This is a genomic window from Kitasatospora sp. NPDC001261, from assembly GCF_042896795.1.
Lineage (GTDB): Bacteria > Actinomycetota > Actinomycetes > Streptomycetales > Streptomycetaceae > Kitasatospora.
Genome location: NZ_JBIAXP010000007.1, coordinates 1 through 57671, shown reverse-complemented (window position 1 = coordinate 57671; position 57671 = coordinate 1). Strand labels below are relative to the sequence as shown.

The 57671-nt window shown below is 73.2% G+C and carries 36 protein-coding genes (1 of these 36 running past the window's edge); 27 read left to right on the top strand and 9 right to left on the bottom strand.

The features are described from left to right. The 17 genes from ACFY4B_RS11545 to ACFY4B_RS11465 form a co-directional block, all read left to right on the top strand. A protein-coding gene (locus ACFY4B_RS11545; protein WP_387967364.1) for a DUF4157 domain-containing protein crosses the window boundary here: on the top strand, positions 1-2186 show its 3' portion. The gene continues 4033 nt to the left of window position 1, outside the view; the window shows 2186 of its 6219 coding nt (coding positions 4034-6219); its start codon lies beyond the left edge, outside the window; the stop codon is at positions 2184-2186. 61 nt (positions 2187-2247) lie between these two features. Next, positions 2248-2808 (top strand): hypothetical protein, encoded by a 561-nt coding sequence (locus ACFY4B_RS11540; RefSeq protein WP_074006026.1) that lies wholly within the window; start codon positions 2248-2250, stop codon positions 2806-2808. Beyond that, positions 2805-3452: a hypothetical protein gene (locus ACFY4B_RS11535; RefSeq protein ID WP_380776613.1), complete on the top strand. Its 648-nt coding sequence runs from the start codon at positions 2805-2807 to the stop codon at positions 3450-3452. Before ACFY4B_RS11540 ends, ACFY4B_RS11535 begins: the two co-directional genes overlap by 4 nt. Further along, positions 3449-3811 (top strand): hypothetical protein, encoded by a 363-nt coding sequence (locus ACFY4B_RS11530; RefSeq protein WP_387967361.1) that lies wholly within the window; start codon positions 3449-3451, stop codon positions 3809-3811. The genes ACFY4B_RS11535 and ACFY4B_RS11530 overlap by 4 nt, the downstream gene beginning before the upstream one ends. Before the next feature lie 55 nt (positions 3812-3866). Beyond that, entirely contained in the window at positions 3867-4961 is a 1095-nt protein-coding gene (locus ACFY4B_RS11525) for a hypothetical protein (RefSeq protein WP_049657830.1), read from the top strand. Positions 4962-5040: 79 nt separating this feature from the next. Next, on the top strand, positions 5041-5550 hold the full coding sequence (locus ACFY4B_RS11520; protein WP_049657827.1) for a phage baseplate assembly protein V: 510 nt from the start codon (positions 5041-5043) through the stop codon (positions 5548-5550). 15 nt (positions 5551-5565) lie between these two features. Further along, on the top strand, positions 5566-5898 hold the full coding sequence (locus tag ACFY4B_RS11515) for a hypothetical protein (protein WP_074006030.1): 333 nt from the start codon (positions 5566-5568) through the stop codon (positions 5896-5898). Positions 5899-5942: 44 nt separating this feature from the next. Beyond that, positions 5943-6332, top strand: coding sequence for a GPW/gp25 family protein (locus ACFY4B_RS11510; protein WP_387967652.1), 390 nt, complete (start codon positions 5943-5945; stop codon positions 6330-6332). Further along, the gene (locus tag ACFY4B_RS11505) at positions 6329-9616 is read left to right on the top strand and encodes a putative baseplate assembly protein (protein WP_387967359.1); all 3288 of its coding nucleotides are present in this window, start codon (positions 6329-6331) and stop codon (positions 9614-9616) included. The genes ACFY4B_RS11510 and ACFY4B_RS11505 overlap by 4 nt, the downstream gene beginning before the upstream one ends. Next, entirely contained in the window at positions 9613-13383 is a 3771-nt protein-coding gene (locus tag ACFY4B_RS11500; protein ID WP_387967357.1) for a putative baseplate assembly protein, read from the top strand. Before ACFY4B_RS11505 ends, ACFY4B_RS11500 begins: the two co-directional genes overlap by 4 nt. Positions 13384-13408: 25 nt before the next feature. Then, positions 13409-15628 (top strand): hypothetical protein, encoded by a 2220-nt coding sequence (locus ACFY4B_RS11495; protein WP_387967355.1) that lies wholly within the window; start codon positions 13409-13411, stop codon positions 15626-15628. Positions 15629-15683: 55 nt separating this feature from the next. Continuing rightward, a complete protein-coding gene (locus ACFY4B_RS11490) occupies positions 15684-17099 on the top strand; it encodes a DUF6519 domain-containing protein (protein ID WP_387967353.1) in 1416 nt (471 codons plus the stop codon). A 272-nt stretch (positions 17100-17371) separates the two neighbouring features. Next, entirely contained in the window at positions 17372-17464 is a 93-nt protein-coding gene (locus ACFY4B_RS11485) for an Ms4533A family Cys-rich leader peptide (RefSeq protein ID WP_310593099.1), read from the top strand. A gap of 146 nt (positions 17465-17610) precedes the next feature. Beyond that, entirely contained in the window at positions 17611-19332 is a 1722-nt protein-coding gene (locus tag ACFY4B_RS11480) for an ABC transporter substrate-binding protein (protein ID WP_117486741.1), read from the top strand. Between the two features lie 32 nt (positions 19333-19364). Then, positions 19365-20429: an ABC transporter permease gene (locus ACFY4B_RS11475; protein WP_387967351.1), complete on the top strand. Its 1065-nt coding sequence runs from the start codon at positions 19365-19367 to the stop codon at positions 20427-20429. Next, on the top strand, positions 20426-21415 hold the full coding sequence (locus tag ACFY4B_RS11470) for an ABC transporter permease (RefSeq protein WP_049651523.1): 990 nt from the start codon (positions 20426-20428) through the stop codon (positions 21413-21415). The genes ACFY4B_RS11475 and ACFY4B_RS11470 overlap by 4 nt, the downstream gene beginning before the upstream one ends. Then, the gene (locus tag ACFY4B_RS11465; RefSeq protein ID WP_387967349.1) at positions 21412-23127 is read left to right on the top strand and encodes an ABC transporter ATP-binding protein; all 1716 of its coding nucleotides are present in this window, start codon (positions 21412-21414) and stop codon (positions 23125-23127) included. The genes ACFY4B_RS11470 and ACFY4B_RS11465 overlap by 4 nt, the downstream gene beginning before the upstream one ends. 80 nt (positions 23128-23207) lie before the next feature. Here ACFY4B_RS11465 and ACFY4B_RS11460 read toward each other — a convergent pair whose 3' ends face one another. The 5 genes from ACFY4B_RS11460 to ACFY4B_RS11440 form a co-directional block, all read right to left on the bottom strand. After that, positions 23208-23936 (bottom strand): nicotinamide riboside transporter PnuC, encoded by a 729-nt coding sequence (locus tag ACFY4B_RS11460; RefSeq protein WP_387823748.1) that lies wholly within the window; start codon positions 23934-23936, stop codon positions 23208-23210. Positions 23937-24165: 229 nt separating this feature from the next. Then, the gene (locus ACFY4B_RS11455; RefSeq protein WP_074006036.1) at positions 24166-24591 is read right to left on the bottom strand and encodes a riboflavin kinase; all 426 of its coding nucleotides are present in this window, start codon (positions 24589-24591) and stop codon (positions 24166-24168) included. Beyond that, positions 24584-25129, bottom strand: a complete 546-nt coding sequence (locus tag ACFY4B_RS11450; protein WP_387967347.1) for a flavin reductase family protein — start codon at positions 25127-25129, stop codon at positions 24584-24586. Before ACFY4B_RS11450 ends, ACFY4B_RS11455 begins: the two co-directional genes overlap by 8 nt. Before the next feature lie 35 nt (positions 25130-25164). Beyond that, positions 25165-26511, bottom strand: coding sequence for an NtaA/DmoA family FMN-dependent monooxygenase (locus ACFY4B_RS11445; RefSeq protein WP_380742858.1), 1347 nt, complete (start codon positions 26509-26511; stop codon positions 25165-25167). A gap of 75 nt (positions 26512-26586) precedes the next feature. Continuing rightward, positions 26587-27567 carry a ribokinase gene (locus ACFY4B_RS11440; protein WP_387967344.1) on the bottom strand — a complete coding sequence of 327 codons (981 nt, stop codon included), beginning with the start codon at positions 27565-27567 and terminating at the stop codon, positions 26587-26589. A 125-nt stretch (positions 27568-27692) separates the two neighbouring features. Here ACFY4B_RS11440 and ACFY4B_RS11435 point away from each other — a divergent pair, with 125 nt between their 5' ends. Continuing rightward, entirely contained in the window at positions 27693-28685 is a 993-nt protein-coding gene (locus ACFY4B_RS11435) for a LacI family DNA-binding transcriptional regulator (protein WP_074006038.1), read from the top strand. 87 nt (positions 28686-28772) lie between these two features. Here the strand turns inward: ACFY4B_RS11435 and ACFY4B_RS11430 are convergent, their stop codons facing one another. Then, positions 28773-30119 (bottom strand): MFS transporter, encoded by a 1347-nt coding sequence (locus ACFY4B_RS11430; RefSeq protein WP_049651517.1) that lies wholly within the window; start codon positions 30117-30119, stop codon positions 28773-28775. A 954-nt stretch (positions 30120-31073) separates the two neighbouring features. On the opposite strand from ACFY4B_RS11430, the gene ACFY4B_RS11425 reads away from it, so the two are divergent. From ACFY4B_RS11425 to ACFY4B_RS11390, 8 genes are all read left to right on the top strand, one after another. Beyond that, positions 31074-37094, top strand: a complete 6021-nt coding sequence (locus ACFY4B_RS11425) for an acyltransferase domain-containing protein (protein ID WP_387967341.1) — start codon at positions 31074-31076, stop codon at positions 37092-37094. Then, complete coding sequence (locus ACFY4B_RS11420; RefSeq protein WP_387967339.1) at positions 37091-38920, top strand: amino acid adenylation domain-containing protein; 1830 nt, start codon at positions 37091-37093, stop codon at positions 38918-38920. The genes ACFY4B_RS11425 and ACFY4B_RS11420 overlap by 4 nt, the downstream gene beginning before the upstream one ends. A 51-nt stretch (positions 38921-38971) precedes the next feature. Next, entirely contained in the window at positions 38972-40753 is a 1782-nt protein-coding gene (locus ACFY4B_RS11415) for a beta-ketoacyl synthase N-terminal-like domain-containing protein (RefSeq protein ID WP_387967337.1), read from the top strand. 2 nt (positions 40754-40755) lie between these two features. Beyond that, a complete protein-coding gene (locus ACFY4B_RS11410; protein WP_380742868.1) occupies positions 40756-41988 on the top strand; it encodes a cytochrome P450 in 1233 nt (410 codons plus the stop codon). After that, positions 41985-42677, top strand: a complete 693-nt coding sequence (locus ACFY4B_RS11405) for a formyltransferase family protein (protein WP_387967334.1) — start codon at positions 41985-41987, stop codon at positions 42675-42677. Before ACFY4B_RS11410 ends, ACFY4B_RS11405 begins: the two co-directional genes overlap by 4 nt. 644 nt (positions 42678-43321) lie before the next feature. Next, positions 43322-47716, top strand: coding sequence for a LamG-like jellyroll fold domain-containing protein (locus ACFY4B_RS11400; RefSeq protein WP_387967332.1), 4395 nt, complete (start codon positions 43322-43324; stop codon positions 47714-47716). A gap of 106 nt (positions 47717-47822) precedes the next feature. Continuing rightward, positions 47823-54341, top strand: coding sequence for an RHS repeat domain-containing protein (locus ACFY4B_RS11395; protein WP_387967328.1), 6519 nt, complete (start codon positions 47823-47825; stop codon positions 54339-54341). A gap of 2 nt (positions 54342-54343) precedes the next feature. Beyond that, positions 54344-55126: a hypothetical protein gene (locus ACFY4B_RS11390; RefSeq protein ID WP_387967326.1), complete on the top strand. Its 783-nt coding sequence runs from the start codon at positions 54344-54346 to the stop codon at positions 55124-55126. 85 nt (positions 55127-55211) lie between these two features. Here ACFY4B_RS11390 and ACFY4B_RS11385 read toward each other — a convergent pair whose 3' ends face one another. Together ACFY4B_RS11385 and ACFY4B_RS11380 are read right to left on the bottom strand one after the other, a co-directional pair. After that, complete coding sequence (locus ACFY4B_RS11385; protein WP_387967324.1) at positions 55212-55586, bottom strand: winged helix-turn-helix domain-containing protein; 375 nt, start codon at positions 55584-55586, stop codon at positions 55212-55214. After that, complete coding sequence (locus tag ACFY4B_RS11380) at positions 55583-56218, bottom strand: hypothetical protein (protein WP_387967322.1); 636 nt, start codon at positions 56216-56218, stop codon at positions 55583-55585. Before ACFY4B_RS11380 ends, ACFY4B_RS11385 begins: the two co-directional genes overlap by 4 nt. A gap of 210 nt (positions 56219-56428) precedes the next feature. Here ACFY4B_RS11380 and ACFY4B_RS11375 point away from each other — a divergent pair, with 210 nt between their 5' ends. After that, positions 56429-57022: a DUF4291 domain-containing protein gene (locus ACFY4B_RS11375; protein WP_387967319.1), complete on the top strand. Its 594-nt coding sequence runs from the start codon at positions 56429-56431 to the stop codon at positions 57020-57022. 52 nt (positions 57023-57074) lie between these two features. Here the strand turns inward: ACFY4B_RS11375 and ACFY4B_RS11370 are convergent, their stop codons facing one another. Further along, the gene (locus ACFY4B_RS11370; protein ID WP_387967316.1) at positions 57075-57590 is read right to left on the bottom strand and encodes a DinB family protein; all 516 of its coding nucleotides are present in this window, start codon (positions 57588-57590) and stop codon (positions 57075-57077) included. Between the last annotated feature and the right edge of the window lie 81 nt (positions 57591-57671).

The following is a 57671-nucleotide window of genomic DNA, read 5'->3' as shown; positions in this document are numbered from 1 at the left end:
TCGACGGCATCCAGCACTACCTGTGGGGCGCGATCAAGAGCGCGGTACGGACCTGGTTCAACGAGAAGGTCGAAACGGTCGTCGGGCTGACGTCCACGATCGTCAACGTCCTGGTCAAGGGCTGCATCTCGATGGCCCAGATCGGCCGGATGGCCTGGCAGGCGATCGTCGCGGCACTGCCCGGGATGATCGTGTCGATCGTCGTCGAGAAACTGGTCTCGATGATCGTGCCGGCGGCCGGTGCGATCATGACGATCATCCAGGGGCTGATGGCGGCCTGGAACACCATCAGCAAGATCATCGCGGCGATCGGGAAGTTCGTCGCCTTCCTCAAGGCCGTCAAATCCGGGTCGGCCGCCTGCCTCTTCGCCGACGCCGTCGCGGCGGGCGTGGTCGCGCTGCTCGACTTCATCTCCAACTTCCTGCTCAGCAAGCTCAAGGGAGCCGGCAAGGCGGTCGGCACCAAGCTCAAGGGGATCGCCCAGCGGATCCTCAAGGGCCTGGCCAGGGCGGGTCGCGGTGCCCGCAAGGCGGCGGGCCGGGCCGTCAACAAGGCCCGCGCGAGCCTGCGCCGGGCCACCCAGTCCCTGCGGCGCCGACCCGGCCCCGGCCGTCCCGCCCGGACCGGACCCGCGCGGCACACCGTGCAGCACGCGGAGCGCCCCGCCCAGCACCGCCCGACCGCCACCCGCCCTAAGCCCACCACCCCGCGCCGCCCCACCTCCCCCGTCGGCCGCGCCCTCAACTCCTCCCGCCAGACCGTCAAAGCCGCCCTCAACCGGGTACGGACGGCCGCCCGCACCCTCGGCCGCAAGGTCCTCAACAGCAAGCTGGGCCGCGCCCTCACCAACGGCGCCCACAGGATCCGCGACGCCTACCGCAAGCAACGCGACCGCCTCCGCACCTGGCACCAGAAGCGCCAGCAGCAACGCGCCCAACGCCGCGCCCACGAGAACTCGCCCGAGGCGAAGCAGCAGCGCCTGGACCTGATCGTGGCCCGCATCCGACCCAAGATCGGGCGACTGCTCGGCAAGGGAATCCGTGCGGGAGTGCTCCGCGTACTCCTGTCCGGGCTGCGCCGCTGGTACCGGCTGACGTCGCTGGACGTGGCCGGCGGGGAGTCAGCGGCAGTCGTCATGGCACGGCTGAACCCCGAGAAGGAGGCAAGCGAAAAAGCCGCCTTGGAGCTGAAGCTGCGGCTTCAGCAGGAGCTCCACCAACACGCCCTGGCAGCTTCCAAGCGGCTTGCCGTGCAGCCGACCCAGCCACCGCCGGTCGGCGGGTCCCCCAGTGCCTCGGTCAGCACCTTCCGGGTGGACCCGGCCGCATCGCTCACCTCCCAGACACTCGCCGTCGACAGCGCACTCGCGAGCGCCCGCAAGGTCAAGGGCGGTGCGGTCGACCTCAAGCACGGCGACACCGGTGTGGTCACACGGTGGAACAAGGGATACCGCCACGATCCCGGCGGCCGACTGGTACTGGGCTCGGGCCGGGGCCGGTACCAGGACGAGCGTCGCCGGGCGCAGGAGCTCGCGGATCCCCTCGAATTCCTCGCCGCCCTCGAAGAGCTCCAGTCGGGTCACACGCAGGCCGCGTCAGGGCGGAAAGCGCCCCTGGAAGCGGTCATCGGGCTCTCCTACCTGCGCACCCTGGTCGAGAGCCAGCGCGACCCCATCATGCGGATGATGGGCCCGGCCGAGACCCGCTGGGCCAACCAGGCCACCACGGAAGCGGAGGCACGGAGGCGGCTGGACGAGATCCTGTCCCGGGGAAACATGACGCTGAACCGTTCGGTCGGCGTGGCGAAGCGGGTCCAGCAGGCCGCGGACCTCGTCGCTCCCGTCAACGGAGATCCGGCCAGGGGTGTGGACGATCCGGACGTTCAGAAGCTGCTCAAGGCCCATACGCCGAGCGTCTACACGGCGGTCCACCGGCAGGAGACCAAGTGGGCGGAGAAGGTCGGGGTCAGGAAGCCCGAGAAAGCCGAGTCGGATCTGGGTGTGGAGACGCCTGCCGGGCGCCTCGACCGGGTGACTCTGTGGACGGACCGCCTGCTGACGGACAACGTGTATATCTCCCCGCCCGGTCTCGAAGCCTACCTTCAACGGTTGAAGGACCTCGTGGACGAGATCCTCGAGCTGGACAAGGGCCTGACACAACGCGTGCCAAGGTTGTGGACGCCGTGACAGCAGATCGAAAGGACGGTGTCGAAGAATGAGCTGGGGACCGCACAGGGGACGACGTCTGGTGCTGCCCGAGGGCATCGGAGAGGCCGAGGTGACGGACTTCGTCGAGGGTTCACAGGCGACGAAGGTCAAGGAGGTCAACGCGACTCTCCACTTCGGCTTGACCCGGGAAGTGGCCTGGGAGCTGGGTCCGTTCCACATCCACTACGCGGAGGAGCATCCGTACGGGGTGCGATTCGTCATGGTCACCGGTGAGGACCGGAGTGATGTCGACGGTGCGACGGACCTGCTGGCGCGGTTCCTCCAGCCGGTCTCCGCCGACGACCTCCTGCGCGCCGTGGACGAGGCCGACTCGATCGAGGATCGCCGTGCCTCCCTGGTACGGGCCGGGGTCGGAGCCCCGCTCACCTTGGACGAGCCGTTCTTCCGGCGTATCACGGACGCGATGTGCGATCGCACCGGCGAGATCCGCGAGGGCGGCCTGTGGGCAGCCGTTTACGCGTTCTGGCCCGAACTCCTGCCGCTCATCGCCGAGATGGGCACATCTGATCCCGAGGAGTCGCTGCGCGACCAGGCGGCTTCCGTAGCCGATCTCATGCGGCGGGAGGGAGGTGGTCAATGACCGGGTACACGGACGCGCCGAAGCCGATCAGGGCCGGGCTGGTCGTCGTCGATCCGCTGCGCGGCACTCCGCAGCGGGTCGTGGTGCTGCAGTTCAATCCGGACAGCCTCGAACGGTCGTTGGCGCCGCAGGTGGCAGGAGCGGACGGCAGTGGGGACCGGACGGAGGCGTTGCGGTTGAAGGGGCCGGCCGTGGAGAGCTGGAAGTTCACGGCGGAGTTGGACGCGACCGACCAGCTGGACGTGCCGGCGCCGAACGGGATTCATCCGCAGTTGGCGACGCTCGAGCTGCTGGTGCAGCCGACCAGTGACCAGGTGCGGGCGAACCAGGCGTTGGCCTCGCTCGGGACCTTGGAGGTCACGCCGATCGAGGCGCCGCTGACGCTCTTCACCTGGGGTGGGAAGCGGATCCTGCCAGTGCGGCTGACCGAACTGACCATCACCGAGGAGGCGTTCGACATCGATCTGAACCCGATCAGAGCGGCCGTCGCGATCGGGCTGCGCGTCCTGACCGTCAGTGATCTGCCGACCGGGCACCGCGGGGCGGAGCTGTATCTCGCGCACCTGGCGCAGAAGGAGCGGCTGGGCGGTGCCGCGGCCGACGGCCGGTTGGGCGCGCTCGGGGTGGGAGGGGGGTTCCAGTGACCGTCGACCCGCTGAGCGCGCTGCCGGCGCCTTCGCCGTACCCGTTGACCAGCCGGTACCACGGTGTCCCGGTCGCGTTGCACACGGAGCCGGACGGGCGCCAGGTCCCGTACCTGCGGCGGCGGTTGCTGCCGAGTGCGGAGGGGTTGACCCCGCTCGCCGAGCACACCGTCAGTGCAGGCGACCGTCCCGATCTGCTCGCCTACCGCTACCTCGGCAGCGCCGATCAGTGGTGGCGGATCGCCGACGCCAACCCGGTGCTCGATCCACGGGAGTTGACGGCGACGCCGGGGCGGCGGATCACGATCGCGCTGCCCGGCGCGGTGCCGGGGGCGGGCCCGGGGGTGGGGAGTGGTTGACGCCTCGGCGGTGACGGGGGGCGGGGCGATCGGGTCGATCCACCTGAGCCTGTTGATGGGGCCGCAGATTCCGGTGCCGGTGCCGCAGCCGGTGACCGACGCGCTGCTGTCGGCGCAGGTGACGGTGGCGTCGGGGCAGCGCAGCGGGTTCCAGTTGGCCTTCGACCTGTCGAAGAACGGGCTGATCAACACCGCGCTGCTGCCGGGCGGTTTCTTCGATCCGAAGATCAGGGTCGTGCTGATGGCGGTGGTCACGGGGACGCCGGCCGTGCTGATGGACGGGGTGATCATCCGCCAGGAGGTCGGGATCAGCAACCAGCCCGGCCAGTCCACGCTGACCGTCACCGGTGAGGACCTGACGGTGCTGATGGACCTGGAGGAGCAGGCCGGTGTGCCCTTCCCCGCGATGTCCCCGGCGGCCCGGGTCGCCGCGATCATCGGCAAGTACGGGCAGTACGGCATGGTGCCGCTGGTCGTCCCGGAGCTGGTGCCGCAGACGCCGATGCCGACCCGGCGGATCGACTTCCAGAAGGGCACCGACCTCGGCTACGTCAACGAGCTGGCGAAGGCGAACGGTTACGTGTTCTACCTGGACCCCGGGCCGGTCCCGGGGATGAGCCGCGCCTACTGGGGGCCGGAGGTCCGGCTGGGCGTCCCGCAGCACGCGCTGAACGTGAACATGGACGCGCTGTCCAACGTCGACCAGCTCACCTTCGCCTTCGACGGCACCGCCCGCGAGGAGCCGGAGGCGCGCATCCAGCTGCCGGCGACCAAGGTGTCGACGATCCTGCCGGTGCCGGAGGTCAGCATCCTGCGGCCGCCGCTCGCGCTCAGGCCGGCGCCGGCGCTGAAGAAGAAGGTCATCGCCGACACCGCCAAGAAGGACACCTCGCAGGCCGTCGCCGAGACGATCGCGAAGGCGATGCAGTCGGCGGACGCCGTCTCCGGCTCGGGCCAGCTCGACGTCGTCCGGTACGGGCACGTGCTGCGGCCGCGCGAACTGGTCGGCGTCCGAGGGGCCGGGATCACCTACGACGGCCTGTACTTCGTCAAGAGCGTCACCCACAACCTCAAGCGCGGCTCGTACACCCAGAACTTCACGCTGGCCCGCGAGGGCCTGATCGCCCTCCAGCCGACCGTCGTCCCGTAACACCACACCACCAAGGCACCGCAGCACCGCAGAGCGTCGAAGTCCCGCAAGGCCGCCCCGACCAGCAGGAGTTGCCAGCATGGCCGAACCGACCCGCTACCTCGGCAAGTACCGGGGAACGGTGGTGACCAACACCGACCCGCTCGGGATCGGCCGCATCCAGGCGCAGGTGCCCGACGTCCTGGGCGACGCCGTGTCGACCTGGGCGATGCCGTGCTTCCCGGTGGCCGGCCCGGGCATGGGGCACTACGCCGTGCCGCCGGTCGGGGCGGGCGTGTGGCTGGAGTTCGAGCAGGGCGACCAGAGCTACCCGATCTGGACGGGCTGCTGGTACGGCTCCGCCTCGGAGGTCCCGGTGGAGGCGACGACGGGGCCGCCGGGCGTGCCGAACATGGTGCTGGAGACCTCGGGGCGGCGGGTGATCGTGCTGTCCGACGACCCGACCACGGGGATCACGCTGCGCATCCCGAGCGGGGCCTCGATCGTGATCAACGACTCGGGCATCCGGATCAGCAACGGCCAGGGCGCCTCGATCGCGCTGGTCGGCGCCACCGTGACCATCAACCAGGACGCCCTGAGCGTGACCTGACGGGGGGAGATTGTCTTGTCCGGAAAACTGCTGCACGTCAATGCGACGGTGATCTGCCCGCACGGCGCCCAGGCGACGGCGGTGCCCGCCCAGGGCCGGGTGCTGGTCGCCGGGCAGGCCGTCACCAGCACGGCCGACCTGTACACCGTGACCGGCTGCCCGTTCACCGTGGCCGGGAAGCCGCAGCCCTGCGTCACGATCCGCTGGGTGCTGCCGTCCGCCCGGATCCGGGTGAACGGCTCGCCCGCGCTGCCGCAGTCCGCCACCGGGCTGTGCCAGAGCGCCGAGCAGATCCCGCAGGGGCCGCCGGTCGTCACCGTCGTCCAACAGCGGGCGGAGGGGGTATGAGCACCACGCGATCCACCCAACAGCCCGTCAGCGGCACCGAGTTGATGGCACCAACGCCAGGGCCCGCCCGGACGGACCTCGCCTTCCCGTTCCGGATCGACAGCCGCGGGCGCACCGCCGGGGCGGCGTACGACGACCATGTGCGCGACCTGATCGAGCAGTTGCTGTTCACCAGCCCGGGTGAGCGGGTCATGCACCCGGACTTCGGCTGCGGGCTGCTCGACCTGGTCTTCGCGCCGAACAGCCCGGAGCTGGCGGCCACCCTGCAGCTGTCCGTCCAGGCGGCGCTGCAGCGGTGGCTCGGCGATGTGATCGAGGTCGTCGCGCTCGACGTGGAGAGCGAGGACAACGTGGTGCGGGTCGAGCTGGCGTACATCGTCCGCCGGACGGGCACCCGGCGGCAGGACGTGTTCGAGGGCGGGGTGGCGGCATGACCGGCCAGGCGGAATTCCCGACCTCTCAGTGCGGCACGGAACTTCGCCGGGCCGACGTGCGCGCGGCGCGGTTGCTGGGCCTGGACGGCGCCGAGCCGAGCGACGACGGGCGCACGCTGACGGTGACCTTCCTCGGCCGGGCGCCGGACGAGCTGGGACCGGAGAACATCCGGGTCGACGGCGGCCGCCGGATCACCGGTCTGCGCGCCCTCGCGGTCGACATCGAGCGCGCGGACGACCCGGAGCTGGACGACCGGATGCTCGTCACCCTCGACCGGGCGGGCGACACCTCCCGCTACCGGCTGAGCGTGGTCCTGGCGGACGCGTACGGCCGGCCGGGCACCCGCCCGTTCCCGGGCTTCGACCCGCGGTACGCGCACACCGGGTTCTCCTTCGGCGCCGACTGCCCGTCCCCGTACGACTGCCGCACCGACGAGGGCTGCCCGCCCGCCGTCCGGCCGGCCCCGGTGATCGACTACACCGCGCGCGACTACGAGAGCCTGCGCCGGCTCGTGCTGGACCGGATGAGCCTGACCGTCCCCGGCTGGACCGAGCGGCACCTGCCCGACCTCGGCGTCACCCTGGTCGAGCTGCTCGCCTACACCGCCGACCAGCTCTCCTACCAGCAGGACGCGGTGGCCACCGAGGCGTACCTCGACACGGCCCGCCGCCGGGTGTCGGTGCGCCGGCACGTCCGGCTGGTCGACTACGCGGTGCACGACGGCTGCAACGCCCGGGCGTTCGTCGCGCTGGAGGTGGACCGCTCCGTCACCCTGCGGTCCGGCACCTTCCGGTTCGCCGCCGTCGACGTCGGCCGGCTGGGCCCGCAGGAGCGCCCGGAGCTGTCCACGGTGATCCCGGACGAGGACCTGGACGTGCTCGCCCGCACCGCCGCGGTGGAGGTGTTCGAGCCGCTCGGCGGGGCGGACCTGGTGCTGCACCCCGCGCACAACACCATCCGGTTCTGGACCTGGGGCGACCAGGACTGCGTCCTGCCCCGGGGCGCGACCTCCGCCACCCTCCGCGACGACCGGCCCGACACCGACCCGTGCCCGCGCGAGGACCGGCCCGGGGCGGCCCCGCGCGAGGACACCGCCCCGCCCGGCGACCGGCCCGGCACCGACAAGCCCGAGCCCCGCACCCGCCACCTGGCGCTGCGCCCCGGCGACCTGCTGGTCATCGAGGAGGTCCTCGGCCCGCGCACCGGCGCGCCCACCGACGCCGACCCCGCGCACCGCCAGGCCGTCCGGCTCACCTCCGTCACCCCGCTGGTCGACGAGCTGTACGACCAGCCCGTGCTGGAGGTCACCTGGGCGCCGGAGGACGCGCTCGCCTTCCCGGTCTGCCTGTCCTCCCACGGCGGCAGCGACTGCGGCCCGATCGCCGACGTGAGCGTCGCCCGCGGCAACGTCGCCCTGGTCGATCACGGCCGCTCGCTCACCTTCTGCGGCGGCGCCCCGGAGTCCTTCCCGGTGCCGCCGGAGCCGGTCCGTACGGCGCCCTGCGGGCCGGGCGGGTGCAATTGCGAGGACCGCGCCGAGGGCAGCCCGGCGGCGGAGGCGATCCGGGAACTGCTCGACCAGGCCCGCGACGGCCGCCAGCTCGGCCCGGAGCAGGTCCGCGCCCTGGACGCGCTGCTCGGCGAGGCGGCGGTGCGGCGGGCCGGGCTGAGTGTGCTGCTCGCGCCCGGCGCGACCGCGGAGGGCGAGGACGGCGAGGGCGCGGTGGTGGAGCCGCCCACGGCCGACGCCCAGGCGGCGGCGCTGGAGACCCTGCTCGACCAGACCCGCTACCCCGTGCTGCCGCAGCCCTTCCGTCCGCTGCTGCGCTACGCGCCGGTCACCCAGGCGGCCGCCTACCCCGACCGGGCGCACGTCTGCGCCGGGCAGGCCGCCCTGCTCGCCGGCGTTCCGGAGCGGGTCCGGCTGCGGCTGGAGGGGCTGTGGCACCGGGCGTGCGACGGCCACCACCTCTCCCGGGCCGAACTCGCCGAACTGACCGTGCTGTTCGGCGCCCGGGTGGTGCAGGAGCTGCGGCTCGCGGAGCGGCCCGCCGCCGGGCTGCGCGAGCTGCTGGCCCGCCGCACCCGCCTGCTCGCCGCCAAGCTGCGCCGCCTGGAGGTGCTCACCGCGCGCGCCCGCTCCGGCGGGGTGCTCGGGCGGCCCACCGTCTGGGAGGTGGCCCAGAGTTGGGGCGCCCGGTACGCCGCCGGGCTCGACCCCGACTCCCCCGCGCTGGCCGGCCCCGCGGCCGGGATCGCCGTCCAGGACCCGCGCGCCGCCCTGCCCGAGGTCCGGGCCACCTCGGCGGGCCAGGAGTGGACGCCGCGCCGGGACCTGCTCGCCGACGGCCGCCGGGACCGGCACTTCGTGGGCGAGCTGGAGGACGACGGGCGCCTCGCGCTGCGCTTCGGCGACGGCCGCCACGGCCTGCCGCCCGCACCCGGCGGCACGCTGGAGGTCGCGTACCGGATCGGCAACGGCACGGCCGGGAACGTGGGCGCGGAGGCCGTCAACCACCTGGTGGTCTGCCGGGACCGGCCGCCCCAGGCGAACCGGCGCGGCGCCGCCACCCGGCCGCAGGACGCGGTGCGGCTGGTCCGCAACCCGCTGCCCGCGACCGGCGGGGTCGAGCCCGAACCGCTCGACCAGGTCCGCCGGCTCGCCCCGCTGGCCCTGGGCCGCACCCGGCTGCGCGCCGTCACGGCCGCCGACTACGCGGAGCTGGCCGCCGCCCTGCCGGGCGTCCGGCGGGCCGCGGCCGCGCTCCGCTGGACGGGCAGTGTGCAGGAGGTGCACGTCGCCGTCGAGCCGTTCGGGCAGGCGGTGGCCGGCCCGGCCCTGCTGGAGGCGGTCGGGCACGGTCTGGAGGCGTACCGCCGGATCGGCCACGACCTGGTCGTCCGGCCCGCCCTGCTGGTGCCGATCGACCTCGAACTGCGGGTCTGCGCCGCCGCCGGCTACCAACGCGGCCACGTCCTGGCCGAGTTGCGCCGGGTGCTCGGCAACCGCGCCCTGCCGGACGGCCGGCTCGGCTTCTTCCACCCGGACGCGCTGGGCTTCGGCGAACCGGTGCGGGTCTCCAGACTGGTGGCCGCGGCGGCCGCCGTGCCGGGCGTCGTCAGTGCTGAAGTGACCATGCTGCGGCGGCAGTTCGGACGGGACGACGGCGAGCTGGACGACGGGCTGCTGCGGCTCGGCGCGCTGGAGATCGCCGCGTGCGACAACGACCCCGACCGGCCGGAGAACGGCCGGCTCTCGATCGTCCTCGGAGGTGGCCGATGAGCGGCCAGTGCACCTGCGGCTGCGCGGGCACCGCCACCGCGACCCCGGTCCCGGTGTTCAACCCGCCCGGACTGGACGCCATCGGCTACCGGGTCGGCCGCTACGGGGAGTTCCTCGACAGCCTGCTCGCCCGGCTGTCCGGCCCCGCCTACCCGGCGCTGCGCGACCTGACCGTCCGCACCCCGGACGACCCGGCGATCGCGCTGCTGGACGCCTGGGCCGTGCTCGCCGACCTGCTCACCTTCTACTCGGAGCGGATCGCCAACGAGGGCTACCTGCGCACCGCCACCGAGGAGGACTCGCTCGCCCTGCTCGGCCGGCTGGTCGGGCACCGGCCCCGGCCCGGCGTGGCCGCCGACACCTACCTCGCCTACTCCCTCGACCACGACCCGCGGGCGGCCGAGGACCCGACCGTGGTGATCCCGCGCGGCGCCCGCAGCCAGAGCGTCCCCGGCCCCGGCGAGGACCCGCAGTCCTTCGAGACCGCCGAGGACCTCCCCGCCCGCTCGGCCTGGAACGAACTGGCCGTGCTGCGCCGCCGCCCGTACCAGCTGACGCCCGGCCAGCTGAACCCCGGCGGACGCGCCGAGCTGTTCGCCGCCGGCACCGCGAACAACCTCCGGCCCGGCGACCGGCTGCTGTTCGTCTTCAGCGCCGACAAGGCCGCCGACCCGGTCCACCGGATGCTGCGGCTGGTGCCCGAGGTGCGGCTCGACCGCGACAACGACGTCACGGTGATCGGGCTGCCCCGGGACCTGCGCACCCTCAAGGACCTGCGCGCCGAACTCGCCGACTGGATCACCGTCTCCGAGTCCGCCCCGAACCCCAGGCCCGGGCACAGCCGGATCATCCGGGACTTCGACGAGCAGGTGCTCGCCCCGCTGCGCGCCGACCTCGACCGGCCGTCCGGCCCGCTGGGCACTCCGGCCGAGTTCGCCGACCGGCTCGCCCCGGTGGTCGACCGGGCCGCCGAGGCCGCCGAACTGGCCCACGCCCAGCAGCCGGTGGCCGACTGGTTCGGGCATCTCGGCGAGGAGCTGACCGGCCTGCGGGACCGCGCCCACCAGCTGGAGCCGCCGCAGGCCCCCGACAAGCCCGGGCCCCCCGGCCCCGGCACCGCCGACCCGGCCGTCCGCGGACTCGGCTCGCTGCTGGCCGCGCTGCGCACCGCCCCCGCCCGGCCCCCGCTCAGCGCGCGGGACCTCGCCCGCGACCCGCAGCGCCTGTTCGCGCCCGGCTCGGACCTCGGCGCGCAGCTGCTGTCCGCGCTCGACCCCCGGCTGCGCGACGGCCTCTACCCCGCCTGGCGGCAGGTCGACCTGACGGCGCCGCTCGCCGTGCACGAGATCCAGGCGATGCGGGTGGTCGCCACCCCGTTCGGCGCCACCGCGCCGCTCAAGCCCGTCTACGGCACCGACGGCCGGATCGACCGCTACGTGGACTGGCCGCTCTCCGGCAGCACGCTGGTCAGCGTCCGGATCGCCTTCGACGACGCCGGCACCGTCCCGAAGACCGCCGACTTCACGTACGTCGAGGCGGGCAGCCTGGTGCACAGCGGCTTCTCGCTGCCGTGGGACCACACCTTCCCGTTCGGGCCGGGCCAGGTCAAGATCGTCACCACCGAGCCGACGGCACCGCCCGTACCGCCGCCGTCCGCCCTGCGGACCGCCGTACCCGCGCCCGCCCCGGAGCCCGGCGTCAGCGCCCAGCTGCTGGCCGAACTGCCGGAGCGCACGGTCTTCGTGTCCCGCCCCCAGGCCGACGGCCGCGTCCACGTGAAGGTCGAGGGCGGGCCCGGCCCCGCGCTCGACTACCAGCTCGACCCGGGCCAGGAGCGGACCGGCGAGTCCGGCGAGCTGAACGTCCGGGTGCACCGCTACGCCGGCACCGACCAGTCGGCGCCGGCCGTCGAGGTGGCCCTCACCACCAAGCTGCAGCCGGTCTCCGGCACGGTGCTCACCCTCGACGCCGTGTACGACCAGATCGCGCCCGGCAGTTGGGTGGTGATCCAGCGCCCCCGCAAGGGCCTCGACGGCGGCATCCCGGGCAGCCGCGACCTCGCCGAGGTCATCACCCGGGTCACCGACGTGCGCGTGGTCTCCCGCGCCGACTTCGGCATCACCGGCAAGGTCACCGAACTCTCCCTCCAACAGCCCTGGTTGGACGACCAGGACACCCAGCTCTCGCACCTGCGGGACGCCACCGTCTACGCCCGCGGCGAGGCGCTGCGGCTCGCCGACGAGCCCGTCACCGAGGACGTCCGCGGCGACCGGATCGAACTCGCCCGGCTCTACGACGGGTTGACCCCCGGCCGGTGGATCGCGGTCAGCGGCGAGCGGACCGACCTCCCGCACACCACCGGCGTCCGCGGCACCGAACTGGCCATGATCGCCGGCGTCGAGCAGGGCGTCGACCCGCTCCTGCCCGGGGACACCGTCCGCACCACCGTCACGCTCAGCGCCCCGCTCGCCTTCCGCTACCGGCGCGACACCGTCCAGGTCCTCGGCAACGTCGTCCGCGCCACCCAGGGCGCCACCCGCGACGAGGCGATCGGCAGCGGCGACGCGGGCGTCCCCGGCCAGCGCTTCACCCTCTGGCAGTCGCCGCTCACCTGGCTGGCCGCCGACACCCCCGGGGGCGCGCGCAGCACCCTGGAGGTCCGGGTCGACGGAGTGCTCTGGCACGAGGTCGACAGCCTCACCGGACGCGGCCCGGACGAACGGGTCTACGTCACCGCGACCGCCGCCGACGGCCGCACCACCATCACCTTCGGCGACGGCGTGCACGGCTCGCGCCTGGCCACCGGCCGGGAGAACGTCCGCGCCCGCTACCGGATCGGCATCGGCGAGAGCGGCAACGTCGGCGCCGGCCGGATCACCCAGCTCACCACCCGCCCGCTCGGCGTCTCCGCCGTCGTCAACCCGCTGCCCGCCACCGGCGGCGCCGGACCGGACGGACCGGGCCTGGCCAGGCGCACCATCCCGCTCGCCGTCACCGCCCTGGACCGGCTGGTCTCGGTGCCCGACTACGAGGACTTCACCCGCGCCCGGGCCGGCATCGGGCGCGCCAGTGCCACCCGGCTCTCGGACGGCCGGCGCGAGCTCGTCCACGTCACGGTCGCCGGGGTGGACGACATCCCGCTCGCCGCCGACTCCGACCTGCTCCGCACCCTGCGGTCCTCGCTCACCGCCTACGGCGACCCGCGGCTGCCCGTCCGGGTCGCCGTGCGCGAACTCGTCCTGCTGGTCGTCGCCGCGGGCGTCAAGGTCGCCCCGGACCACTCCTGGGACCTCGTCGAACCGGCCGTGCGCCGCGCCCTGCTCGACCGGCTCGGCTACGCCGGACGCCAACTCGGCCAGCCCGCCCACCTGTCCGAGGTGCTCGCCGCCGCCCAGGCCGTCCCCGGCGTGGACCGGGTGGACGTCGACGCCTTCACCGGCGTGCCCGGCAGCCTCACCCCGGACGGCCTGGAGAACCTCGCCGCCCAGCTCGCGCGGCCGCAGCCGACGGTCCCGGCCCGGCTCGCCCGCTACGAGGAGCAGCGCTACCGGGTGCGGGACCCCGCCGGCGAGACGCTCACCGACATCGCCGCCCGCAACGGCGTCCCGCTCGCGGAGCTGCTGCGCCTCAACCCGGCCGTCACCGACACCCGCCCGCTGCCGGCCGGCCGCGTGGTGACGGTGTTCCGCGGCATCCGCCCGGCCCAACTCGCCGTACTGGCACCGGACCTGCCCGACACGTTGATCCTCAAGGAGATCCGCGGATGAACCAGCGCATCCATCGGAGGTGGGCATGACCAGGGACCCGGACGGGCTGCTGGAGCTGCTGCCCCAGTGGCACCGGCTGCGGGACGCCGACGCGGGCGAGCCGCTGCGCGCCCTGCTGGCCGTCATCGCCGAACAGGTCGACGTCGTCCGCGGCGGCGTCGACCAGGGCTACCAGGACTGGTTCGTGGAGACCGCCGCCGACTGGGCCGTCGCCTACCTCGGCGACCTGGTCGGCTACCGGATCCTGCCCGGCTACGAGGAGGTGCTCGCCACCGGCCTGCACGGCGAGGCCTCCGCCGAGCGGATCGCGGCCCGCGACCGGCTCGCCGCCCGGCTGGCGCCCCGCCAGGACGTCGCGAACACGGTCGCCAACCGCCGCCGCAAGGGCACCCTCGCCCTGCTGGAGGAGCTGTCCGCCTCGGTCGCCGACTGGCCGGCCCGCGCCGTGGAGCTGTCCCGGTTGCTCGCCGGCACCCAGCCGGTGCGGCTGCTGCGCCCGGACGAGGAGCCGGCCGACCGGCAGCGGCTGGGCCGGGGCCGGCTGGTCGACGTCCGGCGCGGCGCGGCGCTGGACCTGCTCGGCGGGCCCTTCGACGGCCAGGCGCACACCGTCGACGTCCGCCGGGCCGCCTCCCCGCGCCGCCAGGGCGGCTACACCCCGGCCGGTGTCGCCCTGTCCGTGTGGCGGCTGAAGCCGTACCCGGTGACCCGGGCGCCGGCCTACTGCGTCGACCGGGCCAGGAACCTCTTCACCTTCTCCGTCCTCGGCAACGACGCCCCGCTGGTCACCCGGCCCGAGCCGGGGCCGGCCGGCGCGCACCCCTCGACGGCCGACACCGTGCCGGCCCCGATCCGGCGCCGGCAGCTGGCCGAGCGCACGGCCGACTACTACGGGCCCGGCAAGAGCTTCGCCATCTGGCGCGACGGCTCCCAGGAGCCCGTCCCGCCCGCCGAGATCGTGGTGGCCGACCTGACCGACTGGACGTACCGGCCCAAGCGCGGCCAGGTCGCCGTCGACCCGCTGCTCGGCCGGATCGCCTTCGGCGCCCGCTCCGCCCCGCGCCGCGGCGTCTGGGTCGACTACCACTACGCGTTCGGCGACGACACCGGCGGCGGCGAGTACCCGCGCGACCGCCCGGAGTCCCGGCACCGGACGCTCTACCAGGTCGGCCCCGGCCGGCCGTTCGAGCGGATCAACGACGCGTACGAGCAGTGGCGCGCCGACCAGCGGGACGGCACCGCGGGCGGCTCCGCCGTCATCGAGATCACCCACAGCGGCGCCTACCAGGAGCAGTTGGACTTCGACCTGGAGGCCGACGACCGGCTCGAACTGCGCGCCGCCGAGGGCACCCGGCCGGTGATCCGGCTGCTCGACTGGTACAGCAACCGGCCGGACGCACTCAACGTCCGGGGCACCTGCGCGGGCGGGCGGCTCGTCCTGGACGGCCTGCTGGTCACCGGTCGCGGGGTCAACGTCACCGGGCCGCTCGCCTCCGTCACGCTGCGGCACTGCACCCTGGTGCCGGGCTGGTCCCTGGAGCCGCACTGCGAGCCGCACGCGCCGCAGGAGCCCAGCCTGGTGCTGGACCACACCACGGCCTGCGTGCGGATCGAGCGCAGCATCCTGGGCACGATCCAGGTCGTCGGCGACGAGGTGGACGACGACCCGCTGGAGATCCACCTGGCCGACAGCATCCTGGACGCCACCGGCCCGGACCGCCCGGCGCTCTCCGGGCCCGACTGCGAGCACGCCTACGCGGTGCTGCACGCGCACCGCTCCACGGTGGTCGGCGAGGTGCACACCCACGCGGTGCGGATCGCCGAGGACAGCGTCTTCACCGGCCGGATGCGGGTGGCCCGCCGCTCGCTCGGCTGCCTGCGGTTCTGCTACGTGCCCCCGGGCTCGCGCACCCCCCGCCGGTACGAGTGCCAGCCCGACCGGGTGCGCTCGGCGGTGACCGAGCTGGTCGAGCGCGGCGAGCTGGACCCGGCGCGGGCCGAGCGGCTGCGCGAGACCGAGGCGCAGCGGGTGCGCCCGCTCTTCACCAGCCTCCGGTACGGCACGCCCGGCTACGGCCGGCCGGCCGCCGGTTGCGCGCCGGAGATCACCCGCGGCGCCGAGGACCGCTCCGAACTGGGCGCCTTCCACGACCTGTTCCAGCCCCAGCGCGAGGACAACCTGCGGGCGCGGCTGGCCGAGTACACCCCGGCCGGCACCGACGCCGGCCTCTTCTTCGCCACCTGACCGACCCTGAGCAACTCCCAACCAGCTAAATACCGTTGACTGTGAGAGGGACCCCGTGCACGCAGACTTCTCGCGCCTGACCTTCCGGCCCGGCAGGCACTACTCCGCGGTGCTGACCCAGCAGGGCCGGGTCCAGCTCGACGCCGACGCCAACGAGCAGGCCGCGATCGAGCGCTACCAGCTGCGCACGCTCGCCACCGACCTGATCGGCCGGCGCGGCGGGCCCGCCGGCGCGGCCGGGTTCGCGATCGGCTACCTGCCGGGCAACCACGACCTGGACGACCTCACCATCGGCGGCGGCCGGTACTACGTGGACGGCGTCCTGTGCGAGGCCGACCGGCCGGGGCCAGGCACCGCCGTGCCCGACGACGGCGTCTGGGGCGCCGAGGCCCGGGAGGCGCCCGCCGGCTGGACGTACTGGGACCAGCCGGACGCCTACCGGGACCAGGAGCGCCCCGGCGACCGGCTGCCCGACGCGTTCCCGTTCCTGGTCTACCTGAAGGTCTGGGAGCGCAGTGTCACCGCCGTGGAGGACCCGGAGATCCGCGAGGTCGCGCTCGGCGCGGCGATGCCCGACACCGCGGCCCGGGCCAAGGTCGTCTGGCAGGTACTGGCCCTTCCCGCCTCGGAGTTGAACGTGCCGGACGGCGGTCCGTCCCGGGTGCTGGAGGCCTTCGACGCCTGGGCCGCGCCCCGCGAGCGGCCCTCCTCCTGGCTGGCCGCGCGGGCCCGGCGGCCGGAGCGGGCCGGCGAGGACCCGTGCCTGGCGCACCCCGAGGCCGGCTACCGGGGCCCGGAGAACCAGCTGTACCGGGTGGAGGTCCACCACGGCGGATCGGCGGAGGGCGGCGCCACCTTCAAGTGGTCCCGGGAGAACGGCTCGGTCGTCCTCCCGATCGCCTCGGTCGAGGGCGTCTGGGTCGCCCTGGACACGCTGGGCGACGACGACAAGCTCGGCCTCTCGGTGGGCGACCGGGTCGAGGTCGCGGACAGCGCGTACGTCAGCCGGGACGAGGCGGCGAACCTGCTCCAGGTGGAGGAGATCGACCTGCCGGGCCGCCGGGTGCGGCTGTCCGCCGAGCCGGTCCCGGGGGTCGGGCGGCTGGCCGAGCTCCACCCCTTCCTGCGCCGCTGGGACCACCGGGAGGCCCGCGGCCGGGACGCCCTGCCCCTGGCCGGCGGCGCCCTGCAGCTCGCGGAGGGCGCCTGGCTCGACCTGGAGGACGGCGTCCAGGTGTACTTCCGGCCGGGCGGCGCCTACACCCGGGGGGACTACTGGCTGGTCCCCGCCCGCACCGCCACCGGGTCGGTGGAGTGGCCGCGGAACGCGGCCGGGGAGGCGCTGCTCCAGGAGCCGGCCGGGGTGCGGGTGCACCACGCCCCGCTCGCCTGGGTGAAGGGCCCGACCACCGTCGTCGACCTCCGCCAGACCTTCGCCCCGCTGACGGCCACCGCCCGCTCCGAGATCTGATCGGCCGGGGCGCGACAGCGGGCGCGGCGGGGCCGTCGGCATCCTCGAGCCGACGGCAGCGGGCCCGGGTGGGGGCGTCGACGGCGAAAGGGGAACCGGCCACGCCCCCCACCCGCGCACATCGGCCATCCCACCGATACGTCGCGGACATTCCCGGTGTTCGCGGTGTTCGTGGTGCTTCCGGTACCCCCGGTGTTCGCGGTGTTCACGTGTTGTCCGAATGGTGGTCGGGCTTTTTGACATCCTCCTTATCGTCATACATTCTTCTCGGCATGTCTGACCGTCACCCGATCACGTGCGCCGCCATCGAGCTGGCGCTGATCGGCGTGGCCGCGCACTGCGTTTCCGACAATCTCTGTCGCTGAATCCGCCCTGTCCCGACGCGTTTAGCGGTGATCGCCGCGTCGGGGCGTCGCCCCCTGCTGCGGGCGCGGTGCCGCTCACTTTCCCCAGGCCTCACTGTCGCCCGCCTTCCTCCGTACACCATCGGTAGCGAAAGGCCCCCTTTCCGATGTCTCGAACCACCACCTTCACCCCTCGCCGCCTCGCCACGGCGACCGTCACCGTCGCACTGGTCGTCGGGCTGGCGGCGTGCGGACCGAAGGCCGACGGCGGTGGAGGCTCCGGCAAGGACGCCGCGCCGCAGCAGGGCGGCACCCTCACCGTCCTCAACCAGAACCCGCAGGACCAGTTCGACCCCGCGCGGCTCTACACCTCCGGCGGCGGCAACGTCCCCTCCCTGGTCTTCCGCACCCTCACCACCCGCAACCGGGCCGACGGCGCGGCCGGCACCAAGGTCGTCCCGGACCTCGCCACCGACACCGGCACCCCGTCGGAGGGCGCGACGGTGTGGACGTACCACCTCAAGGACGGCCTGACGTTCGAGGACGGTTCGCCGATCACCACGGCCGATATCAAGTACGGCATCGAAAGGTCATTCGCCCCCGAACTCTCGGGCGGTGCACCGTTCCTGAGGGACTGGCTGGTCGGCGCCGCGGACTACCAGGGCCCGTACAAGGACGCGCGCGGTCTGGACGCCATCGAGACGCCGGACGAGAAGACCATCGTCTTCCGCCTCAACAAGCCCGAGGGCGACTTCCCGTACCTCGCCACCCAGACGCAGTTCGCCCCCGTCCCGAAGGCCAAGGACACCGGGACGAAGTACCAGGAGCACCCCGTCTCCTCCGGCCCCTACCAGGTCGTCAAGAACGAGAACGACGGCGCCCACCTCGTCCTCAAGCGCAACCCCAACTGGTCGGCGGCGACGGACGACCAGCGCAAGGCGTACCCGGACACCATCGACGTGCAGTCCGGGCTCGACCCGGCGGTGATCAACCAGCGGCTCTCCGCCGGCACCGGCGCCGACGCGGCCGCCGTCACCACCGACACCAACCTCGGCCCCTCCGAGCTCGCCCAGGTGAAGGACGACAAGTCGCTCGCCGCGCGCGTCGGCACCGGCCACTTCGGCTACGTCAACTACCTGGCGTTCAACCCGAAGGTCAAGCCCTTCGACGACCCCAAGGTCCGGCAGGCCGTCGCCTACGCGATCAACCGCACCTCGGTCGTCAACGCGGCCGGCGGCTCCTCGCTCGCCGAGGCCGCCACCACCTACCTGCCCGCCCAGGAGACCTTCGGGTACACGCCGTACGACCCGTTCCCGGCCGGTGCCACGGGCAACCCGGCGAAGGCCAGGGAGCTGCTGAAGGAGGCCGGTTACCCGGACGGCCTGACCATCACGCTCACCCACTCCAGCGCCACCGGCAAGGGCTACGGCCCGGACCTGGCCGCCGCCGTCCAGGACGGCCTGAAGGCCGCCGGGATCACCGTCCAGCTGGAGGCCCTGGACTCCACCCGGTACTCCAAGACGATCCACACCGTCGGCACCGAGCCCGGCCTCTTCCTCTCCGGCTGGGGCGCCGACTGGCCGTCCGGCGGCCCGTTCCTGGCCCCGATCTTCGACGGCCGGCAGATCGTCACCGACGGCTACAACTTCAACTCCGCGCAGCTGGACGACCCTTCGGTGAACGACGAGATCGACCAGATCAACAAGATCACCGACCACGCCGAGGCCGCCAAGCGCTGGGGCGCCCTGGACAAGCGGATCGGCGACCAGGCCCTCACCGTCCCGCTGTTCCACCCCGTCTACAAGCGGCTGTCCGGCAAGGACGTCCGCAACATCGTCATCAGCGACTGGACCGGCGTCCTCGACATCTCCCAGGTCGCGGTCAAGTAGCGGACGGGACCGGACGGATCGATCGGACAACCATGGCTCCACAGCAACCCCGAGCCGGGGAGGCCCCCGCGGCCTCCCCGGCCGCCGGGGGACCACAGGTGTGGCGGCGGCTGCTCGCGCGGCGCGCCGCCCTCACCGCCGGCCTCGTCATCGTCCTGCTCGTCCTGATCGCCGCGGCGGCACCGCTGCTCAGCGCGATCGAGGGCCAGGACCCCACCGGCTACCACAATGACCTGCTCGACTCGGCGGCCGGCGGGGTGCCCACCGGCTCCTTCGGCGGCGTCAGCGCCGAGCACTGGCTCGGCGTCGAACCCGGCACCGGACGGGACGTGTTCGCCCGACTGGTGCACGGCGCCCGGATCTCGCTGCTCGTCGCCGTCGGCGCCACCCTCGTCCAGGTCGCGATCGGCGTCCTGCTCGGCCTCGCCGCGGGCCTCGGCAACCGGTGGCTCGACCAGCTGATCGGCAACACCACCGAGGTGATGCTCGCGCTGCCCACGCTGGTCTTCGCCATCTCGCTGATGGCGGTCGTGCCCCCCGGCTTCCCCCGCCCGCTGCTGCTGACCCTGGTCATCGGGCTGCTGGGCTGGGCCGGCACCGCACGGGTGGTCCGGGCGCAGACGCTCAGCCTCCGGCAGCTCGACTACGTGGCCGCGGCCAGGCTCGCCGGCGCCACCCGGTGGCGGATCGCCCGCCGGGAGCTGCTGCCGTCCCTGGCCGCGCCGGTCATCACCTACGCGGCGGTGCTGCTGCCGTCCAACGTGGTCGCCGAGGCCGGGCTGTCCTTCCTCGGGGTGGGCGTCAAGCCGCCGACCTCCTCGTGGGGCCAGATGCTCTCCGGGGCGACCACCTGGTTCCGCGCGGACCCGATGTACGTGCTGCTCCCCTCCGCGCTGCTGTTCACCACCGTGCTCGCCTTCACCGTGCTCGGCGACGCCGTCCGCACCGAGCTCGACCCCCGCGCGGCCTCCCGGCTGCGGGTCGGTACGGCGCGCGGCGGCTCCGGTCCGTCGAAGGCCGGCCCCTCGGGTGCCGGTCCGTCGAGCGCCGGTCCGTCGAGCACGGGCCGGGGCCCCTCCGAGGAGGCCACCGCATGACCCGCTTCCTGCTCCGCAAGGCCGTCGGCATGCTCGGCGTCCTGCTCGTCCTCTCCCTGGTCGTCTACGCGGTCTTCTACATCGCCCCCGGCGACCCGGCCCAGCTCGCCTGCGGCGAGAAGTGCAGCCCCGCCCAGGTCGCCCAGGTGCGCGAACGGCTCGGCCTCGACGCGCCCGTCTACCTCCAGTACGCCCACTTCCTCCAGGGCGTCGTCGCCGGCCGCGACTTCAGCGCCGGGACGGGCCTGCTGCACTGCCAGGCGCCCTGCCTGGGCATCTCCTACCGCAGCGGCGAGCAGGTCACCGACATGATCACCGCCCGGCTCCCGGTGACGGCCTCGCTGGCGCTCGGCGCGATGGTGCTCTGGCTGGTCCTCGGGGTCGGCACCGGGCTGGTCTCCGCGCTGCGCCGGGGCCGGCTCAGCGAGCGGCTGCTGACCGCGCTGACGCTGGCCGGCAGCTCCATCCCGGTCTTCGTCATCGGCCTGGTGCTGCTCATCGTCCTGTGCGCCCAGCTCCAGTGGCTGCCGTTCCCGAGCTACGTGCCCCTCACCGAGGACCCGCAGCAGTGGTTCTGGGGACTGCTGCTGCCCTGGGTCTCGCTCGCGCTCATCGAGTCCGCGAAGTACGCCCGGCTGACCCGCTCCTCCATGCTGGAGACCCTCGCCGACGACCACATCCGGACCTTCCGGGCGTACGGCGTCAGCGAACGGCACCTGGTGACCAGGCACGCGCTGCGCGGCGCGCTCACCCCGGTGATCGCGCTGACCGCCATCGACCTCGGGACGATGTTCGGGTCCGCCGTGCTGACCGAGTCGCTCTTCGGCCTCCCGGGGCTCGGCAAGCTGCTGGTCACCTCGGTGGGCCTGATCGACCTGCCGACCGTCGTCGGCCTCACCCTCGTCACCGGGTTCTTCGTGGTCCTCGCCAACGTCATCGCGGACGTGCTCTACGCGGTGACCGACCGAAGGGTGGTCCTGACGTGAGCGCCGGAACCCTGAGCCCGGAGCCCCGGGGCTCCGAACCCCTGGTCGACGTCCGGGACCTGGTCGTCGACTTCCCGGTCGGCGACGGCCACGTCCGCGCCGTCGACGGCGTGGGCTTCACCCTGGAGGCCGGGCAGGCGCTCGGCATCGTCGGCGAGTCCGGCTCCGGCAAGAGCACCGTCGCCTACGGGCTGCTCGGCCTGCACCGCGGCACCGGCGCCCGGATCGGCGGCTCGGTGCGGGTCGCCGGCGTCGACGCCGTCACCGCCGAGGGCGACGAACTCCGGCGCCTGCGCGGCGGGTTGGCCGCCATGGTGTTCCAGGACCCGCTCTCCGCCCTCGACCCGTACTACGCGGTGGGCGACCAGATCGCCGAGGTCGTGCGGGTGCACCGGGACGTCTCCCGACGGGACGCCCGGGCCCGGGCCGTCGAGGTGCTCGACCGCGTGGGCATCGCCGACGCCGCGCGGCGCTCGCGGTCGCGTCCGCACGAGTTCAGCGGCGGCATGCGCCAGCGGGTGCTGATCGCGATGGCCCTGGCCTGCGAGCCGCGGCTGCTGGTCGCCGACGAGCCGACGACCGCGCTGGACGTCACCGTCCAGGCCCAGATCCTCGACCTGCTGCACGAGTTGCGGGCCGAGACCGGCGCCGGGCTGGTCCTGGTCACCCACGACCTGGGCGTGGTCGCCGGGAGCGTCGACCGGGTGCTGGTGATGAAGGACGGCCGGGCCGTGGAGCACGGGCCGGTCGCCGAGGTGCTGGGCGCTCCGCGCGAGCCGTACACCCGCGCGCTGCTGTCGGCGGTGCCCCGGGTCGACGCGCCCGCCGAGCCGGCCGAGGCGGCCAGGTCGGTCGGGTCGACCGGGGGCGCCGGGGACGAGGTCCTGCTCGAAGCCGTCGACCTGCGCCGGGAGTTCGCCACCCGCGGCGGCCTCACCCGGCGCACCGGCCCGGTGACCGCCGTGGACGGCGTCTCGCTCACCGTACGGGCCGGCGAGACGCTGGGCGTGGTCGGCGAGTCCGGCTCCGGGAAGACCACGCTCGGGCGGATGCTCGTCCGGCTGCTGGAGCCGACCGGCGGCCGGCTGCACTACCGCGGCCGGGACATCGGAGCGCTCGGAGAGAAGGAACTGCGCCCGATCCGGCGGGAGTTGCAGATGGTCTTCCAGGACCCGGTGTCCTCGCTCAACCCGCGTCGCAGCATCGGCGAGTCCATCGCCGACCCGCTGCGCATCGCCGGGGAGAGCGACGAGCGCCGCATCCGCAGCCGGGTCGGCGAACTCCTCGAACGCGTGGGGCTCGACGCCGACTGGTACCACCGCTATCCGCACGAGTTCTCCGGCGGGCAGCGGCAGCGGGTCGGCATCGCCCGCGCGCTGGCGCCCCGACCGCGGCTGATCGTCTGCGACGAACCGGTCTCCGCGCTGGACGTCACCACCCAGGCCCAGGTGGTCGAGCTGCTGGGCGAGTTGCAGCGCGACCTCGGCCTCGCGCTGGTCTTCATCGCCCACGACCTCGCCGTGGTCCGGCAGGTGAGCGACCGGGTCGCGGTGATGCGGGCCGGGCGGATCGTGGAACAGGGCGACGCCGACACGGTGTACGACTCCCCCCAGCACGCCTACACCAAGGGCCTGTTGGCCGCCGTCCCGGTCCTGGACCCGGCCGAGGCGACCGCCCGCCGCCACGCCCGCCTGGCCTCCGCCGGCGCCTGACCGTCGACCGCCCGGCCCGGGTCGCACCTCGCGGGGTGCGACCCGGGCCGGGCAGTCGCGTACAGGTTCATGACGAATCATCAGTTGGTCTTGGTGACCCGGGAGTTGGCGCCTTCACCCGCGCGGCCTTCGTCCCGGCCCTCGACCAGGACGGCGGGCTCCAGCGGCGAGGCGATCTCCTGCGGCCTGCTGCGGGACGCCCAGTCGCGGATGCCGAGCACCACCATCACGAAGAAGATCCCGTAGACGATGCCGGAGAAGTACAGCTCGGAGTGGACCGCGAGCGGCACGCCCACCAGGTCGACGGCCAGCCAGACGAACCAGAACTCCACGTAGCGGCGGGCCTGGCTGTACATGGCGAGGATCGAGCCGACGAAGATCCAGGCGTCCGCGAGGACCATCCACCACGGCGCCCCGGGGTAGAACGAGGCGTCCGTCCCCTTCAGCACCGCGCCGAACGCGGCCGTCCCCGCCACCATCGCGGCCGCCAGCACGGCGCGTTCCTGCCACGACGCCCAGCGGACGTTGATGGTGCCTTCCTGCTCGCGGCTGCGCTTCCAGGTCGCCCAGCCCCAGGAGGCCGAGACGATGATGACGATCTGCCGGGCGGCGTTGCCGCCGAGGTGCACGTTCAGGCTGGCGATCAGCAGCAGCACCGAGCCGAGGATCTGCACCGGCCAGGCCACCAGCGAGCGCCGCAGGGCGAGCCAGACGGTGGCGAGCGCCAGGATGTTGCCCAGGAAGTCGGACCAGTAGACGGGGAGGCCGAAGAAGTCGAACTGCTCGTTCAACCAGTGGAACGCGCTCATGACTCACACCTTTGTTCGTGCGGAGCGAGGTGGGGGAAGGGGCGGTCGGCCCCGCCGAAGCGGGGGGTGCGGGGCCGACCGGGCTCGTGGCGCGGGACGCGGGGTCGCGGGGGAAGCGGGGGCGCGCGCCGGGCAGGTGAAGGACGGTGCGAAGAGGTGGTGCGGGCGGATCAGAAGAGAACGGTTCAGGAGAGAACGGTTCCGGAGAGGACGCTTCAGGAGAGGCGGTTCAGGAGAGGACGGCGAGCACGTGCCGTCCGTGCTCGGAGTCCAGTAGGGCCTCGGAGCGGCGGACGTCCTCCCGGGCGGCGAGCAGCAGCTCGTCGACGGAGGCGAACCGCTCGGTGCCCCGGATCCGGGCGACGAACCAGAGCTCGACGCGCTCGCCGTACAGGTCGCCCGGGGTGTCGTGGCAGTACACCTCGGTGTGGATCTCGGAGGTGTCGCAGAAGGTGGGGTTGGTGCCGACACTGATCGTCGCGCGGTGCACGGTGCCGCTCGCGCGGCGGGCCAGCCAGCCGCTGTAGATCGCGGGCGGCGGGGCGGGGGTGCCGGGGTCGGGGGCGATGTTGGCGGTGGGGAAGCCCAGCCCCCTCCCCCGGCCGGCACCGTGCACCACGGTGCCGGACAGGGGGGCCGTCGGGGTGTCAGCCATGGGGGGTGAGCTCACGGAACTGGCTGGTGTGGAAGACCAGCGGCTCCACTCCGGGGAACAGCTCGACGGTGAGCAGTTCCAGCAGGACGATCTCGTGGTCGCCGCCGTCGTACACCGCGTGCACCCGGGCGGTCAGCCAGAGCGCCGCGTCGTGGATCAGCACCGCGCCGCCCGGCGTGGCCTGCCAGCCGGTGCCGTCGAAGCGGTCGCCCGCGCGGGAGGCGAGCCGCCGGCAGAGCGCGCCCTGGCCGCGGCTGAGCACGCTCAGCCCCAGCTCCGGAGCCTCCGTCAGCCGGGGCCAGGTGGTGGAGGTGCGGGCCACGCTGACCGCGACCATCGGCGGCTCCAGCGAGATCGACACGAAGGAGCTGACCGCGAGCCCGACCGGTTCGCCGTCGCGCAGCGCGCCGAGCGCGACCACCCCGGTGGGGTAGGCCCCGAACGCCTGGCGCAGCGCCGCGCCGTCCAGCTCGGCCCGGTCGGGCCGCTCCGCGGCGGTCGGTACCACCGCGGTCGGGTGGTGGGCGGGAGTGACCATGGTCGTCGCCGTCCTCTCGTCGCCGGTGCGGGGGGTCAGTGCCGGTACCGCGCGGCCGGGTGGCTGGCCGGCAGGGCCCGGTCGGACGCGCCGGTCAGCCGCTCGCGCAGCGACTCGCCCTGCGCGTACTCGCCGCGGAAGACGCCGCGGGCGCGCAGGATCGGCAGCACCGACTCGACGAACTCGACGGTGGAGGCGGGCTGGACGGTCGGCGAGAGCAGGAAGCCGTCCAGGTCGGCGCCCTCCGCCAGGGCGCAGATCTCGTCGGCGATCTCCTCGGCGGTGCCGACCACCGGGCGGGCGCCGACGCCGTGGGTGTGCCAGTCGGCGAGCACGTCGCCGACGGTCTTGTCGGCGAACCGGGCGACCTGGGTCTGCGACATCTCGGTGGACAGCTCAGCCATCGGGGTGTCCGGCGCGTACGAGGACAGGTCGAGGCCGGTGAACATGGCGTAGCTGGCGACGGTGACCTCCGGGCGCTGGGCGTCCAGGACGCGCTGCCAGCGGCGTTCGGCGTCCGCGGTGGTGGCACCGATCACGCAGGAGAACGCCGACATCACCTTGACCTCGTCGGCGCCGCGGCCGGCCCGGACGGCCTCCTCGCGGATCGCCGCGGTGTGCCCGGCGAGCTGTTGGACGGTGCCGCTGCCGACGAACATGCACTCGCCGTGCCGCCCGCCGACGCGGCGCCCGGCCGGGGAGGCGCCGGCCTGGAACAGCACCGGGGTGCCCTGCGGGGAGCGGGCGGTGTTGCCGTAGCCCTGCGAGCGGAAGTACGGGCCGTCGTGCTCGACCAGGTGGACCTTGGCCGGGTCGGCGAAGCGGCCGGCCTTGTCCTTCTCCAGGGCGTCGGGCTCCCAGGAGCCCTCCCAGTACTTGTAGACCAGGTCGAGGAAGTCCTCGGCCATCCGGTACCGGTCGTCGTGCGCCACCATGTCCATCCCGAAGGCCTTGACGGCGGTGTCGGCGGTGCCGGTGGTGACGATGTTCCAGCCGAGCCGGCCGCCGGAGAGCTGGTCCAGGGTGGCCAGTCGGCGGGCGAAGGCGTACGGCGGCTCGACCAGCACCGAGCCGGTCACCACCAGGCCGAGGTCGGTGGTGCTGGCGAGCAGGGCCGAGGCGATCACGAACGGGTCCAGGCGCGGCAGGTCGAGGGTCTCCTCGGTGGCGATCGGCGGGCGCACCCCGCCGATCTCCGACCAGCCCCAGGCGTCGGCCAGGAACAGGAAGTCAAGCTTGGCGTCCTCGCAGATCCGCGCGATGTCGCGCCAGTACCCGAGGGTGTCGAACAGGTGCCGGCGGCTGTCGGGGTGGCGCCAGGTGGCGGTGCCGCTCGCGTTGGTCTGGGCGTTCTCGAACAGTCCGAGCTTGAGGTTGCGCATGGGGTGTTCTCCGTTGAACTGGTGGTGCGGGGGAACCGGGGTGCTGAGCGGACCGGGCGTGGGGGCCGGGGACCGTCAGGGTGCTACGGGAACGGCGGGGGCGTCGAGGACCGCGCTGGTCGCGTCGGGGAGCGGGGCGGGTGCGCCAGGACGGCCGGCGGCCGCGTCGAGCTGCGCCGCGGAGGGCATGGCGGACTGGGCGCCGAGCCCGGTGACGGCCAACGAGGCCGCGCGGACGGCCCGTTCGGCGGCGGCGAGCAGGTCGGCGCCCCGGGCGAGGGAGTCGGCGAGGGCTCCGCAGAAGGTGTCGCCGGCGCCGACGGTGTCGACGGCGTCCACGACGGGGGCCGGCAGGTGTACGGCGGGACGGCCGGGCTGTTTGACCAGCGCCCCGTCCGCGCCGAGCGTCACCACGACCGCCCGGCAGGGCAGGGCGGCCCGCTCCAGCAGTTCGCGCGCCCCGTCGGGGCCGGCGGGCGGCTCCGCGCCGAGCAGGGTGGCGAGTTCGCCGAGGTTGGGGACGAGGACGTCGACGGCGGCGAGCACCTCCGGGGCGACCGGGCGGGCCGGGGCCGGGTTGAGGACGACGGTGCCGCCCTGCTCCCGGGCCCGCAGCACGGCGGCGGCGACCACCTCGGCGGAGATCTCGTGCTGCACCAGGACCACCTCGCCCGCGGACCGGGCCAGCCGATGCGGCAGGTCCGCGACGGACAGTTCGGCGTTGGCGCCCGGGTTGACCACGATGGTGTTCTCGCCGGCCCGGTCGACCACCACCGAGGCGATCCCGGTGGTGCTCTGCGGTGCCGGGCGCACCGCCCCGACGTCCACCCCTTCGGCGGCGAGCGCCCGCAGGATGGCGTCGGCGTCCGGGCCGACCCGGGCGACCATCCGCACCCGCGAGCCGAGCCGGGCCGCCGCGACGGCCTGGTTGGCGCCCTTGCCGCCGACGCCCTCCACGAAGCCCCGCGCGAGCACGGTCTCGCCGGGTCGCGGCAGGTCCTCGACGGTCAGGACGAGGTCGCGGTTGATCGAACCGACGACGGTGATGGGCGGCATCCGCACTCCTTGGGAGATCGATCTCCCACACTGTGGACCAGGCCCCCGGAACCGTCAAGTACCCTCGTGCTGCGTATTCCGCGAGCTCAGCCGAGCCCGTTCCCGACCGCGAAGGACCGCCCCACGTGACAGCGCCCCGACTCCTCGACGTGGCCGCGGCCGCCGGTGTCTCCCGCGCGACCGCCTCACGCGTCCTGGCCGGCACCCAGCGCAACGTCGACCCGGAACTCGCCCGCCGCGTCGAGGAGGCCGCCCGGCACCTCGGCTACCGCACCAACCACTCCGCCCGGGCGCTGCGCACCGGCACCACGGGCACCATCGGCGTGGTCGTCCCCTCGCTCGCCAACCCGTACTTCGTCCAGCTCGCCGACGCCCTCGCCCAGCAAGTCCGCGCCGCCGGCGGGCAGTTGGTGGTCTCCGACGCCGCCAACGACACCGCCGTCGAGGCCGAGCAGATCGAGACCCTGCTCGGCGGCCGGGTCGACGGGCTGCTCGTCGTCCCGGTCTCCGCCGGCGCGTCCGGCCCCGCCGTCCGGGCCGCCGCCCAGCGCACCCCGGTCGTCCTGTTCGACCGCTGGGCCACCGGCTCCGGCACCGTGGCCGTCACCCTCGACAACACCGCCGCGATGCGGCTGCTCCTCGACCACCTCGAAGGCCTCGGCCGCCACCGGATCGCCCTGGTCGCCGCCGACCAGGCGTCCTCCTCCGGCGCGGAGCGCCTCGCCGCCTTCACCGGGGCCCGCGGCGCCGACGCCACCACCGTCCTGCTGCCCAGCTTCACCACCGACGCCGGGCGCACCGCGGGCCGCCGGATCGCCGAGCGGCACGCCGGGATCGACGCCGTGGTCTGCGGGGCGGACGTCCTCGCGGTGGGGCTGGTCAGCACCCTGCAGCGCTCGGCGATCCCCGTCCCCGGCCGGATCGCCGTCACCGGCTTCGACGACACCGAGATGCTCGAACTCCTCGACCCGCCCATCACCTCGATCCGCCACCCGCTGACCGCCATGGCCGAGCGCGCCCTGACCCTCCTTCAGTCCCCGGCCCGTGAACGGTCGGAGCGGGTGGAGCGCTTCGCGCCGCAGCTGGTGGTGCGCTCCTCCACGGACGCGAACGCCTGAGCGGGCGGGAGGCGGCCCCGGTGTGCGGCGCGCACCCCGGGGCCGCCTCTCGGCGGGCCGCTCCGGCCCTCGACCGGGCGGGACCCCTCAGGCCTTCCGCCGTACGGCGATGACGGCCGCGCCCAGCACGCAGGCGACGGCGGCGGTGACGTAGGCGAGGTGGTAGCCGCCGAGCTGGTCCGAGCTGGTCCCCGCGACCAGGACCATCACCGCCACGCCCGCGCTGGCGCCGATCTGCTGCGTCACGACGTTCACCGCGCCCGCGACGGCGTGCTGCTGCTCCGGGACGCCGGAGAGCCCGGCCGTGGTCATCGAGGGGAAGTTCAGCCCCTGGCCGATGCCGCTGACCACCAGGCCGGGCAGCACGTGCAGCACGTAGTTCCCGTCCTGCGGCGTGCCCAGCCACAGCCCGGTGCCGACGCCGATCAGGACCAGGCCGACGGCCATCAGCGTCCGCGGGGAGTACGTGGCCAGCAGCCGGCCGGTGACGAAGTTGGCGGTGAGGAACACCGCCAGGGACATCGGCACCAGCGCCAGGCCGGACTCGGAGGGCGAGTAGTGCAGCATCCCCTGGAGGTACAGCGGGGCGAAGAACAGCATCCCGATCGAGCCCGTGTACTGGAGGAACGCCGACAGGCTCGCGTCCCGCACCGAGGCGATCCGGAAGAGGCCGAGCGGGAGCACCGGGTCGGCGGTGCGGTGCTCCCGGACGACGAACAGCACCAGGGAGACCGCCGCGGCGGCCAGGACGGTCCACGCCGTCGCACCACTGCTGCTCACGCCGACCACGAGCAGGGTGAGGCCGAGGGTGCCGGTGATCGCGCCGGGCAGGTCCAGCCGGCCGCGGTGCCCGGCGCCGTCGGGCAGTCCGACGCGGGTCGCGGCCAGCACGCCGACCCCGATCAGCACCGAGAACCAGAGCACCGAACGCCAGCCGAAGAACTGGGTCAGGACGCCGCCCAGCAGCACCCCGCCGCTGAAGCTCACGGCGCCGACGGCCGTGTACACGCTGATCGCCCGGTTGCGGGCCGGGCCGACCGGGAAGAGCGCGGTGAGCAGGCCCAGCGCGGCCGGCCCCGACAGGGCGGCGCCGATCCCCTGGACGGCGCGCGCGCCCAGCAGCGTGACGGTGTTCGGGGCCACCGCCCCGACCAGTGCGGACACGGTGAACAGGGCGACGCCGACCTCGAACACCCGCCGCCGCCCGAGGACGTCGGCGAGCCGGCCGCCCACCAGCAGGAAGCCGGCGAAGGTGACGGCGTAGGCGGTCATCACCCACTGGAGCGTGGTCTCCCCCAGGTCGAAGCGCTCTCCGACGGACGGCAGGGCGGCGTTGAGCACGCCGAGACCGCTCACGTCCAGGGCGAACGCCCCGGCCAGCACGCCGAGCGCCAGCCCCGGCCGGCGGGCCGACTCGACCACGGTGGCGGTCATGCGGGCCCGCCCGGGAGCTCGCGGCCGAGCGCACGGCGCCGCGGGAGGGACCTCACTAAGGAGCTGTCGGCACTGGCTGACGATGCATCAAGATTCTCAACTGCCATGCGGTCAGCTTGCATTGATCGCTCATCCGCTGTCCACCCCGCCCGGCGCGCATGGTACCGGCAGTCGGCCCTTCCCCAGGTCATTCGATTTCCGTCGACCTCTACCCGACGGCGGCACCCATCACACATTCGTACATCTGTCGCATCGAGGAGATCGAATCGGACACTTTGTCGATCAAATCCCGCCAGCGCTTCATCCGGCCGTCGAAATACGCGATCCTTGAATCGATGAACGCGTAGTCGACACATCTCTCCGCACCCCGAGGGCGGATGAACATACCCGCGCTGCGGAATTCTCAGCAGCGGAAGTGGCCGGCAGCCCGACCGGCAGGAGCCGAACGCGTCGGCCAGAATTCCACAGTGTGCCGCTGATCAGTGAGCCGCTGAACGGCGACCACTCAAGCACCCCCGAAGACCCGACCCTCACCCCGTCCTGCCGCGCCGCGCGGTCGGCACCCCGAGTCCTTCCTCCTGTCACGAGAGGAGCAGCGCTGCCCGACCGCACGTCCATGCATGTCATGTACAGACCTACTACCGTGCCGGCAGGCTGACCGGCGCTGCCCCGACGCCGCCCACCCTCCACTCCGCCCCGCCCCGCTTTTCGTTCGCTCCACCGGATTTCCCGTTCACTTCACCGGACTTCCCGTTCACGTCGAGCGCGAACTCCGGAAACACCGGCACCGTCCGCACGCCGCCCCGCCGATTCCGCGACGGCCCCCGGCGCGGAGGACGGATCCCGCCGTGCCCCGCCCCCCTGCTCCCGGCTGCCCTGAAATCGGCGTCCCCCCCGACCGGCCGGCCGCGAAGCCCCGTCCTCCATTCCATCCGCCCTGCTGAGGGAGTCGCCATGCCCCACGAGCGCGCAGCGCGAGACATCACCGACGTCACGGATTTCCTGCTGTCCCGCTTCGCCGAGCTGTCGGACGTGTCCGCGGCCTCGGTGGACCTCCGGGCGCCCATGCACCGGTACGGGCTGGACTCGTTGAAGTCGGTGAACCTCGCGGCCTCCCTGTCCGAGTACCTCGGCTGGCAGGTCCCGGCCACCTGGATGTGGCAGTACCCGACCCTGGACGGACTGGCCCGCGCCCTCGTCGACGGCCCGCGCGCCGCCGGGCCCGGCCCCGGCGCCGAGCGCCGCAAGCCCGCGCACGAGCCGGTCGCGGTCGTGGGCATCGGCTGCCGCTTCCCCGGCGGACCGGACCCGTCCTCGTTCTGGCGGCTGCTGGTCGAGGGCGGCGACGCCGTCGGACCGGTGCCGGCCGCCCGCCGCGAGCTGCTGGGCGACCGGGTGCGCTGGGGCGGGTTCATCGACGGCATCGACCGGTTCGACCCGCTGTTCTTCGGCATCTCGCCCCGCGAGGCCGTCCAGATGGACCCGCAGCAGCGCCTCGTCCTGGAGCTGTGCTGGGAGGCGCTGGAGGACGCGGGCATCGCGCCGGACAGCCTCGTCGGCAGCGACACCGGCGTGTTCATGGCCTCCTGCTGGAACGACTACGCCGCGCTGGCGCACTACCGCGGCCCCGACGCCCAGATCACCCCGCACACCGCGACCGGCATCCACGACGGCATCATCGCCAACCGCGTCTCCTACGTCCTCGGCCTCCAGGGCCCCAGCATGGCGATCGACGCCGCCTGCGCCGGATCCCTGGTCTCGGTGCACGTGGGGTGCCAGTCGATCCAGCTGGGCGAGAGCGACCTGGTGCTGGCCGGCGGCGTCAACCTCAGCTTCGTCCCCGACTACTACACCGCCATGGACCAGCTGGGCGCGATCTCCCCCGACGGCCGCTGCAAGACCTTCGACGCCCGGGCCAACGGCACCACCCGCGGCGAGGGCGCCGGCGTCGTCGTGCTCGCCCCGCTGAGCGTGGCGCTGGAGCGCGACCTGCCGGTGTACTGCCTCATCAAGGGCAGCTCCTCCAACAACGACGGTCCCAGCAACGGGATGACGGCGCCCAACCCGCAGGCACAGGAGAAGATGCTCCGCACCGCGTACCAGCGGGCGGGCATCGCGCCGGACCTCGTGGACTACATCGAGTGCCACGGCACCGCGACGCCCCTCGGCGACCCGATCGAGGCCAACGCCGTCGGCGCGGTCCTGGGCGGCGCCGACCGCGCGGCGCCGCTGAGGATCGGCTCCGTCAAGTCCAACGTCGGGCACCTGGAGGCGGCGGCCGGCATCGTCGGCCTGGCCAAGCTCGCGCTGTCGATGCGCAACGGCGTCCTGCCGCCGAGCCTGCACTACAGCGCACCCAACCCGCAGATCCTGTTCGACGCGTACAACCTCACCGTCCAGGACCGGCTGACGCCGTGGCCGCGCCGCTCCGACGCCCGCCGGGGCGGCGTCAGCTCCTTCGGCTTCGGCGGCGCGATCTGCCACATCGCCGTCGAGGAACTGCCGCGCCCCGAGGCCTCGCTGCTGCTGCTGGCCGCGGACTCCCCCGCGGGGCTGGCCGAGCGGGCCCTGGAGTCGCGGGACGCGACCGACCTGCGCGCGCTCTGCCGCCGCACGCCCGGCGACGGCCCGTTCCGGCTCGCGGCCACCGCCCGCGACATGGCCGAACTCCGCACCGGCCTGGACGCCTTCGCCGCCGGCACCACGTCCCCCGGCCTGAGCGTCGGGGAGGTCGGGGAGCGGCCCGGCCGGCCGCGGGTGGCGTTCCTGTTCTCCGGCAACGGCTCGCAGTGGGTCGGCATGGGCCGCCAACTGCTCGCCGGCCGGCCCGAGTTCCGCCGCTCCATGACGAGGTCCGACCGGCGGATGCGGGAGCTGCTGGGCTTCTCGCTCGTGGAGCAGCTGATGGACCCGGACGGCCGCCTCGACGACATGGACGTCTTCCAGCCGCTGCTGTTCTCCCTCCAGGTCGCGCTGGCCGAGACCTGGCGCTCACTGGGCGTGGAGCCGGACGTCGTGGTGGGGCAGAGCGTCGGCGAGTTCGCCGCCGCGCACATCGCCGGCGCGCTCGACTTCGAGGACGCCTCCCGGCTGGCCGCCCACCACGGCCGGCTCCTCCAGCAGCTGGCCGTCGGCCGCGGCGAGGGCATCGTGGTGATGACCCCGGCGGACGAGGTCCGGCCGCACCTGACCGGCGGGCTCACCCTCTCCGGCCACAACGGCCTGAGCTCCACCCTGGTCACCGGCACCCCGCAGGAGATCGACGACCTCGTCCGGCGGCTGACCGACGCCGGCGTCGTCAACCACCGGGTGCGGATGGGCCACGCCCCGCACTCGCCGCTGGTCGACCACGTCCTCGCCCCGCTGAAGGCCGAGCTGGACGGCATCAGGCCGCGCACCGCCCGCGTCCCGATGATCTCGACGGTCACCGGCGAGCCGGTCGACGGCGCGGAGCTCGGGCCGGACTACTGGGCGGACAACCTGCGCCGGGAGATCCGGGTGGTCGACGCCCTGACCAGGCTGCGCGACCACGACGTCGACGCGGTGGTCGAGCTCAGCCCCCACCCCCTGCTGCTCAAGTCGGTGTCGGAGATCCTGCCGGCCGTCACCACCCTGCCCTCGCTGCGGCGCGGCGCCGACGAGGCCGCGACCCTGCTCGGCTCGCTCGGCGCCCTCTACGCGGCCGGACTCCCCGTCGCCGCCCATCCCTTCCTCGCGGGCGACCGCGGACGGCACGCCGTACCGGGCGGCGGCGAGGCCGCGGCGGCCGACCGGGTGCACCTGGTCCCCGTCACGGCCCGGACCGCGGACGCGCTGGCCGACACCTGCCGCGCGCTGTCCAACCACGTCGAACGCGACCCGGCCCTGCGGGTCTCCGACCTCGCCTACACCCTCGCCGCCCGGCGCACCCACCACGCCCACCGGATCGCCCTGTTCGCCCGCGACCGGCAGGACGTCCTGGACGGGCTCGCCCGGATCGCCGACGGCCGGCCGCACCCCGACGCCGTCACCGGCACTGTCTCCGGCACCGCCGACCGGCGGGTGGCGCTGGTGTTCTCCGGCACCGGCACCCACTGGGCCGGCATGGGCCGCGAACTGCTGCGCTCGCACGCCGGCTTCCGGCGGTGGATGCACGCCTGCGACGACGCCGTGCGCGCGGCCGGCGGCGGCTCGGTGCTCGACCGGCTCACCGCCCCGGACGGGCAGGCCCGGTACGAGGAGCTGGACGTCCAGCAGCCGGTGCTGTTCGCCCTCCAGGTCTCGCTGGCGAAGGTCTGGCTCGGACTCGGCGTCGAGCCGGCCGCCGTGGTCGGGCACAGCCTGGGCGAGGTCGCGGCCGCCTGCGTGGCCGGCGCGCTGTCCCTGGAGGACGCCGCCAAGGTCGTGGTCGCCCGCTCGCAGCTGCTCGAACACGAGGCCGCCACGGGCGCGATGCTCTCGGTCGACCTGCCGGAGCCGGAGCTGCTGCCCCGGCTCGCCGCCTACGCCGGGCGGGCGGCCGTCGCGGCCGTCAACAGCCCCACCAGCACGGTGGTCTCCGGCCCGCGCGAGGCCCTCGACGCCCTGGCGGCCGACCTCGGCCGGGACGGGATCACGGCCAGGAGGCTCCGGGTCGAACGGCCGATGCACAGCCCCGGCATGGACGCGCTGACCGGCCCGCTGCGTGAGCGCCTCGAGTCCGTCACCCCGCTGGCGCCCGGCATCGACTTCCACTCCACCGCCCTGGCCGGCGCGGTGAACCCGGTCGTCGACGCCGACTACTGGGTGCGCAACCTGCGCGACCGGGTCCGGTTCGCCGAGGCGACCGCCGCGCTCGTCGACCGGGGCGTCTCCACCTTCATCGAGATCGGCCCGCACGAGACGCTGCGCGGCGCGGTCGAGGAGACCGGACTGTCCCGGGGCGTCCGGGTGCACGCGGTCAACTCGATGCGGCGCGGGGAGAGCGACCTCCGCTGCCTGCTGGGCGCCGCCGCCGAACTGTTCGTCAGGGGCCTGCCGCTGACCTTCGACCCGCTGTTCGGCGACGACGTCGAGGTGGTGGAGACCCCGCTCGTCCAGTGGCAGAAGGAGCGCTACTGGATCGACTCCGAGCCCCGCCGCGAGCCCGCCCCGGCCCCGGCCGCCGCCGTCGCCGCCGTCGCCGAACCGGTCGCGGCACACCCGGCGCAGGCCCCCGTGGCGGAGCGGCCGGTGGCGGAGGTCGTCCTCGCCGAACTCGCCGACGCGCTGGGCGTACCGGCGGGCCGGTTCGACGCCGGCGCCGGCCTGCGCGACTTCGGCCTCGACTCGATGCTCGCGATCCGCCTCGTCAACCGGATGCAGGCGGTCCTCGGGCACCGGGTCTCGCCGGTGGTGTTCCTGGACGGGCGCTCCATCGCCGAGGTGGTCGGCCACTTCGTCGGGCTCGCCGACGGACCGGCCGCTCCCGCTCCCGCCCCGCAGCCGCCCCAGGCGGTCCAGGCACCCACGCCCACGCCGGCGCCCGAGCCGGCGCGGTCCTTCCTGGAGGACCTGTCCGAACTGGACGCCGAGGAGCTGCTGGAGGAGCTGGACGCGCGCGGCCTGCTGGAGGCCACCGACACGCCGGCGTCGGAGCAGCTGCGCGCCGAAGGCCTCGGCCTCGAACTGGCGCCGGCCTCGCACGGCCAGGCCTCGCTCTGGTTCATGCAGATGATCGCGCCGGACGCCGTGCCCTACAACTACATGGTGACCGCCCGGATCCGGACGGCGGTCGACGAGGACGCCCTGGAGCGCGCCGTCCTGGCCGTGCTCGACCGGCACCCCGCGCTGCGCACCCTCTACGTGGAGGCGGGCGGCCGCCCGTACCAGGTCGTCCTGGACGAGCCGGTGTACGAGTTCCTCGTGGTGGACACCGCCGACCTGGACGACGAGGAGGCCCGCGAGGAACTGGCCCGGTACGGGCACGAGCCGCTGGACATGGACAACGGTCCGCTGGTGCGCGTCGTCCTGATGCGGCGCGGCCCGTCCGACCACTTCCTGATGGTGCTGGTCCACCACATCGCCTCGGACGCGGCCTCGGCCGACATCATGATCCGTGAGCTCCAGGAGTTCTACGAGGGCGCCGACCCGGCCGGCCGCACGCCGGTCGCCCCGTACACCGAGTTCGTCGAGTGGGAGCGGCAGTGGCTGGCCGGGCCGGCCGCGGAGGCGGCGCTGGACTGGTGGTCGGAGAAGCTCGCCGACCCGCCCGCCCACCTGGACCTGTCCAGCAAGGAGCGGCCGCCGGGCGTCACCTACGAGGGCCGCGACCTCGCGTTCCGCTGGAGCACCGAGGAGACCCGGCTGCTGCGGGAGTTCGCGGTGCGCGAGGGCGTGTCGATCAGCACCGTCGTGCTGGCCGGGTTCTTCGCCACGCTCAACCGCGCGGCCGGGACGGAGGACTCGGTGCTGGCCACAGCGATCGCCCAACGGGCCGAGCCCGGCTGGGAGTCCGCGATCGGCTACTACCTCAACACCGTGCTGGTCCGGGCGAACCCCGCCGGGGACCGCAGCTTCCGCGAGCTGCTGCGCGAGGTCCACGCCTTCTCGCTCGGCCTCCTGGAGCACATGAACTACCCCCTGGACCTGCTGGCCGCCCAGCTGAAGCCGCCGCGCGCCGAGGGCCGCTCCCCGTGGTTCGACGTGGTGGTGAACTGGCTCTCCTCGGACGCCTTCCCCCGCTCCGTCAAGCTCTTCCACGGCGTCGGCGAGACGCTCTCCCCGGACGCCGCGCTGCCGCTCGAACCGCTCCAGGTGCGCAGGCACCTCGCCAAGTTCGACCTGGAGATCTCGATGGCCGACATCGACGGCCGGGTGGCCGGCCACGTCCAGTTCAAACCGGGCTACCTGGAGAGGCAGACCGTGACGGCCCTGCTCGCGCTGTACCGCACCGTGCTCTTCGACTCGATCGCCCGACCCGACCAGGCCCTCGGCGACATCGCGCCGGCCGGCCTCCCCAAGGAGACAGAGCAGTGACCGAAACCCTGCACTCCGAGTTCATCGCCCAGGCGGTCAAGAACCCCGACGCGACCGCGGTCTACTCCGACGCCGGCGTGCTGACCTACGGCGAGCTGAACGAGCGGTCCCGCGAGCTGGCCGAGCGGCTCCTCGCCGACGGCGCGGGCCCGGGCGTCCCGGTCGGCATCTGCGTCGAGCGCACCCCCGACCTGCTCGTCGCCGTCCTGGCGGCCCTGCGCACCGGCTCCTGCTACCTGCCGCTGGACCCGAACTACCCCGCCGACCGGCTGGCCTTCATGGTCGAGGACAGCGGGACCCGGCTGCTGCTCACCACGCCCGCGTCCCGGGCCAGTTGCCCGCCCGGACCGACCGTGGTCGTACTCGGCGGGACCACGGCCACCGAGCCCGGCGCCGAGCCCGTGGCGGTCGTGCCCGAGGACACCGCGTACGTCATCTACACCTCGGGCTCCACCGGCAGGCCCAAGGGCGTGGCCGTCCGGCACGCCGGCGCCGTGGCGATGCTCGCCGAGATGGACCGGGTCCTGGAGGGCTGCGACCTGAGCGGCGTCTCGGCGGCCAGCTCGGTCTGCTTCGACCTGTCCGTGATGGAGGTCTTCAACGCGCTGTGCCGCGGCGGCGCCGTCGTGCTCGTCGAGAGCGCCGTCCACCTGACGGAGAGCCGGTACGCGGACCGGATCACCCACCTGTCCGTCGTCCCGTCGGTCATGAACGGCCTGCTCGACGCCGGCGCCCTGCCCCCGAACGTGCGGTCGATCGTCTTCGGCGGCGAGGCGCTGCGCCGCAAGCTGGCCGACCGGGCCTACCGGGAGACGGGCGCCACCCGGGTGTTCAACGCCTACGGCCCCACCGAGGGCACCGTCTTCTGCTCGTTCGGGCTGGTGCCCGAGGACGGGACGGACGAGCCGACCATCGGCCCGCCGACCACCACCGACCTGGTCTACGTGCTCGACGACGAGCTGCGGCCGCTCCCGGCCGGCGAGTCCGGCGAGCTCTACCTCGGCGGCGTCGGCCTCGCGCACGGCTACGTCAACCGGCCCGGCACCACCGCCGAGCGGTTCGTTCCGGACCCGTTCCGCGACGGCGAGCGGATGTACCGCACCGGGGACGTCGTCAGGTTCACCGAGGACGGCGAACTCCGGTTCCTCGGCCGCTCCGACCACCAGGTCAAGCTGCGCGGCTACCGGATCGAGCTGGAGGAGGTCGAGGCCCGGCTGACCGGCTGCCCCGAGGTCCGGGAGGCCGCCGCCGCCGTCCGGGGCAACCGGCTGGTCGGCTACGTCGTCCCCGCCGGCGAGGGCGCACCGCAGGACGGCCCCCGGCTGGACCCGGCCCTCCAGGGCGCGATCACCGGCCGGCTCGCCACCGAGGTGCCCGACTACCTGGTGCCCGCGACGCTCGTCTTCCTGCCCGCCCTCCCGCTGGGCCCGGGCGGCAAGCTCGACCGCGACGCGCTGCCCGAGCCGCCGGCCGCCGGCACCGACGGGCCGCGGTCGGCCGCCGGCACGCCGACCGAGGTGGCGCTGGCGGAGATCTGGGGCGAGCTGCTCGACCTCGATCCGTCGGGCATCGACGTGCAGTCCGCCTTCTACGACCTCGGCGGCGACTCGCTGCTGCTGATCCGCCTCGCCCGGCTGATGACCCGTCGCTTCGACCGCCGCGTCCGGGTGCCCGACCTGTTCAGCTTCCGCGACATCGCCTCCCTCGCCCGCTGGCTCGACGACGACAGCGGCGCCACCCCCGAGGTGGTCGAGTCGGCCCGCCAGCGCGCCGGCGCCCGCCGCGCCGCCCTGCGCGGCCGCGGCGCCGGCGGCACCGGCCGATAGCCACCCGCGTCACCTCCACCCGACACGAAGCACACGAAGCAGGAGCCTTCCATGACCGACAGCCCCGAGCAGGAGTACGACCCGGGTGACGTGGCCGTCATCGGCATGTCCCTGCGGGCGCCCGGCGCCCGCACCAAGGAGCAGTTCTGGGACGTCCTCGTCCACGGCCGGGAGACCGTGTCGTTCCTGGCCAAGGAGGACATCCACGTCGACGAGACCCTGATCCACAACCCGTCCTACGTCCGGGCCTGCGGCGTCCTCGACACGTACGACAGGTTCGACCCGTCGGTGTTCGGCATCAGCGACCGGATGGCCGCCGCGATGACCCCGGAGAACCGGCTCTACCTGGAGAGCGCCTGGGAGTCCCTGGAGGACGGCGGCTACGACCCGGACCGGCTCACCGCCGAGATCGGCATGTACGGCGCCAACAACCCGCAGACCGCCGCGCTCTACAGCTCCCCGCCGGACCGGGCGTCGGTCGGCCCCGAGGCGATCGAGGCCAGCCTGGCGTGGTCGCCGGACAGCATGACCTCCAACGCCCTGTACTACATGGGGCTCACCGGCGAGGCCGTCACGGTCGCCGCCGTCTGCGCGGGCTTCCACTACGCGGTGCACCTGGCCTGCCAGTCGCTGCTGCTCGGCCAGAGCGACATGGCGATCGCCGGCGGCGCGATGGTCCGCCTGCCGCACCCGCGCGGGCACCTGTGGGAGGAGAACCGCATCCTGTCGAAGGACGGCCACTGCCGTCCGTTCGACGCCAACGGCACCGGCAGCGCGCTGTCCAGCGGCGTCGTCACCCTGCTGCTGAAGCCGCTCGGCCGGGCCGTCGCCGACCGCGACCACGTCTACGCCGTCGTCCGGGGCTCGGCCGTCAACAACAACGGCGTCAGCGCGATGGCGTACGGCCTGGCCCAGCCCGAGCGGCTGAGCGCGTGCATCGCCGCCGCCATGGAGGTCGGCGGCGTCAGCCCGGACACCGTGTCCATGTACGAGGCCAACGGCCTCGGCCTGCCGGTGACCGACGAGCTCGAAGTGCACGCGGCGACCATGGCGTTCGGGAAGCGGACCGCGACCGCCTCGATCGGCGGGGTCAAGGGCAACGTGGGCCACGGCGGCGTGGTGTCCGGCGGCTTCGGCACGGTCAAGGCCGCGCTGGCGCTGTACCACCGGACGCTCCCGGCCACCATCAACCTGACCGAGGTCAACCAGGACCTCGACTTCCCCAGCACCCCCTTCGTGCCGCAGATCGAGGGCGCGGCCTGGGAGCCGGAGGCCGGCATCCGCCGCGCGGGCATCACCTCCCTCGGCGGCGGCGGCTACAACGCCCACCTGGTGCTGGAGGAGCCGCCGGCACCGGCCGGACGCGCCCCCGAGGAGGCGGGCCGCCCCCGGCTGGCCACCCTGTCCGCGATGGACGACGACGCGCTGGCCCGTCAGCGCACCCGGCTCCGGGAGTGGCTGGAGGCCCGCCCGGAACTGCGCCTGGACGACGTCTGCTTCACCCTCAACCTCGGCCGCAAGGTGATGGGCCGCCGGTGGGCGGCCGTGGTCCGCAGCCGCGAGGAGCTGATCGCGGCGCTGTCCGACGACGCCCGCGGCCCGGTCGCCTCGACCGCCGCCGCCCCGCGCACGGACCCGGGCTCCTTCTCCCGCACCGACGACGGGATCGTGCCGGCCGGCCAGGACGCGCCGGCCCTGACCGGCCTGGCCGCCGCCTGGGTGACCGGCCTGCAGGTGGACTTCGACGCCCTGCACCGGGACGGGGCCGGCCGCCGCGTGCCGCTGCCCGCCTACCCCTTCCAGCCCCGCCGGTTCTGGCGGACGGACTGGTAGGCATGAGCACACCGGCACTGGACACCGTGGACCTGGGCGACCCGGCCACCTTCGCCGACCACGACCTCGACGGGTTCTGGCGCACCCTGCGGGACACCGCGCCGATGCACTGGAACCCGCCGGTCGACGGCCGCCGGGGGTTCTGGGTGCTCTCCCGCTACGACGACATCATGGCCACCTACCGGGACAACGTGAACTTCACGTCCCAGCGCGGCAACGTGCTCGTCACCCTCCTGGAGGGCGGCGACGCCGGGGCCGGCCGGATGCTGGCCGTCACCGACGGGCCCCGGCACCTGGAGCTGCGCAAGATCCTCCAGCGCGTGCTCTCGCCGCGGGTGCTCGACGAGGTCGCGCGGACCGTCCGGGTCAACACCCGGCAGTGGATCCGCGAGGCGGTCGGCTCCGGCGGCTGCGACTTCGCGGAGCGGATCGCCTCGCGGATCCCGATGACCACCATCTCCAACCTGCTCGGCGTCCCCGAGCGGGACCGGGACTACCTGCTCAGCCTCACCAAGACGGCACTGTCCGCGGACGACGAGGACGTCGACGAGGTCGACTCCGAGATGGCCCGCAACGAGATCCTGATGTACTTCATGGACATCGTCGAGGAGCGGCGCGAGGCACCCGGCGACGACGTGATCAGCATGCTGATCGGCAGCGCCGTCGACGGTGTGCCGCTGTCCGACGAGGACGTCGTGCTCAACTGCTACAGCCTGATCATCGGGGGCGACGAGACCAGCCGGCTGACGATGATCGACTGCGTCCGCACCCTCGCGGCCCACCCCGAGCAGTGGCGCCGGCTCAAGCGGGGCGAGGTCGCGATCGAGACGGCCGTGGACGAGGTGCTGCGCTGGGCGTCGCCCACCATGCACTTCGGGCGCAGCGTCGAGCGGGAGACCGAACTGCACGGCGTACGGCTGCGGCCGGGCGACATCGTCACGCTCTGGCACGCCTCCGGCAACCGGGACGAACGGGTCTTCGCCCGGCCCGGGGAGTTCGACCTCGGCCGCACCCCCAACAAGCACCTGGCCTTCGGCTACGGCCCGCACTTCTGCGTCGGCTCGTACCTGGCCAAGGTGGAGATCGCCGAACTGCTCAAGGCCCTGCGGGACTTCACCCTCGGGTTCGAGCAGACCGAGGAGGCGCTGCCGATCCGGTCCAACTTCCTGACCGGGTTCTCCACCATGCCGGTGCGCTTCACGCCCGACCACTCCGGACTGAGAGAGTGCGGATGAACATCTACATGTCAGGACAGGGGGCGTTCGCGGTCCAGGTCGCGGAAGCCCTCCTGGACAAGGGGCACAAGATCGTCGGCGCGGCCGCGCCCCGGCTGCGCAAGGGGAAGTCCGACGAGAGCGACGCGATGTCCTGGGACCGCCTGCGCGCCTGGGCGTTCCCCCGGGACATCCCCTGGACGGACTCGCTCGAACTGCGGGCGATGCACATCCCGGACGGGGTGGACGTCATCCTCGCCGCGCACTCGCACGCCTTCCTCGGCAGGAGGACGCGCGCCCGGGCCGGCCTCGCCACCATCGGCTACCACCCCAGCCTGCTGCCGCTGCACCGCGGCCGGGACGCGATCCGGTGGACCATCCGCGACGGCGACAAGGTGACGGGCGGGAGCGTCTACCACCTCACCGAGCGCACCGACGGCGGCCCGCTCGCCGCCCAGGAGCACCTGCTCGTGCCCCCGGGCTCGACCGCGCAGAGCCTGTGGCGCGACCACCTGGCGCCGCTCGGCGTGCGACTGCTGCTCAAGGTGGTCGACGACCTCGCCGCCGACCGGCGGATCGAGGTGCCCCAGGACGAGAAACTGGCGACCTGGGAGCCCGCGATGGACACCCAGCCGCTGTTCAAGCCCGAGCTCATCGCCCTGCCGGGCAGCGCCCGGGTCGACGGCAGCGCGCGGGCGCTGCACGAGTGAGAGCCGTGTAGCGCCGCGACGGCCGAATTGCCGCGATCAACTCCTCAGGTGCCCCCGGGTGTTCGATACTCCGGGGGCACCTCTGTGCTTTCGGAAAGCCGGAGTTGGCAATTCTGCTGCCCATTTCTCCGACAACTCCACTGCGGTAAAGCCTGGTTATCCGACCTGACGGCCAGCCAGCAAGAATCGGATTTCCCGCGCCGAACCTCGCAAGAACGACCTTTCGGATCCCGGGAACCGTATGGCCCCGCCGAGCGTCCCGCCTCGCGCCCGCCCCCCGGATCCCGCCGCGAGACCCATGGTGACCAGCGGAGATTGCCCGATGGAGCGTCGTCGATCCGGCGGCCGGAGCGGCGCCCCGGTGCCGTGCGTCACCGTTCGCGACCGCCGGACGTGCCTCGGAGGCAGGCCGGCGACCGCCCCTCGGGGCGTGATTTACCTCACACCCGAGTGGTCGGTTCATCCGTTTTCACCCGAGCTGCCCCCCGTCTGACAGGGCCGCAGCAAGGGCTCTTTTCTCATGCATTTCTGATGAAGCGTTGACAGCTCTTTTAGGTGTCCATAAAGATCCGCTCAAACTTCGCCCACATTCCGGAAGTCGGAGCTTACGCACAGTGAGAACAGCAGCAAGACGGTCGGGCAGCATGCTCGCCGCGGCACTCGCCGCGGTCGCGCTCGCCGCGACCGCGGTGGTGCCCGCCGCCGCCGCCGGAGGGACACCTCCCCCCGGCGTGACGGAGCCCCAGGACACCGCCGAGACCCTGGCCGTCCAGGAGGCCGCCCGCACCGGCAAGCCGGTCGAGGTGCTCGCCAAGCGCGGCGAGACCAGCGACACCGTCGCCCAGCCCGACGGCAAGCTGAAGACCACCACCTACGTCCAGCCCAAGCGGGTGCGCAAGAACGGCACCTGGGTCGAACTCGACCCCACCCTCCGGACGCTGCCCGGCGGCGCGATCGCCCCCAAGGGCTCCACCGCCGACCTGACGTTCTCCGGCGGCGGCACCGCACCGCTGGTCACCATGGCCCGGGCCGGCAAGGAGCTGAAGCTCAGCTGGCCCAAGCCGCTGCCCAAGCCGACCGTCAACGGCGCGACCGCCGAGTACGCGTCGATCCTGCCGAACGTCGACCTGAGGCTGTCCGCCACCAGGACCGGGTTCACCCAGGTCATCGTGGTGCACACCGCCGAGGCCGCCAAGAACCCCGAGCTGGACCAGCTCCGCCTCGGCCTCCAGGGCAACGGCCTGACGGTCAGCCAGGAGGCGGACGGCACCCTCAAGGCCAAGGACCCCTCCGGCGGCGGCACCGTCTTCGAGGCGCCCGTCCCGGTGATGTGGGACTCCTCCAAGCCGGCCGGCGCCGCGCCCGCTCCGAGTGCCCCGGCCGCCGCGCCTGCCGCGCCTGCCGCGCCCGCCGCCCCGAAGGCGTTCAAGGCCGCCCCGCAGGCCGCCCCGCAGGCGGCCCCGCAGGCCGAGGCCCCCGCCGCTCCCGCCGCTCCCGCTGCTCCCGCGCCGACCGACCCGGCCGTCGCCGGCTACGGCGACCTGCCCGGCGAGGGCGCCAAGATGACCCGCCTCAAGGTCGAGCTGCCCAAGGACGCCCTGCTGCTCTCGCCCGACCAGGCCATGCTGGACGCCCCGGACACGGTCTACCCGGTGATGATCGACCCGGCGTGGAACACCCCGCACGCCGGCGACTGGGCGGGCGTCTCGCGCACCTACCCGAACCAGGCGTACTGGCACTTCACGTACAACAGCAGCTACGTCCACGACTGGGGCGTCGGCTACTGCGGCGACACCTCCCGCTGCGCGCCGACCGACGTGAAGCGCGCCTTCTTCCAGGTGTCCAACCCGTTCGTCGGCAAGCAGATCCTCGGCGCCACCTTCGGCACCTACGAGAGCTGGTCGTACTCCTGCGACGCCCGGCCCGTCGAGCTGTGGAGCACCGGCTACATCTCCCCCGGCCTGAACTGGAACGCCCAGAACGCCTCCGGGTTCTGGAGCCGCTACCTGCAGACCATCAACACCGCCAAGGGCTGGAGCGGCAACTGCCCCGGCGGCTGGCTGGAGTACGGCGAGACCGGCGCGGTGAAGAACCTCGTCCAGGACGCCGCCAACTGGGGCTGGCCGACCATCACCTTCGGCCTGAAGGCCCAGAACGAGGGCGACACCCTCGCCTGGAAGCGCTTCACCGACGACGCCTACCTGCAGGTGTACTACAACCTGCGGCCGAACCAGATCCCGATGTCCGACATGACGATGTCGCCGGGCTCGGTCTGCCAGTACCCGGGCATCAAGATCAACAAGATGCCGCAGGTCACCACCCGGGCCACCGACCCGGACGGCGAGGCCATCGGCGTGCAGTTCGCGGTCGGCTGGGACGACGGCACCGGCCTGCGCCGGCGCTGGTGGTCCACCGGCTCCGAGGACGCCGCACCGGGGGGCAACACCTTCAAGGCCTCCGGCTCGATCTTCTCCTGGCCGCTGCCGACCGACCTGCCGAAGAACCTCCAGCTCGACTGGGAGGCCCGCGCCTGGGACGGCGCGCAGTGGGGGCCGTGGTCCTCCGACGGTGACCCGACCGGCTGCTACTTCATCGTCGACACCTCCGCACCGGACGGCCCGGCGATCACCTCGGACGCCTACCCCGGCTCCAAGGACGCCACCGCGGCGCTCCCGTGGACCGACGGCGTCGGCAAGAGCGGCCAGTTCACCCTGAAGTCCGCCGCCACCGACGTGGTCAAGTACCAGTGGGGCCTGGACACCTCGCCGTCCGCGGCGAACGAGGTCGCCACCAGCGGCGGCGCCGGCCAGACCGTCCGCGTCCAGCCGCAGACCGCCGGCGTCCACTTCATCTCCGCCCGGGCTGTCGACGGCGCGGGCAACGCCTCCCAGCCCGAGACGTACTACTTCAACGTGCTCACCGGGCAGGCCCAGCGCACCGGCTGGTCGATGGACGACCCGAGCGGCACCAGCGTCACCGGCACCGGCGGCGGCTTCGAGGCGACCCTCGGCTCCGGCGCCACCGCGGGGGCCCCCGGCCACCTCGCCGAGGGCCTCGCCCTCGACGGCACCGCCAACGGCTACGCCGAGACCCAGGGCAACGTGCTGGACACCACCCGCGGCTTCGCCGTCTCCGCCTGGGTCAACCTCACCGGCGACACCAGCCGCAACCGGGTCGCGGTCAGTGAGAACGGCAACTGGGCCGCCCGCTTCGCCCTCGGGCTGATGAACGGCAAGTGGACGATGTGGACCTCCACCCAGGACACCAACGCCGTCTACACCCTGGAGCCCGCGAGCTCGGACACCCCGGTCGTGCTCGGCCAGTGGACCCATCTGGTCGGCGTCTACGACCCGACCGCCAGGACCAGCACCCTGTACGTCAACGGCGTGCCCGGCACCCCGGTGGCCGTCACCGCCGCCTGGGACGCGCGCGGCCCGCTGGAGTTCGGCCGCTCCAAGTGGCACGGCAACTGGACCGACCCGTGGACGGGCTCGGTCGACGAGGTCCGGCTCTGGGACCGCTCCCTGAGCAAGGCCGAGGCCGCCGACGTGGCCGCCGACAAGCAGCTCGCCACCGGCCGCCCCGCGAAGGCGGTCTGGCACCTGGACGGCAGCTCCGCCAAGCCCGTCGGCACCACCGAGACCGACAACCTGACCGCCTACAACGGCGTCGCGCTCGGCCGCCCCGGCATCGCCGACAAGGCGATCCACCTGGACGGCGCGGACGACTACCTGCGCGGCACCCGCCCGCAGGTCGACGGCAGCCGGGACTTCTCGGTCTCCGCGTGGGTGAAGCTGCCCGCGCCGACGCCGGGCGACACCACCCCGAAGATGGCGGTCACCCAGATCGGCCAGCACAACAACGAGTTCTCGCTGTACTACTCGCCCTACTGGGGCCGCTGGATCTTCGGACGCTACAAGGAGGACAGCTCCACCGACACCCTGGTGCGCACCTGGCAGGACGCCTGCACCGCGGGCAGCCAGATCAACGGCGTGCCGTGCTTCACCGGCACCACCGGTGAGTGGACCCACCTGCTGGGCGTCTCCGACACCGCCGCGAAGAAGCTGCGCTTCTACATCAACGGCTTCCTCGTCGGCCAGTCCGACTACACCCAGAACGCGCCGTGGGCCAACCCCGGCCCGATCCAGATCGGCGCCGTCAACCGCGAGGGCGTCAACGGCGAGTTCTTCGGCGGCGAGATCGACGACGTGCGGATCTACGACCGCGTCGTCACCGGCCCCGAGGCCGGCGCCATGGTCCAGCAGCGCCCGCAGCTGGCCGGCCGCTGGAAGCTCAACACCGCCACCAGCACCCCGGCCGATGCCCCGGCCGTCACCCCCGACGAGGGCCCGGCCAAGGCCGGCGCCCAGCTCGGCGGCGGCGCCTCGATCAAGGCCGACGGCGGCCTGTTCCAGACCCCCGGCACCCTGCTGCTGAACGGCTCCACCGGCTACGCGGCCACCGGCTCCGTCCCGCTGCACACCGGCCAGAGCTTCACCCTGGCCGGCTGGGCGAACACGGCGGGCGTCCCGACCCGGGACATGACGGTGCTGTCCGTGGCCGGCGCCAACAACAGCGCGGTCACCCTGCGCTGGCACCCCCTGGGCAACGACGCCAACGGCCAGCCGACCGGTCAGTGGCAGGCCGAGGTCCGCGACTCCGACGCCAACGGCGCGGCGCGCACCCTGACGACCCACACTCCGGCCACCTCCGTCATGGAGAACTGGACGCACCTGGCGGTCAGCTACGACGCCTTCGCGGACCGGCTCGCCCTGTACGTCAACGGCCAGGTCGAGAACCAGGGCTGCGCGGACGGTGACAGGACCTGCACCCCGCACATCTCCTGGACGGGCGCTCCGCAGCCCTACGAGGCGGGCGGCGGCGTGCAGTTCGGCCGTACCAGGGCGTCCGGCGCCTGGGGCGAGTACTTCTCCGGTGAGCTGGACGACGTCTGGCTGTACCAGGGCGTGCTGAGCCCCGCGCAGATCGCCAAGCTGGCCGACTACAACGTCGAGCTGGGCACCTCCACCGGCGTCTGATTCCCCAACCTTCCGTGGGGCGGGGGGGGGGCGGCCCCCCCGCCCCCCGGGCGGCACACCCCGGTTACCCAGAGGGGGTGTTGCCCACAGGTGGCGGGAGAGGGAGGTGCCGAGGCCGACCCGCACCAGGGTGTCCGCGGTCATCGCGGGCACGCTGGTCGGGTCGCTGCTGCCGGCACTGCCGCTGGCCGCCGTCGCGGCGGCCGCGGAACCGTACACCAAGCCCTCGGCGGTCTCGCCCGAGAAGCCGGTCAAGGGCTCGGACGCGAAGGCCAAGGGCCGCAAGGCCGACACCACCGTCAGCACGGTCGACGGCAAGCACGGCGCCCTGCCCGGCGCGGGCAGCGCCACCCTCGACGTCCCCGGCGAGAAGGGCAAGGCCGTCAAGGCCGGCAAGCTGCCCGTCGCCCTCTCCTCCGCCGGCGCGGCGGGCAAGGCCAAGGTCGAGCTGCTCGGCCAGGACGCCGCCGCCAAGGCCGGGATCAACGGCCTGCTGCTGACCGTCTCCGGCGCCGACGAGAACAGCGGCCTGGCCGTCGACTACTCGTCCTTCGCCCAGGCCGCCGGCTCCGGCTTCGGCTCCCGCCTCAAGTTGGTCCGGCTGCCCGAGTGCGCGCTGACCACGCCCGACCTGCCCGAGTGCCGGGTGCAGACCCCGCTGCCGGGCGGCAACGACGTGGCGAAGCAGACCGTCGCCGCGGACTCCCTGACCACGGCCCCGGCCGGGTCGATGCGGCTGACGTCCGCGCCGGGCGCGATGGTGCTGGCCGCCACGGCCGGCAGCGCCGGTCCGAGCGGTGACTACAAGGCCACGCCGCTGACCCCGGCGTCCTCCTGGTCGACCTCGCTGAACAGCGGGTCGTTCAGCTGGTCGTACGACATGCCGCTGACCACGATGCCCGGCGGGCTGACCCCGAAGATCGGGCTGTCCTACAACTCCGGCGCGATCGACGGCCGGACGGCCAACAGCAACAACCAGGCCTCCTGGGCCGGCGACGGCTTCGAGCTCTCCCCCGGCTTCGTCGAGCGCAGCTACAAGGCCTGCGCGGACGACGGGGCGCCCAAGACCGGCACCAACAGCCCGGGCGACCTGTGCTGGGGCACCGACAACGGCACCATCAGCTTCGGCGGCCACTCCGGCGAGCTGATCCCGGTCTCCGGCGACGAGTGGCGGATCAAGGGCGACGACAACACCAAGGTCACCCGCCTGCGCGACACCGGCCGGGGCAACGGCGACAACGACGGCGAGTACTTCCGCGCCACCACCGCCGACGGCACGAACTACTACTTCGGCTACAACCGCCTGCCGAACTGGTCGGCGGGCAAGCCGGAGACCAAGTCCGTCTACACCGTGCCGGTGTACGGCAACAACGCGGGCGAGCCGTGCAACGGCGCCGACTTCGCGTCCTCCTGGTGCCAGCAGGGCTGGCGGTGGAACCTGGACCTGGTGGTCGACGCCCACGGCAACGACATCACCTACTGGTACACCCCCGAGACCAACAACTACGGCCGCAACCTGAAGGCCTCCGACCGCACCCCCTACATCCGGGGCGGCCGTCTGGACCACATCGAGTACGGCCAGCAGCAGCAGGACGTCTACTCGGCCACCGTCAAGCCGATGGGCCGGGTCGACTTCGGCACCGCCGAGCGCTGCCTGGAGTCCAACACCGCGCTCTGCGACCCGGCGAAGATCGACGCCAACCGGCAGTACTGGTACGACACCCCGTGGGACCAGAACTGCAAGGACGGCACCGACTGCACCGGCCAGTCCTCGCCGACCTACTTCACCCGGACCCGGCTGACCTCCGTCACCGCCAGGACGCTCCAGGCCGACGGGAACTACGCCGCGGTCGACACGTGGACCCTGAACCACAAGTGGGGCACCGCCGACTTCGACTACCAGCTGCTGCTGGACTCCATCCAGCACACCGGGTCGTCCGCCGCCCCGGCGATCACCCTGCCGAAGACCGGCTTCGCCTACAAGCAGCTGGCGAACCGGCTCGACAAGGTCGGTGACGGCCGCATGCCGTTCATCAAGCAGCGCCTGGGCACCATCACCGACGAGCAGGGCGGCCAGCTCGACGTCAACTACTCGGCCGCGGCCTGCGACTGGAACGCCCTGCCCACGCCGCAGTCCAACACCACCCGCTGCTTCCCGCAGATGTACCAGCCGTCCAACGACGTGCCGGTGACCACGGAGTGGTTCAACAAGTACGTCGTCGAAGCGGTCATCGCCACCGACCGCACCGGCGGCGCGCCCGACATGGTCACCCACTACAGCTACCTCGGCGACGCCGCCTGGCACTTCGACGACGAGGACGGCCTGACCCCGGCCAAGCTCAAGACCTGGTCCCAGTGGCGCGGCTACGCCCACGCCCGGGTCGAGACCGGCGGCGTCACCGGCATGACCACCCAGGCCGACCACTACTTCCTGCGCGGCATGGACCAGGACCGCGACAACCCCGGTGACAAGAACAGCAAGCGCGGCGTCACCGTGGACGACGGCCAGGGCACCGTCCTGACCGACGACCAGGCCTGGGCCGGCTACGAGTACCGCAGCGAGCAGTACGACAAGCCCGGCGGCGTGATCCTCTCCAAGTCCGTCAGCACCCCGTGGAAGAAGGAGACCGCCAAGCGCTCCAACGACTGGGGCACCACCACCGCCAACCTCACCGGCACCCAGGCGACCCGGTCCTTCACCTCGCTCGACAAGGGCGCCGGAAGCTCCTGGCGCGAGACCCGCACCGCGACCTCGTTCGACGGCTACGGCCGTACGACGCAGACCGAGGACCTGGGCGACGTCGCGGTCGGCACCGACGACACCTGCACCCGCACGACGTACGCGGACAACACCGCGGCATGGATCCTGATCGGCACCGTCCAGGTCGAGACGGTCGCCGCCGACTGCGCGGCCGCCGTGAACCGCGACACCCAGGCCGACGGGACCTCCGCGGTCCTGTCGGACGTCCGCACCCGCTACGACGGCCAGGCCTACGGCGCCGCCCCCGTCAAGGGCGACGCCACCACCGTGCACGTCCTGAAGTCCCGCTCCGGCAACCGGGCCACCTACCTGGACGGGACGACCCACTACGACGCCTACGGCCGTGCCGACGCCACCACGAAGCTGGCCTCCACCACGGTGTTCGACACCACGGGAGCCACGGCACCCGTGACCACCGCCAGCACGCTGGCGCAGACCACCACCACCGGCTTCGCCCCGGCGAACGGCCGGCCGACCAAGGTCACCACGACCGGGCCTCCGGTGGTCGCGGGCAACCCCGCCACCGCCATGGTCTCCGTCGCCGACCTTGACCTGCTGCGCGGCCAGACCGTCGACACCGTCGACGCCAACAACCGCCGCACCGACAGCCTGTACGACGCGCTCGGCCGCACCCTCAAGGTCTGGCTGCCCAACCGGTCCAAGGGGACCGGCCAGACCCCGAACCACGAGTTCGGGTACATCGACAACGACGGCCAGATCCGCGTCATCTCGACGAAGGAGCTCAACGCCGACGGCTCCCAGGCCACCGCGTACACCTTGTACGACGGCTTCGGCCGGATCCGGCAGACCCAGGACCCGGGCGACAACGGCGGCCGCGTCCTGACCGACTCCTTCTTCGACGAGCACGGCCAGGCCGCGCTCGCCTACGCCCCGTACTACGCGACGGGCGCGCCCTCCACCACCTTGTTCAAGGTCGAGGACGCCACCGGCGTCGAGACCCAGACCGCCAACAGCTATGACGGCCTCGGCCGCGTCGTCAAGTCCACCACCCTGGCGGGCAACGGCGTCGGCACCCCGCTCTCCACCACGTTGACCGAGTACAGCGGCGACCGGGTCACCGTCACGCCGCCCACCGGCGGCACCCCGGCGACGACCATCAGCGACGCCCGCGGCCGGACCACCGAGATCCGCCAGTACCGCGGGGGCTCCCCCGCCGGTGACTACGACCGCACCACCTACGCCCACGACGCGGCCGGGCACACCACCCGGCTGACGGACCAGTCCGGCACCCAGTGGAGCTGGACGTACGACCAGCAGGGCCACCAGGTCAAGACCGTCGACCCGGACTCCGGCACGGCGGTCAAGACCTACGACGACCGCGGCCGGCTGGCCACCAGCCGGGACGGCAACAACCAGACCCTGGCGTACGTCTACGACAACCTCGACCGGCAGACCGAGCTGCGCTCCGGCTCCGTGTCGGGCCCGCTGCTCACCTCGCAGACCTGGGACCCGTCCGGCAACAAGGGCCTGATCTCCTCGGCGACCCGGTACTCCACCGTCGGAGGCACCGCGTACCCGTACACGACCACCTGGTCGCTGTACGACGCGCTGGGCCGCGCGACCCGGACCACGCTCAGCGTTCCGTCCGTCCCGGGCCAGGAGGCGCTCGCCGGGAACTACGTCAACGGCACCGTCTACCGGCTCGACGGCAAGCCGCAGAGCACCAGCTACCCGGCGGCCGGCAACCTCGCCGCCGAGTCGGTGGCCTACGGCTACGACGCCCTCACCCGGATGACCACGGCCCAGGGTCTGAGCAGCTACCTCACCGGCCAGACCTACAGCCTGACCAGCAAGCCGCTGCAGAGCACGCTGTCCGACGGGACGGCGAACAAGCAGCTCTACCTCACCAACGCCTACGAGTGGGGCACCCAGCGGCTGGCGTCCAGCCGCACCGACCAGTACGGCGTGGCGAGCCCGCTGCGCGCGGCCGCCTACACCTACGACCAGGTCGGCAACGTCACGTCGATCACCGACACCTCGCGCGCCGGCACCGACCGGCAGTGCTTCCAGTACGACTACCTGGCCCGGCTCACCGAGGCGTTCACCCCGAGCGGCACCGGCTGCCCGGCCACGCCCGACGCCAAGGCGCTCGGCGGCCCGGCCCCGTACTGGACCAGCTGGCAGTTCAACCCCGACAGCACCCGGGACACCCAGACCCGGCACGACACCACCGGAGACCCCGCCAAGGACGTCACCGCCAAGTACAACTACCCCGGCGCGACGGCCGCCCAGCCGCACACCCTGAAGGGCACCAGCGGCACCGGCGTCCTCGCCGAGACCGCCGGCTACGACCCGGCGGGCAACACCATCGCCCGCCACCGGGACCTCGCCGCCGGAGCCACCAGCGACCAGGCGCTGACCTGGGACGCCGAGGGCAAACTCGGCAAGGTCGTCGACACCGTCAAGAACGGGCCCGTCACCAGCACGAAGACGACGGAGTACCTCTACGACCCGGCCGGCAGCCGGCTGACCTCGCACGTCCTGGACAGCGCCAACCCGGGCGCGGAGAGCTGGACGCTCTACCTCGGCGCCACCGAGCTGACCCTGGCCAAGGGCGCCGCCAAGCCCGCCGCCACGCGCTACTACTCGCTGGGCTCGGCGGTCGGCGTCCGCACGGACGACAACAAGGTCGGCTTCCAGGTCACCGACCACCACGGCACCTCCGAGCTCAACGTCGACGCCTCCACCGGCACGGCGGCGCAGCGCCGGACAACCCCGTACGGCGAGCAGCGCGGCGCCGCGCCGGCCTCGTGGGCGGGCAGCCGGGGCTTCCTCGGCGGCGTCAACGAGCCGACCGGGGTGGTCCACCTCGGGGCACGCGACTACGACCCGTCCCTGGGCCGGTTCCTCAGCATCGACCCGGAGTTCAACCCGACCAGCCCCAAGGAGCTGAACGGGTACGCCTACTCGGGCGGCAACCCGACCAGCACCAGCGACCCCGACGGCCGCAAGATGTGCGCCGACGACTGCTCGGGCAACGACATGGCGTTGCACGGCTGGGTCGGCATGAACGGCACGTTCCACGAGCCGACCAAGGGCCCCCAGTGCGTCACCAGCTGTGTCACGGACACCCCCGCCGATGACGGCGACGGCGACGGTGGCGGTGGCGGTGGTGGCGGCGGCGGCGGTGGCGGCGGCGGCGGATCGAAGCCGACCCCGAGCAAGACCACCGTGGGCACCCCCGAGAACCGCAAGCTGTGGTACGAGGCCCGGGTGGCCTGGCTGATGCAGAAGGACAACCCGATCATCGGCGAGTACCTGAACAAGATCCGGGAGATCAACAAGAAGTACTGCCGCCCCTCCGCCAAGGACGGCTGCCAGTTCGCCAACATGGCCCAGGACATCCTCGACAAGAACATGGTCGAGGAGGCCGCCGGCCGGATCGACGAAAGCGCCTCCCCGTTCGACCCCAAGACCTTCACGCGGCTGGCGAAGGGCAAGATCTCCCAGGGCGGATTCAGTCTCGGCGAGTACCGGATCGCGTTCGACCTGGCGCAGGGAGGCCACAAGGTGGTGGCGATCCCCGAGGCAGCGGGCAAGACATCGGACGCCTACGTGGACGGCGTGCCCTCAGAGTTCAAGGCATCTACCGGTAAGAGCGATGACGTCGTCAGGGACCAGCTCAGGGGCGTGACGGAAGGCAAGGGAGCCGTCCGGGCCTATGTGACCGTCGCGGATGGATACAGCGCCAAGACGGCCATGGCCAGTCTCAACAAGTTCCTGACCAACAACACGGCCCACTTCCAGGAGTACCAGATCTGGGCCCGGGGCGACCTCCGGGGCGGCTGGGTGATCAGCGGTAAGATCGGCAGTGAACCCAAGTGCCGTGGCGGGGGGTGCTGAGCATGTCGGTCAATGCGGTGGTCTCCATCCGACGCCTTGACGAGCCCTCCCTCACGGCGGAGGAGATCGCCTCGACCCTCGGCCTCCCGGGCGGTCCGGCGGCGCGAACCTGGCACGAGACGGTGGGACCGGACGGTTCACGGCTCACTCTCTGGCTGACCGCCGAACCCGGTGACGTGTCGGGCCCGGCCGTGGGCGTGACCCACGACAACGGGTACGCGGAGCGCCTGTACGACTGCCAACTCCACGTCGGCGTCGCGGATCTGGCAGGCGAGGACGAGGTCACCGCGCTCCGCTCCTACTGCCGCTTCGCGACCGCCCGGCTGCACGCGGCACTGGGCGGCCTGGAGACGGCCTCCTACATCGACGCCGACGGGAACTACAGCTACCGGATCGATCCGCCGGGGCTGTCGGAGGCCGTAGTCGACCTGCGGCTCGGGAGCGAGGCTCCACTGACCGCACCGGGCTTCTCCCTGGTCGAGGCGGCCAACCGGGCCGCCTCCGGCACCGGACTGGTCTTCACCGAGGACGAGCCCAACCGGCACCTCGCCCCGTCGGAGGACGCGGGTGACTCGGTGGCCTACACCGTGTCGTCCCGTGCGGAGGAACTCCCCTTCGCCGCAGGGGCCCGCTCCGGCGCCGCCGCGGTCGACGCCCGGCAGCTGGACGGGTTCACCGAGCGCCTGCTCGCCGAACTCGCCCGGCACACCGCCGGCGCCGACCTGGCGTGCTGGGTGAACGACCGGCTCTACCGCTACGAGGTGGAGCTGACCCCGCTCGGCTGACCGGACGGGAAACACGCAGGGCGGCAGCACCGGTTCGGCCGGTGCTGCCGCCCTGTGGCACGTCCCGGGGCCTCCCGGGGTGATCTCAGTGGGGCGCCGGGGCGGCTGCCGGGCCGGGGTCGGTCGTCCCGGTGGCTCCCTCGTCGGGTTCCTCGGCTCCTTCGAGGCGGTGGATCAGGCTCCGGAGTGCCGCGATCTCGTCGTGCAGGGCCTTCTTGCCGGCCCTGGTGAGCTGGATCCAGGTGCGGGCGCGCTTGCCCTCGTAGCCCTTGTCGATCGTGACCAGGCCGGCCTTCTCCAGGACGCCGAGGTGCTGGGAGAGGTTGCCGGCGGTGAGGCCGAGGGTGGTCCGCAGGAAGGTGAACTCCACCCGCCGGGCCTCCTTGGCGACCGCGAGGATGCCCAAGCGGACGCGCTGGTGGACGACGTCGTCGAGGCCGCTGGTGGGGTGCTCGGTCATTCGGCCGACCGTCCCTGGGCCCGGTGGTGCAGCAGGGCGAGGGCGACGCCGCCGAGCAGCAGCACGCCGCCTTCCAGCAGCACGCCGGGGAGGAAGGACCACGGGGACAAGCTGGGAAGGTCGTCGGAGGAGAGCATGGCGATCAGGTATCCGCAGGTCACGGCGAGGAGCGGCCAGCTGCGCTCGATCCAGGCGAGCAGCAGCAGCGCCAGACCGATCGTGCCGGCCGGGCTCATCAGCGTGTCGGCGACCGCGGAGAGCGGTCCCGGCTGCCCGTACAGGTCGGCGAGGAAGCCCGGGTGGGACACCGTCCACACCTGGTCGGTGGTCATGAGCAGGGCGAGGACGACGCCCAGCACGAGGTACGGCCGGATCCGGGTGCCCAGGCCGAGCCGGGCGGACCGGCGGAGGTAGAACCAGCTGATCGCGGCGTAGGAGAGCAGCAGCGCCACCGGCCAGTACCACATGGCGGGAGGAAGGGAGTTGACGCAGACTCCGCCCAGGCCGTAGCGGGGCGCGTCGCAGGGGCCCTGGCCGTACCGCACGACCGGTATCGCGCCGAACCTCACGGCGGCGAAGGCCAGGAGCGGGAACCACGCGCCGCGTTGCTCACGGCGGACGCGCTGGATCACGGCCCCGGTCGCTGCCAGGAGGTGCCGGGGGTCGCTTGAGGGCTGAACGGGTTGAGTCGCCATGAGGACCAGGTTTGCATGACAAACCGATTGCGTCCAGAGATCAGTTTGCGAACTGGCCGTACGCGGCGGATGGTTGACGGGCACACACCCCCGCCGAGCTGGGAAAATCGCTGGCGCGAGGTGCGTTGAAGGCCGACCCTGGTCACCGTGTCAGAACCGAAGCACCGGATCCGTGCCCTCCACACCGACTCGACGGTGACCGTCTACCAGGCGTACGCGCCGGAGATCGGGCTGCCCACCGCTCGGGACGGCCGCTTCCCGGCGGCGTGGAAGCGGGACCGGATGACGTGGATCAAGCCGTCGTTCCTCTGGATGATGTACCGCTGCGGGTGGGCGAGGAAGGACGGCCAGGAGACCGTCCTGGCGGTCGAGATCACCCGCGAGGGCTTCGAATGGGCGCTGCGGAACAGCTGCCTGTCCCACTACGAGCGCGGGCTGCACCCCGACCGGGCCTCCTGGCAGCGCCGGTTGAAGAGGTCCCCGGCGCGGGTGCAGTGGGATCCGGAGCGCGATCTGCACCTTCGGCCGCTGCCGTACCGGTCGCTGCAACTCGGCCTGGCCGGGGAGGCGGCCGCGCGCTACGCGGAGGAGTGGATCGTCGCGGTCGAGGACGTCACCGCGCTCGCGCACGCGGTCCACGACCGGGTGCGGGACGGGGAGTTGGAGGCCGCCCGGCAGCTCCTCCCCGCCGAACGCCTCTACCCGGCGGGCGACGCGCTGCTCGCCCACCTGGCCGGCTGAGCCGGCGGGCGCACCCCGCCCGCCGGCTGCGACTGTCAGCCGGCGGCGGGCGTCAGCCGGTGGCCCCGTCGGTGAGCTCGCGGACGATGTCCAGGTGCCCCGCGTGGCGGGCGTACTCCTGGAGGACGTGGAACAGGATCCAGCCCAGGGTGGGCCGCGGGGTGCCGTCGTCGGGGAAGCGGCCGCCGGGTGCGGCGACGGTGGACAGGGGCGTGCCCGACACGACGGCCCGGGTGTGCTCGCCGCCCGCGTGCAGCGCGGCGAGGAGTTCGGCGGCCGTTTCCTCCGGTCCGACGTACCAGCGGTCCTCCGGGCCCCGGTCGCCCCAGGGCGCCGGGACCTGCTCGGCGCGGAAGCCCCAGCGCAGCCAGCGCTGCTCCATGTGGACGAGGTGCTTCAGCAGTTCGAGCATGGTCCATCCGGAGGGGAGCCGGCTGGCGCGCAGCTCCGCGTCGGACATCCCCTCGATCTTGGCGCCGATCACGGAGCGGTAGTAGTCGAGGTAGTCGAGCAACAGCTCGATGGGGTCGGAGAGTTGCTGGTCGGGCTCGGGCAGGGAGATTCCCAATGATGTTGTCAAGCCAGGGCGGTGACGCCTCGTGACTGCCTTACTGCGCTGGGGCGGCGTTCTTGGGCGCAACTGCATCGA

Excerpts from the sequence above, each read along its gene's own strand:
- ACFY4B_RS11535 (WP_380776613.1), top strand. The coding sequence starts at position 2,805 with ATGACCGGGTACACGGACGCGCCGAAGCCGATCAGGGCCGGGCTGGTC.
- ACFY4B_RS11525 (WP_049657830.1), top strand. The coding sequence starts at position 3,867 with ATGGGGCCGCAGATTCCGGTGCCGGTGCCGCAGCCGGTGACCGACGCG.
- ACFY4B_RS11520 (WP_049657827.1), top strand. The coding sequence starts at position 5,041 with ATGGCCGAACCGACCCGCTACCTCGGCAAGTACCGGGGAACGGTGGTG.
- ACFY4B_RS11510 (WP_387967652.1), top strand. The coding sequence starts at position 5,943 with ATGGCACCAACGCCAGGGCCCGCCCGGACGGACCTCGCCTTCCCGTTC.
- ACFY4B_RS11505 (WP_387967359.1), top strand. The coding sequence starts at position 6,329 with ATGACCGGCCAGGCGGAATTCCCGACCTCTCAGTGCGGCACGGAACTT.
- ACFY4B_RS11500 (WP_387967357.1), top strand. The coding sequence starts at position 9,613 with ATGAGCGGCCAGTGCACCTGCGGCTGCGCGGGCACCGCCACCGCGACC.
- ACFY4B_RS11495 (WP_387967355.1), top strand. The coding sequence starts at position 13,409 with ATGACCAGGGACCCGGACGGGCTGCTGGAGCTGCTGCCCCAGTGGCAC.
- ACFY4B_RS11485 (WP_310593099.1), top strand. The coding sequence starts at position 17,372 with ATGTCTGACCGTCACCCGATCACGTGCGCCGCCATCGAGCTGGCGCTG.
- ACFY4B_RS11480 (WP_117486741.1), top strand. The coding sequence starts at position 17,611 with ATGTCTCGAACCACCACCTTCACCCCTCGCCGCCTCGCCACGGCGACC.
- ACFY4B_RS11475 (WP_387967351.1), top strand. The coding sequence starts at position 19,365 with ATGGCTCCACAGCAACCCCGAGCCGGGGAGGCCCCCGCGGCCTCCCCG.
- ACFY4B_RS11470 (WP_049651523.1), top strand. The coding sequence starts at position 20,426 with ATGACCCGCTTCCTGCTCCGCAAGGCCGTCGGCATGCTCGGCGTCCTG.
- ACFY4B_RS11460 (WP_387823748.1), bottom strand. The coding sequence starts at position 23,936 with ATGAGCGCGTTCCACTGGTTGAACGAGCAGTTCGACTTCTTCGGCCTC.
- ACFY4B_RS11455 (WP_074006036.1), bottom strand. The coding sequence starts at position 24,591 with ATGGCTGACACCCCGACGGCCCCCCTGTCCGGCACCGTGGTGCACGGT.
- ACFY4B_RS11450 (WP_387967347.1), bottom strand. The coding sequence starts at position 25,129 with ATGGTCACTCCCGCCCACCACCCGACCGCGGTGGTACCGACCGCCGCG.
- ACFY4B_RS11445 (WP_380742858.1), bottom strand. The coding sequence starts at position 26,511 with ATGCGCAACCTCAAGCTCGGACTGTTCGAGAACGCCCAGACCAACGCG.
- ACFY4B_RS11440 (WP_387967344.1), bottom strand. The coding sequence starts at position 27,567 with ATGCCGCCCATCACCGTCGTCGGTTCGATCAACCGCGACCTCGTCCTG.
- ACFY4B_RS11430 (WP_049651517.1), bottom strand. The coding sequence starts at position 30,119 with ATGACCGCCACCGTGGTCGAGTCGGCCCGCCGGCCGGGGCTGGCGCTC.
- ACFY4B_RS11425 (WP_387967341.1), top strand. The coding sequence starts at position 31,074 with ATGCCCCACGAGCGCGCAGCGCGAGACATCACCGACGTCACGGATTTC.
- ACFY4B_RS11415 (WP_387967337.1), top strand. The coding sequence starts at position 38,972 with ATGACCGACAGCCCCGAGCAGGAGTACGACCCGGGTGACGTGGCCGTC.
- ACFY4B_RS11410 (WP_380742868.1), top strand. The coding sequence starts at position 40,756 with ATGAGCACACCGGCACTGGACACCGTGGACCTGGGCGACCCGGCCACC.
- ACFY4B_RS11405 (WP_387967334.1), top strand. The coding sequence starts at position 41,985 with ATGAACATCTACATGTCAGGACAGGGGGCGTTCGCGGTCCAGGTCGCG.
- ACFY4B_RS11400 (WP_387967332.1), top strand. The coding sequence starts at position 43,322 with ATGCTCGCCGCGGCACTCGCCGCGGTCGCGCTCGCCGCGACCGCGGTG.
- ACFY4B_RS11390 (WP_387967326.1), top strand. The coding sequence starts at position 54,344 with ATGTCGGTCAATGCGGTGGTCTCCATCCGACGCCTTGACGAGCCCTCC.
- ACFY4B_RS11385 (WP_387967324.1), bottom strand. The coding sequence starts at position 55,586 with ATGACCGAGCACCCCACCAGCGGCCTCGACGACGTCGTCCACCAGCGC.